This is a genomic window from Agromyces sp. GL_144 (assembly GCF_057834305.1).
This window is the reverse complement of sequence record NZ_CM174399.1, coordinates 2,171,017-2,225,623: the sequence shown is the minus strand read 5'-3', so window position 1 is coordinate 2,225,623 and position 54,607 is coordinate 2,171,017. Positions and strand designations below refer to the sequence as shown.

The window sequence follows — 54,607 nt, the reverse complement described above, 5'->3', positions numbered from 1 at the left end:
ACGTCGCGAGCGGCAGCCCCACGATCGGCTTGAATCGCTCGACGCCGCCGTCGGCGGCGAGGCGGTCGACGATCGACTGGGTGCGCGTGTCCTGCCAGACGATCGCGTTGTAGACCGGTTCGCCCGTGTTCTTGTCCCAGACCACGGCGGTCTCGCGCTGGTTGGTGATGCCGACCGCGGCGATGTCGTGGCGGGTGATGTCGGCCTTGCCGAGGGCCTGGCCGATCACCTCGCGGGTGTTGTGCCAGATCTCCATGGGGTCGTGTTCGACCCAGCCGGCCTTCGGGAAGATCTGCTCGTGTTCGAGCTGCCCCGTCGCGACGATCGACCCCTTCTTGTCGAAGATGATCGAGCGGGTGCTCGTCGTTCCCTGGTCGATCGCCAGGATGTAGTCGGCCATGACTTCCTCTCATTGCTCCGCGCCCCGATCGCCGAGGCACGCGATTCAGTGATGTACGGGGCCGCCCGGCCGTCGGGCCGGGCGGCGGGGTCGGCTACCCGAGCACGGGCAGGAGGGCGAGCGCCGCCCAGCCGGCCAGGAGGCCTCCGGCGATCGGACCGACGATCGGCACCCACGAGTACGACCAGTCGCTGCTGCCCTTGCCCTTGATGGGCAGGATCGCGTGGGCGATGCGGGGACCGAGGTCGCGGGCGGGGTTGATGGCGTAGCCGGTCGGGCCACCGAGCGAGGCGCCGATCGCGATCACGAGGAACGCCACGGGAATCGCGCCGAGTTCGGCCGGGGTGCCGCCGTAGGAGAAGCCCAGGATCACGAAGACCAGCACGAAGGTGCCGATGATCTCGGTGACGAGGTTCCAGCCGTACGAGCGGATGGCGGGGCCGGTCGAGAAGACGCCGAGCTTGTTCGCCGGGTCGGGCTCGTCGTCGAAGTGCTGCTTGTAGGCGAGCCAGCAGAAGACGGCGCCGATGATCGCGCCGACGAGCTGCGCGCCGATGTAGGTGAAGATGGATGCCCCGTCGATGGGGATTCCGGGCACGAACTCCGTCTCGCCCTTGCCGAGGAAGTTCGCCGCGAGCCCGAGCGTGACCGCCGGGTTGATGTGGGCACCCGAGGCGTACGAGACGATCACGCCGGCGAAGACCGCGAGGCCCCAGCCGATGTTCACCATCAGGAATCCGCCGTTGAAGCCCTTGGTCTTCACGAGTGCGACGTTGGCGACGACGCCGCAACCGAGCAAGACCAGCATCGCCGTGCCGACCATCTCCGAAAGGAAGATGACTCCGAGATTCATTGCTACCCCCTTCGCGTGCGCCGCCCCGTTGCGGTCGCACACTCACACTATCCCCGTGCCCCGCGTGCGGGGAATGGCTGCGCGCGACATCCGCCGAACCCCTTCCACGCCGACCGGATGCTGGCGTAGGTTTGCCGAGGGAGTGCTGCGTCGGCGTCGATGCACGGTCGCTCGGCATCTCGCAGCCCGGGGGAGAGGACGAGCGTGAAGAAGATCATCAACGACCCGAAGCGGGTCGTCGAAGAATCAGTCGCAGGATTCGGACGAGCGCACGCGGACATCGTGCGGGTCGAACTCGACCCGGTGCACGTGGTCAGGGCGGATGCGCCGATCGCGGGCAAGGTCGGCATCGTGAGCGGCGGCGGCAGCGGCCACGAGCCGCTTCACGCCGGGTACGTCGGCTTCGGCATGCTCGACGCCGCCGTGCCCGGTGCGGTGTTCACCTCGCCGACGCCCGACCCGATCCTCGCGGCGACGAAAGCGGTCGACGGCGGGGCCGGCGTGCTCCACATCGTGAAGAACTACACCGGCGACGTGCTGAACTTCGAGACCGCGGCCGAGCTCGCGGCCATGGACGGCATCACCGTGCGGGCGGTCGTCACCGACGACGACGTCGCGGTCAAGGACTCGCTCTACACGGCCGGGCGTCGAGGCGTCGCCGGCACCGTGCTGGTCGAGAAGATCGCCGGGGCGGCCGCGGAGCGCGGCGACTCGCTCGACGAGGTCGCCGCCGTCGCGGAGCGGGTCAACGCGAATGCGCGTTCGATGGGCCTCGCGCTCACGGCGTGCATCGTGCCGCATGCCGGTGAGCCGAGCTTCGACATCGGCGAGGACGAGATCGAGATCGGCATCGGCATCCACGGCGAGCCCGGGCGCGAGCGCGTGGGTCTCGAACCTGCGGACCGCCTCGTGGACCGGCTCCTCGAGCCGATCATCGAGGACCTCCCGTTCGGCGAGGGCGATCGCGTGCTGCTCTTCGTGAACGGCATGGGCGGCACGCCGCAGATCGAGCTCTACATCGCCTACCGCCGTGCGGCGGAGGCCCTCGGCGAGCGCGGCATCGAGATCTCTCGCTCGCTCGTCGGCAATTACATCACCGCGCTCGAGATGCAGGGGATGTCGATCACGCTCCTGAAGCTCGATGACGAGATGATCGAACTCTGGGACGCGCCCGTGCAGACCGCGGCGCTCCGATGGGGTCGTTAGGAGAACGCACGTGGGATTGGACATCACCTGGGCCGTCGACTGGGTCAGACGAAGTGCCGAAGTCGTCGCGGAGCATCGCGTCGAGCTCATCCGACTGGATCGCGACATCGGCGACGGCGACCACGGCGAGAACCTCGATCGCGGGTTCGAGGCCGTGATCCCGAAGCTCGACGACCTGGCCGCGGGATCGACGCCCGGGGACGTGTTGAAGCTCGTCGCGATGACGCTGATCTCCACCGTGGGCGGGGCGGCCGGGCCGCTGTACGGCACGGCCTACCTCAAGGCCGCTGCGGCGGCCGGCTCCGAGGCCTCGCTCGACGGACCCGCGGTCGCGCGCATGCTCGAGGCGGCACGAGACGGCATCGTCTCGCGCGGCAAGGCCGAGACCGGCGACAAGACGATGATCGACGCCTGGACGCCGGCGGTCGACGCGGCGGCCGCGGCGGCGGAGTCGGGCGCCGATGCGTCGGCCGTGCTCGCGGCGGCGGCGAAGGCGGCGGCGGCGGGGGCCGAGGCGACCGAACCGCTCGTGGCGCGCAAGGGCCGTGCCAGCTACCTCGGTGAGCGTTCGGTCGGTCATCGCGATCCAGGTGCCCAGTCGAGCGCCCTGCTGCTGCAGGCCGCAGCCGATGCGGCGTCCGAGTCGACGGGTGCCTGACGTGGCGGAGGGCGGCCGGGTCGGCGTCGTCTTCGTCTCGCACTCGTCGAAGATCGCCGAAGGGCTGGTCGAACTCGCGGGTCAGATGGCACCGTCCGTCGCGCTCGTCGCGGCCGGCGGCACCGACGACGGCCGGATCGGCACGAGCTTCGACCGGGTGATGTCGGCGATCGGCGAGGCCGACTCCGGCACGGGCGTCGCCGTGCTCTGCGACCTCGGTTCGGCGATCCTGACCACGGAGACGGCACTCGACTTCCTCGACGATGACCTTCGGGCGCGCGTCGAGGTCGTCGATGCCCCGCTCGTCGAGGGCGGGGTCGCGGCGGCGGTCGCCGCCGAATCGGGCGAGCCGCTCGAATCCGTGGTGCGCGCGGCGCAGTCGGCGGGCGGCGCCGACGCACCGAGTGGGGCGGATGCCGCGGGGTCGGCGCCCGGCGCCGCGACGACGCCGATCGGGCAGGGCCGCGACGCGGCATCCGGCGGTGTGGTTCGCACGGTCACGCTCGTGAACGACGACGGATTGCATGCGCGCCCGGCGGCCGAGCTCGTGAAGCTCGCGAGCTCCTTCGCGCAGAAGGTCACCGTCAACGGCATCGACGCGCGGAGCCTGCTCGCGATCATGTCGCTCGGGCTCACGAAGGGTGCCTCGCTCGAGATCGCGAGCGACGACCCCGCGGCCGCGGACGCGGTCGACTCGATAGCCGAGCTCGTCGAGTCCGGATTCGGCGAGGCCTGAGCGCTCGACCGCCGGGTGGCCGCGGAGGGCTGCGAGCGATCCTCAGTTGCCCCCGGCGACCCTGATGTCGGCGCCCGTGGTGTACGAGGCATCCGCCGACATCAGGTAGACGACGGCGCCGGCGATCTCGTGCACCTCGCCCGGCCTGCGCATGGGGATGCCGGGCGCGCGCTCGTCTGGCGCGTTCGGGCGCCCGGCCGCGGCATGGATCTCGGTTCGCGTCGTGCCGGGCGACACCGTGTTCACGCGCACGCCCGCCGGGCCGAACTCCTTCGACGCGCCCGTCGTCAGCGCGTTCAGCGCCGCCTTGCTCATGGCGTAGGTGATGTACGTATTGGGCGAGCCGCTCTTCGCCGCGCCTGAGGAGATGTTCACGACGCTGCCGCCTGCGCCGCCGAGGTCGGTCGACATGTGGGCGATCGCGGCTTGGGTCACCACGATGGGCGCGAGCACGTTGACGCGGAAGACGAGCTCGGTCTCTTCGAGCGGTGCGTCGAGGAACGGCCCGATGCGCCCGGTGATGCCGGCGTTGTTCACGAGCCCGGTCACGGTGCCGAACTCGGCGATCGCCTGCGGCACGACGCCCGCGGCCGCCTCGAGATCGGCCATGTCGACCTGCAGCAGCAGCACGCGGGCGCCGGATGCCTCGCACTCGGCCTTCACGCGCTCGGCATCGTCGAGGCGATCGCGGTAGGTCAGCACGAGATCGTGGCCGACCGCCGCGAGACGACGGGCGATCTCGGCACCGATGCCACGGCTGGCGCCGGTGATGACGGTGACGGGTCGGGTCGTGGCATCCGTGGTCATGCGACCAGCCTATGACGGCATCCGATACGGCAGACGACGGGGTCTCGGGTACGGAATCGGATGCTGGCGGCGACGGGCGTCGAGGCGTAGCATCCGCTCATGGCACGCGCGGCGGCGAGCCCGTCTGAGGGCATGGAGCGCGACACACCGACGCGTCTTTCAAGAGAGTCGAGTTGGAGATGACACCCGCATTCGGACAGGAACGGCTCACCGAGGATCGTCCGGAGGACTCCACGCCGATCGCCGATCGTCCCTGTCCGCTCTGCGGACACGCGATGGGGGAGCACGTGCTCGACCATTCCACTCCGGAGTCGATTCTGGTGTGCCCGACGAACGAACGCCTGCCAGAGCGGCCGATCGACCGCCCGCTCAATGAGTTCGGCATGACGCTCGACGAACCATGAGCGGCGCCCGGCGCGCCCGTCAGTAGCGCGCGGAGAACGCCCCGTCGGCCTTGAGCAGCTGGCCCGACACCCAGCGCCCCGCCGGGGAGACCAGGAACGCGACGAACTCGGCGATGTCGCGGGGTGTTCCGAGCCGGCCGAGCGGATGCTGCGCCTCGAGCTCGCGCGCGAAGTCGGCGGTGATCCAGCCGGTGTCGATCGGCCCCGGGTTCAGCACGTTCGCCGAGATGCCGCGTGGCCCGAGTTCGCGCGCCGCGGAGATGACGATGCGATCGAGCGCGCCCTTCGACGCCCCGTACGGGAGATTGCCGGTCGTGTGATCGCTCGTCAGCGCCACGATCGCACCGCCGTCGGCAGGAGCCTGCCGGGCGAACGCCGCGATCAGAAGCAGGCCGGCGCGTGCGTTGACCGCGACGTGGCGGTCGAAGCTCTCGGCCGTGGTGTCGAGGATGCCGGATTCGACGTCGTGCGCGTGGCTGAGCACGAGCGCGGTGATGGGGCCGCGATCGCGCTGCACCGCCTCGATCAGGTCGGCGGGTGCCTCGGGCTGCGACAGGTCGCACGGGAAGTCGGCGTCGAGCAGGTCGCTCGTCGCGACATCCCACCCGTCGTCGATCAATCGGGGAACGATGCCGGCGGCGATGCTGTTCGCGCGCGCGGCGCCGGTGACGAGAGCGAGGGGCATGCCGTCACGCTATCGTGCGGACGCTGCGCGTGCCGCTACGGCTTCTTCAGCTCTTCGGCGAGCATCACGAGGATGCCGCTCGGCCCGCGCAGGTAGGTGAGCTTGTAGACGTCTTGGTACGTCGCCACTCCGCGGAGCGGGTGACATCCGTGCTTCGCGGCGATCTCGAGGGCCGCGTCGATGTCGTCGACCGAGAAGGCGACCCGGTGCATGCCGATCTCGTTGGGAAGCGTCGGCTCGGTCTCGATCGCATCGGGGTGGATGTACTCGAAGAGTTCGAGCTGACCGTGCCCGTCGGGCGTCTGGAGCATCGCGATCTTGGCGTGGTTGCCGTCGAGGCCGACGGCGGTGTCGGTCCACTCGCCGCTGACGGTGTCGCGGCCGATGACGCTGAGACCGAGATCGGTGAAGAACGAGATCGTCGCCTCGAGGTCGCGAACGGCGATGCCGACATTCTCAAGTTTGATGGCCATGCGTGCATGCTACCGAGCGGCACCGACGTCGCACCCACGCGACGTTCTCCGTCTCACGGGGGAGGCGGACCGCGGCTCGACGCTGCAGACTCCACGTATGAGCGAGACGATCTTCACCCCCGGTGCCGCGGTCATCACCACGCGCGGACGCGGCGCGATCATCGATGTGCGGGCCAGTCCCGCCGGCAAGTTCATCTTCGGGGTCGAGGATGCCGATGGCGAGGTGACCTACTTCACCGAGAAGGCGATCCGGCTCGCGCAGAACTAGAGCATGAAGGACTCCATTGACGTGAGGGTCAAGCACCCGATCGATGACGAGGTGCTGACAACTCTTCATGCCCGCGCCTTCGGCACCACGCCCACGAGAATCGAACCATGGGCGGAACGTCTCGCGCGCGTCAGTGTCAGCTGGATCGGGGTCTTCGATGCCGACCGCCTCGTCGGTTTCGTGCATGCCTGTGGCGACGGCGGGGCGCACGCCTTCGTCCTGGACGCCATCGTCGATCCGGCCTACCAGCGTCGCGGCATAGGGCGGGCCCTCATTTCGGCCCTGCAGGTCGAGGTTGCAGCTGCCGGCTGCGAATGGCTGCATGTCGACTACGAACCGCACTTGGCGGCGTTCTATGAGGTGTGCGGCTTCCGGCCTTCGGCAGCGGGGTTGATGCGCCTCACCTGAGCCGCGCGCAGTGCGAGGATGTTCAGGTGATGAACAGCCGCAAGCCCCGCCGACCGGATGTCACGACCCTGGAACTCGTCGGGGGCCCCGAGCCGCTCGAGGTCGAACTGCACGACTACGACGAGCGGTGGCCGGCCGTTTACCGCGAGCACCGGCGCCGGATCGAGGGCGCGCTCGCAACAGCGGACGTCGAGATCGAACACATCGGGTCGACATCGGTTCCCGGGCTGGCGGCGAAACCGATCATCGACATCGTGGTGACAGTGAATGACATCACTGCTGAAGAGGACTACCTCGACCCGCTCCTGGCCGCCGGATACGTCCTGCGGGTTCGTGAGCCGGGGCATCGGCTGGTGCGCACACCCGCGCGCGACGTGCACGTGCACATCTACGAACGAAACGCACCCGCGGTGGGGGAGTACCTCCTCCTTCGCGATCACCTTCGCTCCGATGCCGATGATCGTGCACTCTACGAGCGCACCAAGCGGGCCCTGCTCAGCACGCGGTGGGACGACATGAACGACTACGCCGACGCCAAGACCGACGTCATCGTCGAGATCAAGGCGCGGGCGCGGGCGGCGCGTCAACTGAGCGTGCAGCGTTCCCGGTAGGGGACAGGTCGCGATCGAGCGGATGCCGCGGCTGAACGCATTCGGCGGTACCCGATGTGCGTGGTCGACGACGACGGAGATATGTTTGCCCGCTCTGTATCCGGGAAAGAGTCAGGATTCCTGCAGGACTTGCAACGGGCCAGTTGGAAACGCCGGATCAACGCCGGATCAGGCAAGGCGCGTCGTCGGTGCGAACCCGTGTCGCTAGACGAACGACTGGAGTATCGCAGGGCAATTCCCGGATCAGGCGTACGTTCGTTGGCCAAGGAGGGGACTATCCGAACTTGGTGGTGCTGCAAATTCATGCAGCTTGTGGATGTACGACTGGATATCCGGCTTATCGCTGCGAGGACTATTCGCCCTCAATCGCCCGCGGTGGTGTGCGTTGAGGGCTGAGGTCCTTCAGGATCGACGTCACGAGATCTTCGGTCGAAACGTCGCCGCCTACGCGTGTTTCGTCGTGCCAGGGGAGCGGTTGCCACCCGTCGTACCAGTCGCGGATCTTGTCCTCGCCGAACTCCTTCGACAGTGGCCGTCCTGCGTGGCGTCGGATCGTCTCGTCGAGTCCGACATCGAACTGGTAGATCCGGGTCTGCCCGCGGTGGTCGTCGTGCAGGCACCTGAACAGCGCTGAGTAGTCGCGCAGATTGAAGATTCCGTCCATGATGACGTCGTATCCGAGGTTCAGAGCGTCGCGCGCAGCGCCGACAATCAGGATGCCCGCGTCGCGGGAGCGCTGTGGCCTGTCGTCGTTGCTCAAGATCTCGCGGCGGAAGTAGTCCTGGTGGATGAGGGCGACCTTCGGCCCGAGCTTCTCGCGTAGCGCCAGCGCTGTCGTTGTTTTTCCTGAGGCAGAGTCTCCTCGAAGAATCACGAGACAAGTGGATTCGTTGCCGACGGATGTCACGCCTTCATCTTGTCAGCTCACGGGATAGTCAAGACCCTATGTATCGGTGACGTGGCCAGGCACGACGAAGGTGTTCGTCCTGTTCTGCCCCCGAAGGGCGGCCGTCCCTGAGCTGATGCTGTTTGGTGGCGGGGCAACTGCCCATGATGTTGCCGCTCCGGGCGGCATGGGCCGCCATTATCTGAGCCGAGTATCCAAGCAGCGCGCCGAGGGTGGCTGCGTCGAGCTCTTTCGGCGGTGCGAGCACTCGCTTTGAGCGAGCGATGTCGTCCGGTCAGTTTCCTCTGTTGCAGGAAGGCCCGAACGTGTTTCCGGGTCGAAGGTCCTTCAGACCCTTAAAGGTCGATCTGCTCCTGCCGAAGGTCGTCGACCTTCGTGTGCTGTTCCTCATCAAGGGCGTCAGACCGGATACCGGAGGAGGACATCTGCATAAAACGCAAGTCATCCTCTTACGTTCGGACATAATGTGCATTATCGGCGCAATGGCGATTCACGCCTCAGGAGGGGTTTCAGCGGTCTCTTCCGGCATCGACGCCCGCGTCAGGATCGACCTCAGCATGCCGAGGTCGTCAGTGTCGACTGCGTGGAACACGCTGTTCGCCACGCGTTGCGTGTGTTGCTGTGCCGTTCGCAGGGCGACGTCGCCATCTGCCGTAAGCTCGAGGATCGTGACGCGACGATCGTTCGCCGACGGTGTTCGTGACACGTAACCGAGACGATCGAGATCGTCGATCACCCGGACCATTCCGGTCTTGTCGGTGCTCAGCCGCACCACGAGATCCCGTTGGGTCTGCACGCCGTCTCGGATCAGGAACATCACCGAGACGTGTCGACTCGTCAGGTTCATGGGCTGCAAGGCCGTGTTCAGGCGCTGCGTGGCGAGTGAATGCACCTGGTTGAGCAGTAGTCCGACCTCGATCGAGATCCGGCTCCGGTCTTCTTCGCTCATGCTCCGATTCTCCCCCATTTAGATCCAAATGCAATTGATCCATTTGGATCTAATGTGTTACGCTCCCCTCATGGCTTCCCCCACCGAAGCGACGACTCACGACGCCCCGGCGAGAGCATCCGACCTGCGCCGGTGGCCCGGATGGCTCCTGCGCATCGCGCTGACGGCGACGGCGGTGCTCATGTTCGCCCAATCCGTGTCGGCCGGCCTGTTCATGGGCGGCCTGCATCCGGCCTTCGCGGTGCATCGCGAGATGGCGACCGTCGCCGGCATCGCCGTGATGGTCGGCATCGTGGCCGCGGTGCTCGCGCGCCGGTTCGGGCGTGCGCCGCGCTGGCCGATCACCGCCACGATCGCGCTGCTGGCCCTGATGTCGCTGCAGGCGTTCGCCGGCTTCCGTTCCCTGGTCGCGCTCCACGTCCCGTTGGGCGTGATCGTGATCCTGCTCACCCTGGCTCTCGCCGCGTGGTCGTGGTGGTATAGACCGGCGTCGCCACGAGGGCCGGAGCACGTTCTCGCCGAGGCCGCCGAGTCGAGCCGACCTGACGAGCTGACCTGACGCGCTCAGGAACGCTCCGACGCGTCATCCGGCCATCGCCACGGCCTCGTTCAGAACGCCCGCGTCGCGACGCCCGCCGTGTGTGCGGCCGCGATCGCCTCGCTGTGGGACCGCTCCCCTGCGATCGATGCGTCGTCGTCGCCTGGGCGGCGCTGTGCGCGACGCTCGCGAACGACGAGGAGCGCAGTGGATGCAACCACGACGGTGCCGATGCCGATCAACCAGAACAGCAGTTCCATGATGAACCTCCTCGTCGGATGGCTCACGTTACTCCACAGCCGGGCGCTTCCGCCGGAATCGCCGCATGCGGGATTCGAATCGATGCGTTGCGCTCATGGGTGCTTCGAGACGGCGGCGATTCCGGAATGCATGGGGTGACGAGACCCCGTCATCCTGCTGCGCGTGCGACCAGTTCGGTGATGAGCTTCTCGTCGGCGGCGGTGAGCTTCGTGACGGCGAACGACGTCGGCCACATGGTGCCCTCGTCGAGCGCCGCGCCGTCGTTGAAGCCGAGGGTCGCGTAGCGGGCCTTGAACTTGCCGGCCGGCTGGAAGAACACCACCGCCTTGCCGTCGGCTCCCGCGTAGGCCGGCATGCCGTACCAGGTGCGGGGGCTGAGCCCGGGCGCGTGCTCGAGCACGATCGCGTGGATCGTCTCGGCCGCAGCGCGGTCGTCGCCGTCCATCGCCTCGATGCTGGCGAGGCAGTCGGCCAGCGCCTCGGCGGCCTTCTCCTCGGCGGACGCCTTGCGCGCCGCCTTCTTCGCCTCGGCGGCGGCCGCCTTCATCGCCGCCTTCTCCTCGGCGCTGAACGCCTGGTGCGACGGTTCCTTCTTGGTCGTCTTCGTCTCGGTCATGATGTTCCTCGGTCTCCTCGTCACGTGAATTCACTGAGCGGATGTCGCAGCTGCGACATCCTCGGATCAATTGGGCTGCTGGATGCGGACCATGTTGCCCGCGGGGTCGCGGAACGCGCAGTCGCGGACGCCGTAGGGTTGGTCGATCGGCTCCTGGGCGACCTCCGCGCCGCTCGCGGCGACCTGCTCGAACGTGCTGTCGACATCGCTCGTCGACAGCACGATGCTCGCGTAGGTGCCCTTCGCCATCATCTCGGCGACCGTGCGGCGCTCCTCGTCGGTCGTTCCGGGGTCGGGCGTCGGCGGCGTGAGCACGATCGAGGTCTCGGGTTGGCCGACCGGTCCGACGGTGATCCACCGCATCTGCTCGTAGCCGACGTCGTTGCGCACTTCGAACCCCAGCGTGTCCCGATAGAAGCTCAGGGACTCCTCGGCATCCGTGTGCGGAAGGAAGGTGTACTGAATCGTGATGTCCATGACGCCACGCTACTTGCGGCGCGCCGGCGTCGCTTCTCGATTCCTGATCGGTCTCGCGACCCGCTTCGCGAGCACCGACGGCACCGCCTCGAAGATGCCGTCGGGCTGCTGCCGGTACACGCTCGGCGGCACCCCGACGAGTTCGGTGAACCGGGTGCTGAACGTGCCGAGCGACGAGCAGCCGACCGCGAAGCAGACCTCGGTGACGCTCAGCTCGCCGAGACGCAGCAGCGCCATCGCGCGTTCGATACGACGCGTCATGAGGTAGCTGTACACGGACTCGCCGTACGCGAGCTTGAACTGCCGGCTGAAGTGCCCGGCCGACATGTTGACGCCGCGCGCGAGTTCGTCGACGTTCAGCGGCTTCGCGTACTCCCGGTCGATGCGATCGTGTGCGCGCCTCAGCAACGCGAGATCTCGCAGCCGCTGCTCATCGCCCGAAGTGCCGGTCACCCATCGATTCTGACATGCGGATGCCGCGACGCGCCGTCTCGCGTCACGGCCGCGTGCGCGCGGGTCCGGCGCGCGCGTCCGCGGGCGGGATCGGGTGACTCGCGGAGACATCCACGGCATTCGGCCTGATCTGGGAATAGCCTGAGAGTCGCTCAGAATACGTCGCACACCGAAAGGACCCTCCCCATGTCTTCGTCACAGCAACCCGCCGTGTTCGCGGCCTTCACGCTGAACTCCGAGAACCTGTCGAAGTCGGCCATCAACACGGTGCGCACGGCGCTCGGCGTCTCGGGCGTGGTCGCGCTCATCATCGGCATCTTCATCACGTTCTGGCCCAAGAGCGCCGCCGACGTGCTCACCGTGCTGCTCGCGATCTACTTCCTCATCGCGGGCCTCGCCTACGTCGGCATCGGCATCTTCTCGAAGGGCATCTCGGGCGGCGCCAGGGCCCTCGACATCATCCTCGGCGTCGTGTTCGTGATCGCCTCGGTCATCGCCTTCGCGAACATCCAGGCCACCGCCGCGGTGCTCGCCGCGCTGCTCGGCATCATCGTCGGCATCGTGTGGATCATCGAGGGCATCGTCGCACTCGTGCAGTCGGGCGACGCGCCCTCCCGCGGATGGGCGGTCTTCTTCGGCATCCTGAGCCTGATCGCCGGCATCGTGCTGCTCTTCTCGCCGATCTGGGGCTTCGTCGTGCTCTTCATCATCACGGGAATCAGCCTGATCATCCTCGGCATCGTGCAGATCGTGCGCGCCTTCACGTTCGGCAAGGGTGCGACCGCAGCCTGATCGAACGCGCGAACGCCGCGGGCCGGCCGGGAGGAATCCCGGCCGGCCCGCGGCGTTCTCGGGGCGCCGTGTTCATCGGCGCTGGTGCGTTCAGCCCTCGGGCGTGAACCCCGAGACATCGCCCACGTACCGCGTGTGGTCGGCGGGAATCGGGTCCACCGCGGCGGCGGCGACCTCTGCGGCGAACTCCGACACGTTGTAGAGGCGGCCGGCGTCGACCTTGCGCGCCTCGATCGCACCGGGGTTCGCCCGCTCGAGCAGCGTCGCGGTGATGGTGCCCTCGATCATGTCGCCGGAGACGGTGACGAACTCGACGCCCGCGGCATCGAGTTCGGGCAGCTTCGCGCGGAGCGCGTCTTCGCCGGCCCGCTTGGAGAGCGCGACGGGCTCGTACTCGGGCATGGTCGGCGTGGTGCGGATGAAATGCGCCTGGTGGCTCGTCACGAACACGATGCGGGCGCCGTCGGCGAGGTGCGGCAGCGCATTGTCGACCACGTTGACCTGCGCGTCGCGATTCAGGCGCATCGCGTAGTCCTCGCCCATGCCGGTCTCCATGCCGCCGGAGGCATTCAGCACGAGCACGTCGACGGGCCCGAACGCGGCGACGGCCTGCTCGAACATGGAGGTGACGGATGCCGCGTCGGTGAGGTCGGCCCCGACGGCGACGGCCCGGCCGCCGGCCGCCTCGATCGCGGCGACGACCTTGTCGGCGCGCGGCGCCTTGCTGCGGTAGTTGACGACGACGGCCGCGCCCGCCCCGGCGAGGTACGCGGCGGTGTCGGCGCCGATGCCGCGCGAGGAACCCGTGACGACGGCCACCTTTCCGGTCAGCGATCCAGGTGCGAGTGGGTTGGTCACGTGCGAGTCTCCTCGAGGTGGTCGGATCGGACCGGACGGCCCTGGCGATGCGCCGCACCGAGGATATCAACCCCCCGCGGCATCCGTCGCCCTGCTAGTTTCGGTAGTGGGGCCCGTGCGAAGGAGAACGAATTGGATGTGCTCACCCAGTACGCGTGGATCGCCTGGTTGGTCCTCATCCTGGTGTTCGCCACCATCGAGGTGTTCACGCTCGAGATGACGTTCCTGATGCTCGCGCTCGGCAGCGTCGCCGGCCTCCTCTCCGGCCTCTTCGGCATTCCCTGGTGGGCCCAGTTCGTCGTGGCCGCCATCGTCTCGGTCGCCCTGATCCTCACGCTGCGGCCGTCGCTGCTGCGAGCACTCCGGCGCGGAGCGGATCCGGCGCGCAGCAACATCGACGCCCTCATCGGCGCCGACGGGCGCGTCGTGCGCACCGTCTCGGGCGCCGGCGGCCAGGTCCGTCTGCAGAACGGCGAGGTGTGGACGGCACGCCTCTCCCCCATCACCGAACAGTCCGATGTCGCGGTCGGCGAGCGTGTGCTCGTCACGGGCATCGACGGTGCGACCGCCGTCGTCGTACCGGTCGAGAGGAGCACTCCCCAGTGAATGTCGGAACGGTGATCGCGACCGTCGTCGTCATCGCGATCGTCATCTTCGTGATCGTCGTCCTTGCGCGGTCGATCCGGATCATCCCCCAGGCGTATGCCGGCGTCGTCGAGCGACTCGGCCGCTACCACAAGACGCTCATGCCGGGGCTGAACATCCTCATCCCGTTCATCGACCGGCTGAGGCCGCTCGTCGACATGCGCGAGACGGTCGTCTCCTTCCCGCCGCAGCCGGTGATCACCGAAGACAACCTGGTGGTCTCGATCGACACGGTCGTCTACTTCCAGGTGACCGACGCCCGCGCCGCCACCTACGAGATCGCGAACTACCTCGGCGCGGTCGAGCAGCTGACGACCACCACGCTTCGAAACGTGGTCGGCGGGCTCAACCTCGAAGAGGCGCTCACGAGCCGTGACAACATCAACGGCCAGCTGCGCATCGTGCTCGACGAGGCCACCGGCAAGTGGGGCATCCGCGTCTCCCGCGTCGAGCTCAAGGCGATCGACCCGCCCCTCTCCATCCAGGACTCGATGGAGAAGCAGATGCGCGCCGAGCGAGACCGTCGCGCCCTCATCCTGACCGCCGAGGGCACCAAGCAGTCCGCGATCCTCACCGCCGAGGGCCAGCGACAGGCTGCGATCCTCCAGGCCGAGGGTGACGCGAAGGCCGCCGTGCTGCGCGCGCAGGGTGAAGCCGAGGCGATCACGACGGTGTTCAAGGCGATCCACGACGGCGACCCCGACCCCAAGCTGCTCGCGTACCAGTACCTGCAGACGCTCCCCGAGATCGCACAGGGCCCGGCGTCCAAGCTCTGGATCGTGCCGAGCGAGCTCACCGAAGCGCTGAAGGGCATCGGAACCGCGTTCCGTCTGCCGACGACGCCAGGTGCTCCCGGCACGGGCGTTTCGGGTACGAACCCGCCCGGCAACGCCTGAGCGCGTGGCCTCGACCTACCTCGATGCGCCGAGGCCGCGAGTCCTCGCGCATCGAGGGCTCGCGGTCGAGGCGCCCGAGAACACCCCCCTCGCGTTCGAGCACGCCCTGGCGGTGGGTGCCGGATACCTCGAGACCGACGTGCGCCTCACGCGAGACGGCGTGGTGGTCATCGCCCACGACGACACGATCGAACGCATCGCGGCCGGTCGCAGCGAGGCCGTCGCCGCACTGACGATCGACGAGCTCCGTGAGATCGACTTGGGGTCCGGGCAGACCTTCGCCACGCTCGCCGAGGCGTTGGCGGCGTTCCCCGAGGCGCGATTCAACATCGACGTGAAGGTCGCCGACGCGGTCGAACCGGTCGTCGAGGTGATCCGTGCCGCCGCGGCATCCGATCGGGTGCTGCTCACGAGCTTCTCGGATGCGCGACGGCGACGGCTCGCCGAACTCGTGCCCGGCGTCGTCACGTCGACGGGCCAGGCGGGCGTGATCCGCGTGCTGCTCGCATCGTGGCTCGGCTCCCCCGGGCTGGTTCGGCGCGGCCTGCGCGGTGCCGCCGCCCTCCAGGTGCCCGAGCGGTTCGGGCCGCTGCGCATCGTCTCCCGCCGGTTCGTCGACGTCGTGCACCGCGCCGGCGCGGAGGTGCACGTCTGGACCGTGAACGACCCGAGCGACATGGCACGGCTGCTCGCGATCGGCGTCGACGGACTCGTCACCGATCGCGCCGACCGCGCCCTGGCGCTGATCTCGGGCGAAAACTGAGAATTCCCCGGCAATCACCCAGCCCGCGGAAGGGGAATGCCCAGCTTGATCGTTTATACCTAGAGACGATCGAGAGGAGCTCGCCATGGCAGACCGGAGCCTACGAGGCATGCGCATCGGCGCTCAGAGCCTGCAGAGCGAAGACGGAGTGATCTTCGCCGAGCGTGCTGAATTCAGGTACCGCTGTGCGGCCTGCAACCACGAGACGGTCATGATCTTCTCGGCCGAAGCCGAAACCCCCGAGGAGTGGGAGTGCCGCAACTGCGGTGCACCCGCCACGCTCCTCGTGGATTCGAAGCCGGTCGAGATCGACCGTTCGGGCGAGAAGGTCGCCCGCACCCACTGGGACATGCTGCTCGAGCGCCGTACGCGCGCCGAGCTCGAGGAACTGCTCGAAGAGCGACTCGCCTTCCTCCGCGCCCGTCGCGGTCAGAAGCAGAGCGCCTGAGCCGTTCCGCCCGTCGACGCCGCCTCCGTTCGGAGGCGGCGTTCGTCGTTTCCGGGCACACGTCTTCAGTGCACCTTCGCGTCGGTGCCCTACGCGTCAGGGGGTCTTCGCGTCGGGATCCGCGACCCCGGCCGAATCCGTTGCCAGGTCGGTGCGTCCGCGACGCCGCGCGAGCACGCCTGCGGCGATCAGTCCGAGCGCGGCACCCCAGACGAGCACCGACGGCAGCCAGACGCCCATGCTCACGGCGGGCGTGGAGCCATCGCGCAGCGCGACATCCGTCACCATCGCGCCCGGCTCGTAGGCCGGCAGCGAATCGATCGTGCGCCCCGACGGATCGATCACCTGGCTCGTGCCGACGGTCGAGATGTTGACCACGGATCGGCCGGTCTCGATCGCGCGGAGCCGAGCGATGGCCAACTGCTGCTCGTTCTCGTCGGTGCCGCGGAAATCGGCGTTGTTCGTCTGGAACATGAACACCTGGGCGCCGTCGTTCACGCCCTCCCAGATGAGGTCGTCGTAGATGACGTCGAAGCAGATGGCGAGGCCGGTGACCGCGTCGCCGAGGTCGAAGACCGGCGGGTTCGTTCCGGGCGTGTAGCCGCGCTGCACGAGCCCGATGAGATCGGGTGCGAGCGAGTACCAGAAGTCGCGGTCGGGGATGTACTCGCCGAACGGCACCGGATGCCGCTTGTCGTACGTGGCGACGGCGCCCTCGCCGTCGCGCCACAGCATCGACGTGTTGAAGTACTGTGCGCTCGCCTCGTCGTCGCCCTCGACCGTCACCGTGTTCAGGAGCACGGGCGCGCCCATGCGCTCGCTCAGGCGGTCGAAGACGTCGGCGACGCGGTCGGATCGCGTCGGATCGATGTCGGAGCCGCCCTCGGGCCACAGGAGCACGTCGACGTCGGGTTCGTCGAGCACCGGCTGGGTGGCATCCAGCTGCGACAGCAGCACGTCGCCCGACTCGCGCTCGTCGAAGTACCCGGCCGGCCCGTTGCCCTGCACGCTCGCCACGCGGAGCGTGCCGGCATCCGTCGTCTGCCAGGCGGGCACGAGCATCGCGACGACGGCGACCACGACGACCGGAACGGCGGAGCGGATGCCCCGGCGCGAACCCAGGCGGACCCACTCGATGGTGCCCGCCACGATGAAGACCATGACGAAGCCGAGGCCGGTGCTGCCGGCCCAGGAGACCACGTCGGCGAACGGGCTCTCCGACTGGCTCAGCGCCGCGCGGCCCCAGGGGAACCCGCCGTACGGGAAGGTGCCGACGACGGACTCACGCAGGCACCAGAGGCCTGCCACGAGCGCCGGGAGCACGAGCACGCGCACCCAGGTCGCATCGCTCGCGCGCGGCACCCATCGGTACGCGAGTGCGATGAGCACGCCGCCGCCGGCGACGAACAGCGATTCGAGGATCGAGAGCGCCAGCCACGGCACCGGTCCGAGGTAGAGCGCGGTCCACGAGACCTGCTGCAGGTAGAAGGCGAGGCCGAACGCGAGCCCGACGAGCGCCGCGCCCCATGCGGAGCGGCCGATGAGGCTGACCAGCGCGAACGCGATGCCGACGAAGGCGAGCGGCCACCAGGAGACGCCCGGGAATCCGAGGTCGTAGACGAGTCCTCCGGCGACCGCCGCGAGGACAGCCGCCCAGAGGGGCAGCACGGGTCTCGGGAGGGGCACCCGATCAGCCTAGGCGACCCCGGGGCGTGCTCCGGAACGCGCTGGAGAGCCGGTCCTTCGTGCGCCGCGGTGCTGATCGAACCGGTCGAGCCGGTCGGTCAGCCGGCCGCATCGTATGCGACCACGCCGCGTCGCACCTGGTCGATCGCGGCGCGCGCGGTCGCCCCGAGCTCGGCGTCGGCCACGATCGAGATCTGGTCGAGCAGGTCGACCACCTGCTTCGCGACGCGCACGAAGTCGCCCGCGGCGAGATCGGTGTCGCCCAGCACCGCACCGAGGCCGGCGCCGCTCGCCCAGGCGTGCATGGCCGTCGCGAGGGCCGGTGACGGCACCTCGCTGCCCGCGAGCCGGTGGTCGCGCTCGAGGTCGTCGAGGTTCGCCCAGACGTCGGTGGTGCGATCGAACGCGTCGCGGAACCGCCCACGCGGCAACCGGAACTGCTCACCGCGGTCGTCGCGCCTCGGCTCGTAGACGAGCGAGACGGCCATGGCGGCCATCGACGGCGCATCGAGGCCGTTCCAGTGACCCTGCCGCAGGCATTCCGCCACGAGCAGGTCGCGTTCGCCGTAGATGCGCTTCAGGATGCGGCCGGCCGACGTGGACACGAGCGATCCGTCGGCGGCGCGCTCGAAGTAGCCGAGGATCTCGAGCACCTCGGCGACCCGGTCGAACCGCTTGGCGATCGCCCCCGTGCGACTGTGGATCTGTCGCGAGAGCTGCTCGTGCTCGCGGTGCAGGCGCCACCAGCGCTCGGCCCAACGGGCGTGCTGCTCGCGCTCGGCGCAGCCGTGGCACGGGTGGGCGCGCATCTGCTTGCGCGCCGCGACGAGGTCGCGCTGCATGCGCTCGCGCTGGGCATGCGTCGAGTTGCCCTTCGAGGCCTGGCGCTCCAGGTCGCCGATGCGGCGCCGGATGGCCGCGTACTCGGCGAAGTCCCCGAGGTGGCACTGCATCGCCTGTTCGTAGCCGGACATCGACTCCTCCTGCTTGCGGAGGGTGCGCGCGAGGTCGACGACGGCGCGATCGGCCTGGAACTGGGCGAACGAGAGCTCGAGGATCTGCCTGGTGCGCTCACGGCCGAACTGGTCGACGAGGTTGACCGCCATGTTGTACGTCGGCTTGAAGCTCGAGTTCATCGGGTAGCTGCGGCGGGAGGCCAGCGCCGCGACCGACTCGGGATCGAGCCCGTCGACCCACTGGATCACGGAGTGGCCCTCGACGTCGATGCCGCGTCGGCCGGCGCGGCCGGTGAGCTGCGTGTACTCCCCCGGCGTGATGGGCACGCGCGCCTCGCCGTTGAACTTCTCGAGCTTCTCGAGCACGACCGACCGCGCCGGCATGTTGACGCCGAGCGCGAGCGTCTCGGTCGCGAAGACGGCCTTGACGAGCTTCTTCTGGAACAGCTCCTCGACGACCTCCTTGAAGGCCGGGAGCATGCCGGCGTGGTGGGCGGCGACCCCGCGCTGCAGCCCCTCGAGCCAGTCCCAGTAGCCCAGCACCGCGAGGTCTTCGTCGCGCAGCATCTGCACGCGCGACTCCACGATGCTTCGGATCTCATCCCGCTCGGATGTCTCGGTGAGACGGATGCCGGAGCGCAGCACCTGGCGCACGGCCTGGTCGCAGCCCGCTCTCGAGAAGATGAAGAAGATCGCGGGAAGCAGGTGCTTGCCGTGCAGGAGCTCCGCGACGTCTGGGCGATCGATGCGTCCGGTGCCCTGCCCGCCGCCCTGGTGGTAGCGACCGCGATCGCCGCCACGGCGTCCGCGAGCCGAGCGCGAGGAGATCGAACGGCCGCCCGCGCGCGCGAGCTGCATGAGCTCGGGGTTGACGCGGTTCGTCGCGGCCTGTCCCGAGGAGTCGAACAGGTCGACAAGCTTCGCCTTGACCAGCACGTGCTGCTCGAGCGGCACCGGGCGGTCCTCGGAGACGATCACGTCGGTGTCGCCGCGCACCGCCTGCAGCCAGTCGCCGAACTCCTCGGCGTTGGACACCGTCGCGCTCAGGGAGACCAGCCGCACCGCCTCGGGGAGGTGGATGATGACCTCCTCCCAGACCGCGCCCCGGAACCGGTCGGCCAGGTAATGCACCTCGTCCATGACCACGTAGGCGAGCCGGTCGAGCGTCGGCGACTCGGCGTAGAGCATGTTGCGCAGCACCTCGGTCGTCATGACCACGATGCGCGCGTTCGAGTTCACGTTCGTGTCGCCGGTCAGCAGGCCGACGTCGTCGGCGCCCCATGCCTCGACGAGCTCCTGGTACTTCTGGTTCGAGAGGGCCTTGATCGGGGTCGTGTAGAAGACCTTCGAACCCGGGTCCTGCATGGCGAGGTACACCGCGAACTCGGCGACCACGGTCTTGCCCGCGCCCGTCGGGGCGGCGACGAGCACGCTGCGACCCTCGTCGAGGGCACCGCAAGCCGCGCGCTGGAAGGGGTCGAGATCGAACCGCTGCGCGGCGGCGAAGTCCTGCAGTCTTGGGCGTCGGCGCTGCTCGCGCGAGAGGGCGTACCGTTCGGCCGGCGAGAGGCTCATCACCCCCTCAGCCTAGACAGGCGCGCCGAACTCCTCGCTGTTTCGGCGCTCGACACGGCGATCGTGCAGGTAGGCGATGAACCAGGCCAGGAAGTAGAGCCCGATCATAGGGATCGCGAGCATGAACATCGAGACCACGTCGGCCGACGGGGTCGCGATGGCGGTGAACAGCACGATGACGAGGATCGCGATGCGCCAGGACTTGATGATCGACGCGGCGCCGACGACTCCCGCGAAGTTCAGCAGCACGATGAAGACCGGCAGCACGAAGGCGATGCCGATCGCGATGACGAGCTTCTGCACGAAGTCGAGGTATTCCTTCGCCGTCAGGAACGTCTCGGCACCTTCGGGCACGAAGCTCGTCATGAGCTTCACGATGTTCGGCAGGACGAACCACCCGGCGGCGCAGCCCGCGAGGAACAGCGGGATCGCCGAGAGGAAGAAGCCGAGGGTGAACCTGCGCTCGCGCGTGTTGAGCCCGGGGACGAGGAACGCGAAGATCTGGTAGAGCCAGACGGGGCTCGAGATGACCAGGCCGATCGTGAACGCCAGTTGCAGGCGGAGGTCGAACCCGCTGGAGATCGTCGGGAAGACGATCGTCGCCGTGTCGGGGATCTTCTCGCCCGGGTGCGCGGCCGCGTACGCCTCGGCCTGAGCCTTCGCCACGTTCTGCACCGGCTCCTGGATCGCATTCCAGACGAACAGGTCGTTCAGCACCCAGCCGATGATGGCGCCGACCACGATCGCGATCGCCGCGATGAAGAGACGTTTGCGGAGTTCGATCAGATGCGCGCCGAGCGACATGCGGCGCTCACGGTTCTTCTCTCCGCGAGCCGTCGTCGCGGACATGGGGTCAGGCGCCCGACGGGGAATCGGGCTTCTTCGGGCCGTCGTCGCCGGATTCGGGTTCCGTGCCCGGCTTGGCGTCGGCTTCGGGGTCGCGCACCTCGGACTTGAGGATCTTCATCGACTGCCCGAGGCTCCGCGCGAGCGCCGGAAGCTTGGGCGCGCCGAAGAGCAGCAGGATGATGACCAGGATGATCAGGAAGTGCCATCCGGTGAGGTTTGCGAACATGCGGCGTCCAATTCTGACGGGGATGTGGCTGCGAGTCTACCTGTTCGGGCGACCCGCCCCTCACGGCTCGGGGACGGATGCCTCCTCGTAGCCGCGAAGCCCGGCCGATGCCCAGTCGGCGACGGCGCTGCGCGCCTCGGCGGGGGCGACCACGGTCACGAGCCCCGGAAGCCCGGCGACCAGGCGCTTGAGCCCGTGGACGTGCGCGAGCCGGAGCGTGACGCGAAGCCGGTCGCCCACGTGCTGCGAGGACGAATCGGCGAGGTAGTCGGCGAGCAGCGGCAGGGCCTCGGCTGCGACGTCGACGACGACGTCGAGGTCGGACGACGAACCCTGGAAGAGCGTCTCGGGCACCTCGAGACCTGCGTGGTCGGCGACCGGCTCGTCGGTGACGACCAGTGCGCTCATGCGGTCGACCCGGAAGTTGCGCACGTCTTCACGCGTGTGGCAGTAGGCCTGCAGGTACCAGTCCGCGTCCTGGGAGAGGATGCGCAGCGGATCTGCGCGACGCCGGCCGCCCTGGCCGAGCGCGTTCAGGTAGTCGAACTCGAGTTGGCGGCCGCCCGTGATCGCCTCGCGGATGCGGGTGAGCGAGGCATCGGCCGCGGGTTCGGCGATCGCGAGGCCCGACGGAGTGGCGGACGCGCCCGCCCTGAGCTTGGCCATGAGCGAGGAGAGGGCGCTGCTGTCGGCGTTCTCGGGCAGTGCGGCGAGGTACTGCAGCCCCGCGATGAGTGCGGCCGCCTCGCGCGCGGCGAGGCGCGGGGCCTCGTCGATCGCGACGTGGTGCACGATGACGATCTCGTCGTCGTCTTCGAATGCGTCCCAGTCGATGTCGAAGAGGTCGTTGGACTGGTACGTGCCCGTGTCGCCCGGCAGACCCGACATGGCGATGAGGCGCACCGCCTCGCGGATCTGCTCCTCTGGCACGCCGAAGTGGGCGGCCGCCTCGTCGACGCCGACCACCTGCTGCTCGATGAGGTACGGCACGAGCGAGAGCAGGAAGACGAGCTTGTCGGGCGCGCGGAGCGCCTGCCGCTTGGGGCTCATCGGCCTGCCTCCTGCTCGGATGCGCCGTGGGCCTCGGCGACGACGCGGAGCCGATGGCGTACCGCGGCGCGGAGCGAGTCGGGCGCGAGCACCCGCACCTCGGGGCCGAACGCGGCCAGTTCGTCGGCGAACGCGTCGACGTCGGTGAAGTGCAGGCGGATGACTCCGGCGTCTTCATCGCCCTGCACGGCGCGCTTGCCGAGGCGAACCTCGGCGTCGCTGCCGGCCGTGACGGCCAGGTCGGCGGCGTTGCTCAGGCGGAGCTCGTCGAGTTCGGCCAGGATTCGGTCCTGCACGCCCTCGGGCGGAGCCTCGAACGTCTGGTTGGCGAGCACCTCGACGGGCCCGACGATGCGCGACAGCAGGAACGTGCGGAGCCCGTCGGCGTCGACGTCGAGGCCGTGCAGGTGCCAGCGCCCCTCGTGCAGCACGACGGCGTACGGGTTCACGCGCCGCTTGCGGGGCGCCAGTTCCCCCGGCTTCAGGTACTGGAACCGCACCTGCTGGTGGCGGTCGAGGGCCACGCGCAGCGGCTCGAATGCGGCGTCGCGCACCCTGAGCCTCGGCGCGTAGCCGATCACGGGCTCGCGCGGCTCGATGCCGAGTCCGCGGATCTTGGTGAGCGCGCGCCGGGAGTCTTCGGAGAGGGAGACGCCGCGCCAGACCTCGCCCGCCAGGCCGAGCAGCGCGAGCTCGTCGGGCGTGAAGCGCACCTCGTCTGGCAGGTCGTACTGGCCCTTGGGGATGCGATAGCGCAGCGCCTGATTGTCGCCGGGGCGGTCGGGCGACTCGACGGTCTCGAGCGGGATGCCGAGCTCGCGGATCTCGTCTTTGTCGCGCTCGAACTGGCGTTCGAGGTTGGCGTTGCCGCCGTGCTTCTCGTAGCGCTCGGCGTACCCGCGCACGGTCGAGAGGATCTCGGCCTTGAGGAGCCCGGTCTCGGTCGCGAGCAGCGCGAGGACGAGCGAGAACAGGCGGTCCTCGACCGGGATCTTCACGTCTGGCCTTGCTCGGGAACCGGTCACAGGTGCGATCTTACCGACGCCTGCGCGGCCGGTCGCCCGGCCGCGCGAACGAACGTGATCAGATCACGCCCAGGATGTCGACGACGAAGAAGAGCGTCGAGCCCGCGGGCACCTTGGCGTTGCCCTGGTCGCCGTAGCCCTCGGACGGCGGGATGATCACGCCGACCTGCGAGCCGACCTTCTGGCCGACGATCGCCTTCGAGAAGCCGGGGATGACCTGGGCATCGGTGCCGACCGCGAACGTGACGGGCGCGCCGTTCTCCCAGCTCGAGTCGAACACCGTGCCGTCGTCCCACAGGACGCCGGTGTAGTTGACGACCACCGTGTCGCCGTCTTCGACGACCTGGCCCGAGCCGCCGAGGAGGGTCTCCTGCTGGAGGGACTTCGGCGGGTCCTGCTTGGGGACCGTGATGCCGGGGCGGCCGTCGGGTGCCAGCACCACGGCCGGGAAGCCGTCGCGCGTGAGCTGCGGCGTGCCGTCGGCCCGCGCCGGGAAGGCGCGTTCGACGTCCATGACGAGCACGAGGCTGTCGGTCGGCTCGACCTGGAGCGACGGGTTGCCGTTCGGGCCGAAGCCGTCTTTCGGGGGGATGACGACCGCGACCCGCGAGCCCTCGCGGGCGCAGGTGAGCCCCTTGGTGAAGCCGACCATCGGCTGGTCGTTCGTCGCGAGCGGCACGGCCTCGTCGAAGCCCTGTGCGACGAGCTGGTCGCCGGTGGCCCCGTTGTAGACCGCGAACCCGACGAGTGCCAACTGACCGGCCTCGATCAGCGGACCGTTGCCCTCGACGATCTCGGTGCACTGCGTCTCGGTCGGCTCGAGCGGCGTCGGGAACGAGACCTTCGGCTCGTCGCCGAACTTGCCGGTGACGGTGACCGCCGCGGAGGAGTCGCCGGGCGACGCCTCGGGGGCGGGCGCGGTGGCGCAGCCGGTGAGGGCGACGGCGACGAGGCCGGCCGTGGCGATGAGTGCGAGAGACGAGCGCACTGATCCTCGATTCTTCGTGGGTCGCGTTGGGGGTGGTCCGATTCGGGACGGGAGAAGCCTACTCGGCTTCGCCCGAGGGTTCGGTGGGGCCGTCCACAGCCGGCTCGTCGATCGCATCGGCACGAGCGGGTTCTCCGTCGCGCGAACGCGTGGCCGCGGCATCCGCCGCCCTGACCCGCCGGCGCAGCGCCTTGTCGCTGACCTGGCGTTCGCCGAGGGCGCCGGGGGTCCAGGCCTCGACGTCTTCGTCGCTGAACTCCGTCTTCGACGGGCGGCGCTTGAGCTCGGGGAGGATCGTGTCGGGCGCGAGCCGGCGAGCCGTGAGCAGGAACCCCGTGTGGGCGATCATGCGGTGGTCGGGGCGCACGGCGAGACCCTGCACGTGCCAGCCGCGCACCATGGTCTCGGAGGACTGCGGTTCGGTGTACTCCCCCGTCGCGCGGATCGCCTCGGCGACGCGAGAGAGCTGCGTGACCGTGGCGATGTAGCAGAGCAGCACGCCGCCGGGCTTCAGCGCGGTGCCCACCGCATCGAGGCACTCCCACGGTGCGAGCATGTCGAGCACGACGCGGTCGACGGATGCCTCGGGCGCGACCTCTGGCAACGCCTCGGCGAGATCGCCGAGTGTGATCGACCAGTTCTCGGGGTCGGCGCCGTGGAACGTCGCAACGTTGCCGCGCGCGACGCTCGCGAAGTCTTCACGACGTTCGAAGGACATGAGCCGACCCGCCGGGCCGATCGCGCGGAGCAGCCAGAGCGAGAGCGCACCCGAGCCGACGCCGGCCTCGACGACGCTCGCGCCCGGGAAGATGTCGGCCTGCGCGAGGATCTGCGCGGCGTCCTTCGGGTAGACGATCGCGGCCCCGCGCGGCATCGACATGACGAAGTCGCTGAGCAGCGGCCGCAGGGCGAGGTACTCGATGCCGACCTGGTTCTTCACGACCGAGCCGTCTGGCCGGCCGATGAGGTCGTCGTGGGCCAGGAGTCCCTTGTGGGAGTGGAACATCTTGCCCGGTTCGAGGGTGATGGTGTGCATGCGGCCCTTGGGGCCGGTCAACTGCACGCGATCGCCGACGAGGAAGGGGCCGCTGCGCTCGCCCCGGCTCTGCTCGGTCATGCGCTTGCCTTTCGAAGATCGGTCAGTGCGGCGACATCCGCCACCGTGCGCCCCGCGAGGCTCGACCAGAGCACCGTCGCCGGCGAGTCGTCGAGGGGGAGGATGTTCGGGACGCCGACCGTGACGGCGCCCGAGGCCGCCGCCGATTCGACGCCGGGGGGCGAGTCCTCGAACGCGACGCAGTCGGCGATGTCGACGCCGAGCTCGGCCGCGGCGACCAGGTAGGGCTCTGGGTGCGGCTTCGCGTTCGTCACGGAGTCGCCAGTGACGATCGCGTCGAACGCGTGGAAGGGGATCTGCGAGATGACGTCGTCGGCCATCGAACGCACCGACATGGTCACGAGCGCCATCGGCACGGATGCCTCGCGCAGCGCCTCGAGGATCTCGCGGGCGCCCGGCCGCCACGGAACGCCGAACTCGTTCAGCAGTTGCTGCACCCGGTCGGTGAGCCGGGACACGATGGCATCGGCGTCGAGTGAGACGCCGTGGCGCTGGAAGACCGCCGCGGACTCCCAGAGGCCGCTGCCGACGAGTTGGAGGGCGTCGTCATGCGTCCAGGAGCCGCCGAACGACCCGACGAGCTCCTCCTCGGCGGCCATCCAGTACGGTTCGGTGTCGACGAGGGTGCCGTCCATGTCCCAGAGGACGGCGGCGGGGAGTCGTGTGGTCACAACCGTCAAGTCTACGGGCACGGCCTATTCTGGAGACGACCCGGTCTGCACCGGGCGGAGAGTGGGGCATCAGGCGTGGATCAAGCGGCCGGATTCGAGGGTGGACGACTGCTCGTGGTCGCATTCGAGGGGTGGAACGACGCCGGCGAGGCGGCGACCGGCGCGGCGAAGCTGCTCTCCGAGCGCCTCGCGCTCGTCGAGATCGCCGCGGTCGACCCCGAGCTCTACTTCGACTACCAGTTCACCCGGCCCACGGTCGTGCAGACCGACGACGGCTCGCGTCGCATCGAATGGCCGGGCGCCGCGCTCTACGGGCCGGCCGGTGCGCGCCCTGCCGCCTTCGGCCCGGTCCACGACCAGCCGTCGCCCGACGACGACGCCGATGACGAGCGCGTGACCGGTCCGGGTGCCGCGACCCTGCACGTGCTGCTCGGCGCCGAACCCGCCCGCAGCTGGAAGGGCTTCGCGGCCGAGCTCGTCGACCAGGCGCTCGCCGCCGACATCGAGGGCGTGATCCTGCTCGGGGCGATGCTCGCCGACGCCCCGCACACCCGCCCACTCTCGGTCTTCGCCTCGAGCGACAACCGCGAGGTGCGCGAGCGTCTCTCGCTCGAACGCTCGAGCTACGAGGGTCCCGTCGGCATCCTCAGCATCATCGCCGACCAGGCCGAGCGCGCGGGCATCCCGACGGTCTCGCTCTGGGCGTCGGTGCCGCACTACGTGCACAACGCGCCCTCCCCCAAGGCGGTGCTCGCCCTGCTCGGCAAGATCGAGGAGCTCACCGGCCTCAGCATCCCCCGCGGAACCCTCGAGGACGAGGCGAAGGCGTGGGAGTCGGGGGTCGACGCGCTCGCCGCCGACGACGAGGACATGGCCGGCTACATCACCCAGCTCGAGCAGGCGCGCGACGCGGTCGACGCGCCCGAGGCGAGCGGCGAGGCGATCGCCCAGGAGTTCGAGCGGTACCTGCGTCGTCGCGGCGATGGACCCGATGGCCCGAGCGGGCCGGGCGGGCCGGGCACGCCGCCGCGCGGCGAAGGTCCGCGCGACGACCCCAGGCGTCCGCGCGACGCCTGAGCGCGGCAACCGTTCGGGTTCTGCGCGGCCGATCGTGGTGCGACGCCACGGCGGCGGGATCGGCCGAGTCGCGGCATCCGCTCGGGTCTCGCGAGGTTCAGGGCTGGATGGCGCCCGTGCCGAGCAGCACGAAGAGCGTGCCGCCGAGCAGCACCCGGTAGATCACGAACGGCAGGAAGCTGCGCTTCGAGATGTAGCTCATGAAGAACGCGATCACGAGCAGGCCGACCACGAACGCGACGAGGGTCGCCGCCGCCGTCTCGACGAGGTTGTAGACCGACGGCTCGCCCCAGCTCTTGGCGAGCTGGTAGAGGCCGCTGCCGAAGACCGCGGGGATGGCGAGCAGGAACGCGTACCGTGCGGCCGCCCCGCGTTCGTAGCCGAGGAACAGGCCGGCGGTGATCGACCCGCCCGAGCGCGAGACGCCCGGGATGAGCGCGAGCGCCTGGGCGAACCCGTAGACGATGCCGTGGCCGACCGTGAGGTCTTCGAGCTTGCGGCGCTTGGCACCCGCCCAGTCGGCGAGGCCGAGGATCAGGCCGAAGACCACGAGCATGGTCGCGACGATCCACAGCGAGCGGAACGTCGTCTCGATCGCGTCCTGGAAGAGCAGGCCGAGCACGACGATCGGGAGCGAGCCGATGATGATGAGCCAGCCCATGCGCGCGTCGGGGTCGTTGCGGGGCACGCGCCCGGTGAACGAGCCGAACCAGTGCGAGATGATGCGCACGATGTCGCGCCAGAAGAACACGATGACGGCCGTCTCGGTGCCGAGCTGCGTGATGGCGGTGAACGCTGCTCCGGGGTCTTGGGCGCCGGGCAGGAACTCGCCGAGGATGCGCAGGTGCGCGCTCGAGGAGATCGGGAGGAACTCGGTGAGTCCCTGGACGAAACCGAGGATGAGCGCTTCGATCACGCGGGGCCGCCTTGTCTCTCCGGCTACCCGGAGTTCAGACCGTCAGTAGTCGAGGAGCAGGTCGCGGAGGACCTGCCTACCGAAGACTAGTGCGTCCAGCGGAACGCGTTCGTCGACCCCGTGGAACATCGCCGGGAAGTCGAGCCCCTCCGGCAGGCGCAGCGGGGCGAAGCCGTAGCCGGTGATGCCGAGGCGGCTGAGCGACTTGTTGTCGGTGCCGCCCGAGAGCAGGTACGGGAACACGGGTGCGCCGGGATCGTGCAGGTGGATCGCCCGGTGCACGGCCTCGACGAGGGCGCCCGAGGTCGGCGACTCGAGGCCGACGTCGCGGTGCACGATCTGGATCTCGATGTCGTCGCCCGCGATGCGCGCGATCTCGGCGAGCACGGCATCCTCTTCGCCCGGCAGGGTGCGGATGTCGACGAGCGCCTCGGCCCGGTCGGGGATGACGTTGTGCTTGTAGCCGGCGTCGAGGCCCGTCGGGTTCGAGGTCGTGCGGAGCGTCGCCGTGATGAACCCCGACGCGGAGCCGGTGGCGAGGGCGAGCTCGTCTGGCGAGACTTGTTCGGGGTCGACGCCGAGCACGTTCGCGACCTCGCCGAGGAGCTCGCGCGTCGTGTCGGTCAATCGCACGGGCCACTCGGTGCCGCCGATGCGGGCGATGGCGCCGGCGAGCTTCGTGATCGCGTTGTCTCGGATCAGGCGCGACCCGTGCGCGGCCGTGCCGCGGGCGACGAGGCGAACCCAGAGCAGGGACTTCTCGCCGGTCTGCAGCAGGTAGGCGCGCGTGCCGCCGACCGTGATCGAGTAGCCGCCGACCTCGCTGATCGCCTCGGTCGCGCCGGCGAAGAGCTCGGGGTGGTCGTCGACGAGCCGGCTCGCCCCGACTCCCCCGCCGGCCTCCTCGTCGGCGAAGTACGCGACGACGATCTCGCGCTCCGGCAGGCGGCCGGAGCCGAGGATGTCGCCGAGCGCCGTGAGCATCATGGCGTCCATGTCCTTCATGTCGACCGCCCCGCGGCCCCACAGCATGCCGTCGCGGATCTCGCCCGCGAACGGGTCGACGCTCCAGTTGCGCGCGTCGGCCGGCACGACGTCGAGGTGGCCGTGCAGCACGAGCGCGGGCTTGTCGGGGTTGCGGCCGGGCACGCGCGCCACGACGCTCGTGCGCCGCGGCTCGGGCTCGAACAGCTGCGGCGCCAGGCCCAGGGCCCTGAGGTGCGCCTCGACGTATTCGGCCGCCTCGCGCTCGCCCTTCGCCTTGCCCTCGCCGTAGTTCGACGTGTCGAACCGGATCAGGTCGCGCGCGATGACCGCGGTCTCCTCCAGTTCGGCCTCGGGTTCGGACAGCGGTGCGGATGTCTCGGCCATGCCCTTCACCGTAGCCGCCGTGGGCGATCGGAGCGACGGATGCCGCGACACGGCGTCATCCGTCGTGGCATCCGTCTGGTGGTCGCCGTGGTCGAAAGCACCTTCAGAACCGTGCTAATGTCTTATCTCGTGCCCGGCGAGAGATCGCGGGGCAGACACAACGCGCGGGTGGCGGAAATGGCAGACGCGCTAGCTTGAGGTGCTAGTGCCCTAACGGGCGTGGGGGTTCAAGTCCCCCCTCGCGCACGCGATGTGTCGAGAAGGCCCGGATCGGTTTCGATCCGGGCCTTCTTGCGTTTCCGGGTGGTCGGATCCGGGGTTGTGGCCCGTAGGCCAAAAGAGTGGATGGCGTTCGGAATGTCGGAGATTCGGCGCCTTCGCCTCCCCGTGGGGCGCGTGGGCCCGAATCTCCGACATTTCGTGCTCGCAGGCCGGATCCGGGTCGATCGCAGAGCCGAAGGCGCGACGCTGGCATTTCTCGTTTAGGGCATCTAAAGTAGAAGTTCCACGCGGTCAGGAGGCTTCTATGGCCGAATACGTCGAACGTCTGTGGCACCCAGAGGACGCGGGCGGCCTGAGTCGCAGGGATCGGGCGCCGGGTCGGTACCTCGCGTACGTGCCAGATGAGCTCGGCGACCGCCTTCCAACCCTCGGGGCGCGGGCGCAGGCCGCTGCCGAGGACGCGCTGGCGGTGCTCGCGCGCGCGGACGAGCGGATCGGCACGCGGGGCCGATATCTGAACCACCTGCTCATCCGCTCGGAGTCCATCTCCTCATCGTGGATCGAGGGCAACCGGGTCACCCCGAAGCGCCTGGCGGTCGCCGAGCTGCTGCACCGCGGTCCAGGGCAGGCGCTCGACGTGGTGGCCAACGTCCGGGCGACGGAGGAGGCGATCGCCGGCCTCGCGGATCGGGAGCGGGCGATCACGGTGGAGGACGTCGTCGATCTCCAGCACGTCATCGAGCCGCGCCTGGTGCGCGGGCTCAGGCAGGAGCAGAACTGGGTCGGCGGCCCCGGCTGGAGCCCGCTCAGGGCCGCGTTCGTGCCGCCGCCCGAGACCGAGGTGCCGCGCCTGGTCTCCGACCTCGCCCGCTTCGCGACCGACACGACCGGCAATCCGGTGGTGCGGGCCGCGATCGTGCACGCGCAGTTCGAGACGATCCACCCGTTCATCGACGGCAACGGCCGCACCGGGCGCGCCCTGATCCACACCGTCCTGCGCCGCGCCGACGCACTGCGGAACACGCTCATCCCGATCAGCACCGTGTTCGCCGGCGATACCGACGCCTACATCGCCGGACTCACCGACTATCGCGCGGACCCGTCGCGGCTGGACGAGTGGGTGAGCGGCTTCGCACTGGCCGCGGAGCGCGCGGCGGGCAATGCGGTCCGGCTCGCCGAGGACATCGCGGCGCTCGACGAGCGGGTGCGCGAGGAACTGGTGGACTTCCGTCGCGGTCGCGGACTGAGCCCAGCCGTGCCCCGTCGCGATGCGGTGGTGCTGCGCATCCTCGACGCCCTCGCCTCCGACCCGGTGCTCACCGCCGAGTCCGTCAGCACGCGGCTGGGTGCGTCGCCCGCGGCCGCGCACCGCGCCTTGACCGAACTGGCCGACGCGGGCATCCTCGGGCGGGCGAAGGAAGGCGGCCGGCTCATCTGCTGGACCGCCGACCGTCATCTCGCGCTCGTCGCACTGACCGAGCGCAGCAACCGCGTCGGCGGCGGCGACACGAAGGACCGCACGCCGAGGCTCGGTCCGGCACGGCCGGCCCCCGGCCGGTAGTCCGGTCTCCTGCGGCACGTCCAGACGCACGGACGTTCGGTGCGCCCGACTTGCCGTATTCGAACATGTGTTCGAAACTGGTGGCGTGACCATGACCGCTCCCCTCGACGCCCCCGCACCCCGTGCGGCGCGCGTCGACGAGCTGCAGGCGCGCATCCGCGGCATGCAGAGCACGCGCCTCGAGACGAAGGCCGTGCCGACGCATCCGGTCTTCGCGGGCGTCCTGCCCGGTGGCACGCTGCGCGAGGGCACGGTCGTGCAGGTCGAGGGATCGATGACACTGCTCATGGCACTGCTCGCGGGGCCGAGCGCCGGCGGCGGCTGGGTCGCCGTGGTCGGCATGCCCGAGTTCGGCATCGAGGCGGCCTCCCGCTTCGGCATCGCCCTCGAACGGCTCGCGCTCGTGCCCGACCCCGGCGTCCAGTGGCTCGCGGTCGCGGCGGCGCTCGCCGATGTCATGCCGGTGGTGGCCGTGCGGCCTGCCACACGCGTCTCGCCCGCCGAGGCGAGCCGGTTGCAGGCCCGGCTGCGGCAGCGCGGCACGACGCTGCTCGTCGCCGGCGCCTGGCCGGGCAGTGACGCCAGGCTGGGGCTCGAGGCCAGCGAATGGCACGGCCTCGAGCGCGGGCACGGGCATCTCGTCGACCGCGAGGTCGTCGTGAGCACGGCCGGCCGCGGCGAGTTCGTGCGCCACGCCCGGTCGCGCCTGCGACTGCCCGGGAGCTCGCTGGAGTTCGCGCCCGTGCCCCCGCCTGCCATACCGTCGCGGGTCGGCCAGATGCCGAACGGCCGGATGCCGGGCGTGCCACGGCCCGCCGCGATCGGGCTCGTCGGCGAAGCGCGCCGGAGGGTCGGATGAACCTCGACCCCGGTCGCACGATCGTGCTCTGGTGCCCCGACTGGCCGGTGCACGCGGTGCGTCACGAGCTCGGCGTCGACCCGGGCGCGGCGATCGCGCTCATCGACGGCGGGTTCGTGTTCGCCTGCTCCGAGGCGGCGCGCCGACAGGGCGTGCAGCGCGGCCTGAAGCTCCGCGAGGCGCAGTTGCGCTCCCCCGGTCTGCTCGTGCACGACTACGACGCCGAACTCGACGTGCGGGTGTTCGAACCCGTCGTGCGTCGCATCGAGCAGACGATCCCCGGCGTGCAGGTGGTGCGCCCAGGCACGTTGGCCATGCGTGCTCGGGGGCCGGCCAGGTACTACGGGAGCGAGCGGGCCGCGGCATCCGCCCTGCTCGAGACGACCGCAGAGCTGGGGCTCCTCGAGACGCGCATCGGCGTGGCCGACGGGCCGTTCGCGGCCGAGCAGGCGGCACGGGCGACGGCGGGCCCTGGTGCCGGTGCCGGCGCCGGCGAGCCTTCAGCGCAGTCGGAGCAGCTGCGGACGACGGGTTCTGCAGACGCAGCCCGCTGGGCCTCATCGGTGAAGATCGTCGAGCACGGGGCATCCGCCGCGTTCATCGCTCCCCTGCCCGTGGCCCTCGTGACCGACCCGCGCACCACGACGCTGCTGAACCGACTCGGCGTGCACACGCTCGGCGATCTCGCGGCGCTGCCCGAAGCCGATGTGCGCCGCCGGTTCGGGGCGGCCGGTGCCTTCGCGCACGACCGCGCCTCGGGGCGCGAGCAGGCCAGGGTGCTGGCCCGAACTCCCCCGCCCGAGTTCGAGGTCGAGCAGCACTTCGAACCCCCGCTCGACCGCATCGACCAGCTCGCGTTCGCGTTCCGGGTGGGCGCCGACGAGTTCATCGGGCGCATGCGCGCCGTGCGGCTCGTGTGCACGGGCCTGCGCGTCGAGATCGACGACGAGCGCGGCGGGCATTCGAGCCGCAGCTGGCTGCACCCCCGCTGGTTCACGCCCGCCGACGTCATCGACCGGGTGCGCTGGCAGCTGCAGGGCGCGGGCACCGCCGACACGGGGCTCGCCTCGCCGATCGTGCGGCTGCGCGTGATCCCCGAGCGCATCGACTCCACCGGCAACCATGAAGAGGGGCTCTGGGGCGGCGGGCCCGACGAACGCGTGCACCACGGGCTCACGCGCGTGCAGAGCATGCTCGGCCACGATGCGGTCGTCACCGCGACCGTCGGCGGCGGCCGCATGCTGACCGACCGGCAGGTGCTCGTGCCATGGGGCGACCGGGCGCCCGAGCAGGTCTCCGGTGGGGGCTCCGGGCGGAGCGCCGGCCGTGCCCCGGGCCGTGACGGCGATGCACCCTGGCCGGGCAGCCTCCCGACCCTGGCGCCCGCGAGCGTGTTCCGCGAACGCGTTCCGGTGACCCTGCTCGACGCGCGCGGCGGTGTCGTCATGATCGACGAACGCGGGGCGATCTCGTCGACGCCCGAGCGGTTCGCGGTCGGCGCGGGCCTCGCCGCGCCGGCACACGCCACGCCAGCACCCGCTGCGAGCTCGGCGACGCGACCCCTCGACGGGTTCGGCACGGCTCCCGTGCGCGCCTGGGCCGGCCCGTGGCCGGTCGTCGAGCGCTGGTGGGACCCAGCGCACGCCAAGCGCGTGCATCGCTTCCAGATCGTCGACGACGACGGCTGCGCGTGGCTGCTGGTGCGCGACGCCGAGGGCTGGTGGGCCGAAGCGAGGTACGACTGATGGGCAGGTGGGTCTGATGGGCTGGAACAACCCCGGCATCCCGTGGTCCGAACTCGAGCGCAAGCTCTCCGACCGGCAGCGGCCGGGCGCTCCGAAGCTCATCGCCGACGGCGGCGACGGCCCGGCGTTCAGTCGCAAGCGGCGTCCGTACCGTCCGTCGGACGACCTCGAGGCACCGACCGGCCCGGTCGTGCCGTACGCCGAACTGCATGCGCATTCCACGTACAGCTTCCTCGACGGCGCATCGCCGCCCGAGCAGCTCGTCGAGGAGGCGCACCGGCTGGGGCTCACGGGCCTCGCGCTCACCGACCACGACGGCTTCTACGGGGTCGTGCGCTTCGCCGAGGCGGCCGAGAGCTTTCCCGAGCTCGAGACCGTGTTCGGTGCGGAGCTCTCGCTCGGGCTCTCCGCGCCGCAGATGGGCGCGGCCGACCCCGAGGGCGAGCACCTGCTCGTGCTGGCCAGGCAGCAGGAGGGCTATCACCGGCTCGCGAGCGCGATCACTGCCGGGCAGCTCGCCGGGGGCGAGAAGGGCCGCCCCGCGTACTCGCTCGAAGCCCTCGCCGAGCATTCCGGCAATGAATGGATCATCCCCACCGGCTGCCGTAAGGGAATGGTTCGGCACGCGCTCGCGACCGAGGGGCCGGATGCCGCGTGGCGCGAGCTCGACCGGCTGGTGGCCCTGTTCGGCCGCGACCACGTCGTCGTCGAACTCTTCGATCACGGGCATCCGCTCGACCAGGCGAACAACGACGTGCTCGCCGAGCTCGCCGCGCGTGCCCGCCTGCCGCTGCTGGCCACGAACGCCGTGCACTACGCCACGCCGGGCGAGCACCGGCTCGCCTCGGCGCTCGCCGCCGTGCGCGCCAGGCGCAGTCTCGACGAGCTCGACGGCTGGCTGCCGTCGTCCGACGGACTGCACCTGCGCTCGGGCGCCGAGATGGCCGAACGGTTCGCGCGCTACCCGGGCGCCGTCGCGAGGTCGGCGACGCTCGCGGCCGAGCTCGGGTTCACGCTGCGGAGCGCCAGGCCGCGGCTGCCCAGGCAACAGGTGCCCGAGGGGCACACGCCCATGAGCTGGCTCCGCGAGCTCGTGTGGGCGGGCGCCGAGCAGCGCTACCCGGGGGTGCCCGAGCATGTTCGCGATCGGCTCGCCCGCGAGCTCGACGTCATCGAGTCGAAGGACTTCCCGGGGTACTTCCTCATCGTGCACGACATCGTGCGCGAGGCCCGCAGTCGCGGCATCCTGTGCCAGGGGCGAGGGTCGGCGGCGAACTCGGCGGTCTGCTTCGTGCTGGACATCACGGCGGTCGACTCGATCTTCTACGACCTGCCGTTCGAACGCTTCCTCTCGGCCCTGCGCGACGAGGAGCCCGACATCGACGTGGACTTCGACTCCGACCGGCGCGAAGAGATCATCCAGTACGTCTACGGCAAGTACGGGCGCATGAACGCGGCCCAGGTCGCGAACGTCATCAGCTACCGCCCCAAGGTCGCGGTGCGCGACATGGCCAAGGCCCTCGGGTACTCGACCGGGCAACAAGACGCCTGGAGTCGGCAGGTCGAACGCTGGGGCGCGGTCGTGAGCACCGACGACCACGACATCCCGGCGCCCGTGGTCGAGCTCGCCGAGCAGCTGCTGACCTTCCCGCGGCACCTCGGCATCCACTCGGGCGGCATGGTGCTCACCGACCGGCCCGTGGGCGAGGTCTGTCCCATCGAGCATGCCCGCATGGAGAACCGCACGGTGCTGCAGTGGGACAAAGACGACTGCGCGTGGATGGGCCTCGTGAAGTTCGACCTGCTCGGCCTCGGCATGCTGGCCGCGCTGCAGTACACGTTCGACCTCGTGCGCGAGCACACCGGCGAGACGTGGGAGCTCGCGACCCTGCCCAAAGAGGAGGCGGCGGTCTACGACATGCTCTGCCGCGCCGATTCGATCGGCGTGTTCCAGGTCGAGTCGCGCGCGCAGATGGGCACGCTCCCCCGGTTGAAGCCCCGGTGCTTCTACGACCTCGTCGTCGAGATCGCGCTCATCCGCCCTGGCCCGGTGCAGGGCGGTGCGGTGCACCCCTACATCCGTCGCCGTACCGAGGAGGAGAAGGTCACCTACCTGCATCCGAAGCTGAAGCCCGTGCTCGAGCGCACGCTCGGGGTTCCGCTCTTCCAGGAGCAGCTCATGCAGATGGCCGTCGCCGTCGGCAACTGCAGCGCCGCCGACGCCGACCTGCTGCGCCGGGCCATGGGCTCCAAGCGCGGCGTCGAGAAGATCGACCGGCTCCGAGAGAAGCTCTACGCGGGCATGGCCGAGAACGGCATCGCCCCCGACGTGGCCGACTCCATCTACGAGAAGATCGAGGCCTTCGCGAACTTCGGCTTCGCCGAGAGCCATGCGCTGAGCTTCGGGCTGCTCGTGTACGCGAGCTCGTGGTTGAAGCTGCACTACCCCGCCGCGTTCCTCGCGGCGCTGCTGCGCGCCCAACCCATGGGGTTCTACTCGCCGCAGACCCTCACGGCCGATGCCCGCCGGCACGGGGTGCAGACGTTGCGGCCCGACATCTTCCGCTCGGGGGTGCATGCCGGTCTCGAGGCGCTCGACGCGGCCTCTTCAGACGCGACTGATGCAGACGACGGATGCCGCGAGCCGACCGGCACGGCCTCCTGCATCGATCCCGTGCAGCCGCCCGTCGGCGAGTTCGTCAGGGAGTCCCCCGACCGCTCGGCCGAGCATCGCCGCGACGGCGCGTTCGCGGTTCGCATGGGACTCGCCGACGTCTCGTCGATCGGCCTCGCCGTCGCCGAGCGCATCGTCGCCGAGCGCGACGCCCGCGGGCCGTACCGCGACATGGCCGACGTCTCCCGCCGCGCCGGGCTGTCCGCCGAGCAGCTCGAGGCGCTCGCCGCGGCCGGGGCGTTCGCGGGCTTCGACCTCGGACGGCGCGAGGCGTTGTGGCTCGCGGGCGAGGCCGCGCAGGACCGCGAGGAGTACCTCCCCGGTTCGGTCGTCGTGGTGCAGCCGCCCCTGCTGCCGATCCTCTCCCCCGCCGAGCAGGTGGTCTACGACCTGTGGGCCACGGGCATCTCGCCCGACGACCACCCGATGCGCCACATGCGCGAAGGGCTCGACGCCAGGGGCGTGCTGCGCGTCGACCGGCTCGCCGTCGCCGAGAGCGGGCGGCGCTTCGAGGTGGCCGGCGTGGTCACCCATCGCCAACGACCGGCGACGGCGAGCGGCATCACCTTCATGAACCTCGAAGACGAATCCGGCACGGTCAACGTGATCGCCGGGGTCGGCGTGTGGCAGCGCTACCGCCGAATCGCGCGAGAGGCGCCGGCGATGATCATCCGCGGCATCCTCGAACGCTCCGACGAGGGCGTCGTGAACCTCGTGGCCGACCGGTTCGAACGGCTCACCGTGTCGGCGCCGTTGCGCTCGCGCGACTTCCGTTAGCCTCATCCGGTGCCTGCCTCGACCCACACCTCGAACGGATCCGACCGCTACGGCGACGACGTGCTCGCCGGCGACTGGCGTGCGCGCGGTCGCCGCGTGATCCCGACCGTCGAGGCCGAGCGCGACCTCGTCGTCGAGCTCGCCGCCGACGGGTACTGCGGTGCGGTGGTCGGCACGGACTCGCAGTACGTGACGCTCGAAGACTGCTTCGGCAGGACCCGCATGTTCCCGCTCGGGCACGGGTTCCTCGTCGACGGCGAGGCCGTGCAGCTCGTACGCCCGAAGCCCAAGGCGCCCGCCGGGCGGCTGCGCACCGCCTCAGGTTCGTTCGCCGTCGATTCGGCACAGGCGAAGGCACGGGTCGCGCTGCCCAGCCGCATCTTCGTCGAGGGCCGTCACGACGCCGAACTCGTCGAGAAGGTGTGGGGTGCCGACCTGCGCGTCGAGGGCGTCGTCGTCGAGTACCTCGAGGGCGTCGACGTGCTCGCCGAACACCTCGACGAGTTCCAGCCCGGCCCGGGGCGCCGTGCCGGCATCCTCGTCGACCACCTCGTGCCCGGATCGAAGGAGCAGCGCATCGCCGAATCCGTCATGCGGGGCCCGCACCGCGCGAACGTCCTCGTCGTGGGGCATCCGTACGTCGACGTCTGGCAGGCCGTGAAGCCCGCCCGGGTCGGCCGCGAGGCCTGGCCGGTCATCCCCCGCGACGTCGAGTGGAAGCACGGCATCTGCGAGGCGTTCGGCTGGCCGCACGCCGAACAGGCCGACATCGCGCGCGCGTGGCAGCGGATCCTCGCACAGGTGCGCGGGTACGGCGACCTCGAGCCGGCGCTGCTCGCCCGCGTCGAGGAGCTCATCGACTTCGTGACGGCGCCGACCGACTGAATCCGCTGAGGGCGCGCGAACTCGCGTGCGAGCGGCGCGATGCCGCATCGTGCTTCGGCGATCCGAAATGCTGCCAATCACGCGGAATCGAACGGATGCCGCGTCCGCCGTCGCTATCGTGAATGAGGCCGCAGGAGCGGCCCGACGACGTGATGAAGCGGGAGCGCGCCGCGAACGGTCCTCCCGAGAGGCGGAACCGATGAGCGAGACCACGACCCCGGGCGCGCAGGGCAGTCCCGCAGACCGCGCGCGCTGGCGACGCTACCTGGCCGACGAACGTGCGGAGGCGGTCGTCTACCGGGAACTCGCGGGTCGGCGAACGGGCGAGGAGCGCGAGATCCTGCTCGCGCTCGCCGCCGCCGAGGGCCGTCACGAGGCGCACTGGCTCCGGCTGCTCGACGGCGACGAGACCGGCATACCCCGTGCCGACCTGCGCACGCGCATGCTCGGCTGGTTCGCCCGACGCTTCGGATCGATCTTCGTGCTGGCCCTCGCCCAGCAGGCCGAGGGGCGCTCGCCGTACAGCACCGACCCGGACGCGACCCCCGCGATGGCGGCCGACGAACGCATCCACGGCGAGGTCGTGCGCGGACTCGCGGCCCGCGGCCGGCGCAGCCTCGCCGGCACGTTCCGCGCCGCGGTCTTCGGCGCCAACGACGGACTCGTCTCGAACCTCGCCCTGGTGCTCGGCATCGGCGCGACTGGGGTCCCCGCCTCGGTCGTGCTGTTCACCGGTGTCGCGGGCCTGCTGGCCGGTGCCCTCTCGATGGGCGCCGGCGAGTACGTCTCGGTGCGATCCCAGCGCGAACTGCTCGAGGCATCCGCCCCCGACCCCACCGCGCGCGAGGCGCTCATCGACCTCGACATCGACGCGAACGAACTCGCGCTCGTCTACCGCGCTCGCGGCATGAACGACGCGGAGGCGCAGGAGCAGGCTGCGCGGGTCGTCGCCCGGGTGCAGGCTGCGGGCGCGCTCGCCGCAGCGCCGTCCGACGCGCTCGCGGTCGTCGAGGACGACGACGAGGCCATCGGCACGGGCCTCGCGGCGGCGATCTCGAGCTTCTGCTTCTTCGCCTCGGGCGCGCTCATCCCGGTGCTGCCGTGGATCTTCGGCATGAGCGGCCTCCCGGCCACGATCCTCGCGACCGTGCTCGTGAGCATCGCCCTCGTCATCACCGGTGCGACGGTCGGCGTGCTCTCGGGCGCATCGCCCGTGAAGCGGGCCCTGCGTCAGCTCGGCATCGGCCTGGGCGCGGCGGCGGTCACCTACGCGTTGGGCCTGGCCTTCGGCACGACGATCGGCTGAATCCGCCCCGCGATCGGCTGACTCGGCCCCGCGATCGGGCGCCCGCCGAGATCGGCACGACCGGGGCGGCCCGGCTCAACCGACGAGCTTGTCCCAGCCGTCGCCGTCGACGTGCTCGAAGATGAGGTTCGTCTCGGTGTGCGCGACCGCGGGGTGGCCGGTGAGGTGCGCGAGCACGAACTCGCGCAGCTCTTCAGCGTCGCGCGCGGCGACGTGCAGCAGGTAGTCCTCTGCGCCGGCCATGTGGTACACGGAGATCACGCCGGGAAGATGCGGGACCTGCGAGCGGAACGCGTCGATCTCGGAACGGTCGTGCTTGACGAGCCGGATCGCGATGAGCGCCTGCAGCGACACCCCGAGCGAGGCGAGATCGACCTCGACGCGGTAGCCGCGCACGGTCCCGAGCGCCTGCAACCGCCGCAGCCGCAGCGAGACCGTGGATTCGGCGACGCCGACCTCGGCGGCCAGCGCGGCCCCTGACGCACGGGCATTGCCCGAGAGGGCTCGCAGGAGCGCCCGGTCGACGCGGTCCAGTTCGGGCTTCTCGGCCATGGGGGTGCCTCCAACGAGTCGGGTTGCCGGACTCCGTGAGAGTCGCTCAGTGACGAGCATACGAGGCGAACCGCATGCCGACCGTCTTCGTGACGGCCCGGGCGCCACGCCAGAGAGGTCACGCGGATGTCTCGTGTTCGGCGACCCATCGCGGATTGCGGATGCCGAACCACGAGACCAGTCCGCCGATGACGAGCACGATCGCGACGAAGAGGGCCGCTCGGCGGTATCCGTCGACGTCGAGCTGCGTGCCCGCGATGACGCTGATGCTCGCGATGGCCACGAGCCCCGCGATGCGCGCCACGGCATTGTTGACGGCGGAGCCGATGCCCGCCCGCGACGGCTCCACCGCACCGAGGATGGCCGCCGTCAGCGGCGCCACCGTCACCGCCATGCCCAGGCCGATGACGAGGATGCCCGGCAGGAACTGCCACCAGTAGACGAAGTCCTCGTTCACCGTGAGCGTGAGGAGGTAGCCCGCGCCGACGAGCATGGGCCCGGCCGTCATGAACAGGCGCGGCCCGAACCGGCTCGAGAGATCGCCGAAGCGCGAGCCGAGCAGCACGAGCATGATCGTGGGCGGGAGGGTTGCGAGCCCCGCCATGGTCGCGCTCAGGCCGCCCGTCTCCTGGAGGAAGATCGTCATCGCGAACGGCCCGAGGGTGAAGGCCGCGTAGATGAACACGGTCGCCAGGTTGCCCATCGCGAAGTTGCGTGCCCGGAAGAGCGAGAGCGGGAGCATCGGCTGCGGGGTCCGGCGTTCCTGGAGGACGAACAGGATGAGTGCGACCACGCCGACGACGAGCGGGATGTACACGACCGGCGAAGACCAGCCGTATCGGCTCTCCTCGATGAGGGCGAAGACCGTGCCCGCGAGCCCCACGATGCCCAGGCCGGCGCCCAGCCAGTCGATGCGCTCGTGATCGGGGTTCGGCTCGTCGCGACCGAGCCGGCGCATGAGCACGAGGGCGACCGCGATCGGGAGCAGGTTGATCCAGAACACGAGGCGCCACGACAGCAGGTCGACGAGCAGGCCGCCGAAGAGCGGCCCGAGGAGGAACGCGCTGGTCGTCCATGCCGTCCAGCGCCCGATGGCTCGGCCCTGCTCGGCGGGGGCGAACGTGGCGATGATGAGGGCGAGCGAACTCGGCACGAGCAGGGCGCCGGCCGCGCCCTGGAATGCCCGCGCGACGACGAAGAACACCCCGGTGGGCGCGATGGCGCAGAGCACCGACGTCACGGCGAAGCCGTAGAGCCCGATGCGGATGATCCGCAGTCGGCCGTACGAGTCCGAGAGCGAACCCGCGAGCAGGATCAGCGACCCGAGCGTGAGGAGGTAGGCGTCGACGGCCCACTGCTGCAGCGCCAGGCCGCCGCCGAGGTCCGCCGCGAGCGACGGCAGTGCGACGTTGATCACCGCGCCGTCGAGGAACGCGATGAACGAGACGATGATCGCGACGACGAGAACTCGGGCCTGGCGATCCATACGGGTCATGCTGGCACAGCCAGGAGACATCCGCTCGGCTTCGAGGTGGTGACGCCGGTCAGCGGCTGCCGAGCCGCTTGCGCAGGTAGTCGATGCGCGACTGCAGCTGGGTCACGGTCGCCTGGGCGACCGCGGGCCCGCCGCAGACGCGCCGGAGCTCGGCGTGCACCATGGAGTGGGCCTCGCCGGTGTGCCGTGCCCAGAGCCCGACCAGGCTGTTGAGCAGGGTGCGCTGTTCCTTCAGCGTGCGGTACAGGGCGACCGGCTCGGCGTTCTCGGCGGGATCGGCCTGCTGCTTGCGCCGCTCGCCCGCACGGCGAGCCTGGCGCGACTGCCGGTGGCGGAGCAGTTCGGAGACCTGCTCGGGCTCGAGCAGGCCGGGGATGCCGATGAAGTCGAACTCCTCGTCGCTGCCGGGCTCGGCGAGCGTGCCGAACTCGGTGCCGTCGTAGAGCACGCGATCGAAGGATGCATCGGAGGCGATGGCCTCCCAGGTGCCGAACTCGAGTTCTTCGGAGGCGCGCTCCTCGCGATTCGCCGACTCGAGCAGGCTGTCGTCGAGCCCGTCGTCGTCTGCGTCGTCGCCGCCGCGACGATCGAGCGCGTGGTCTCGCTCGAGCTCCATCTGCGAGCCCAGCGCCATGAGGATCGGCACGTTCGGGAGGAACACGGACGCGGTCTCGCCGCGCCGCCTCGCCCGCACGAAGCGCCCGATCGCCTGCGCGAAGAACAGCGGGGTCGAGGCGCTCGTCGCGTAGACGCCGACTGCGAGCCTCGGCACGTCGACGCCCTCGGACACCATGCGCACGGCGACCATCCATCGGCTCGTGCCCTCGGAGAACTCCTCGATGCGCGCGCTCGCCTCCTTCTCGTCGGAGAGCACGACGGTGACCTTCTCTCCGCAGACGTCCTCGAGGATCTGCGCGTAGGCGCGAGCCATCGACTGGTCGGTCGCGATGACCAGGCCCCCCGCGTCGGGGATGCCGTGCCGCACCTCGGTGAGTCGCCGATCGGCGGCGGCGAGCACCGCCGGGATCCACTCGCCCTTCGGCTCGAGGGCGGTGCGCCACGCGGCGGAGGTGATGTCCTTCGTGTTGTCTTCGCCGAGTCGGGCCTCCATCTCGTCGCCGGCCCGCGTCTTCCAGCGCATGTGGCCGGCGTAGACCATGAAGAGCACGGGTCGCACGACGCCGTCGGCCAGCGCCCGGCCGTAGCCGTAGGCGTAGTCGGTCTGCGAGAGGCGCACGCCGTGGGCGTCGGCCTCGTACTGCACGAACGGGATCGGCGCGGTGTCGGAGCGGAACGGGGTGCCGGTGAGCGAGAGCCGCTTGGTCGCCGGCTCGAACGCCTCGCGGATGGCGTCGCCCCACGAGAGCGCGTCGCCGCCGTGGTGCACCTCGTCGAGGATGACGAGTGTGCGGCCCGAGACGGTGAGCTCGCGGTGCAGCGCGGGTCGCATCGCGACCTGCGCGTACGTGACGGCCACGCCGTGGAAGTGGCGGGCGATGCTGCCGTGCGCGTTGCGGAACCCCGGATCGAGCCGGATGCCGGCGCGGGCCGCGGCATCGGCCCACTGCCGCTTGAGGTGGTCGGTGGGGGCCACCACGGTGATGCGGTCGATGATGCGGCGGGCGCGCAACTCGGCGGCCAGACGCAACGCGAAGGTGGTCTTTCCCGCGCCGGGCGTGGCGGCGGCGAGGAAGTCGCGCGGCATGTCGGCGAGGTACTGCTCGAGGGCCTCGGCCTGCCAGGCCCGAAGCTTGCTCGCCGTGCCCCACGCGGCGCGTTCGGGGAAGGACGGAGAGAGGTGCTCGGCGGCCGAGGTGCCCGGCTGGGTGCCGGAAGGGGTCGCTGTGCTCACTGAATCCGAGGGTAGTCCAGCCCGCCGACATCCTCGAACCGACATGGCGGCCCCCATGCTCCCGGTCTTGCGGAATCGAGGGCGGACCCGGCCTTTGGCAGAATGGGTGGCATGGTCACCCAGCAGCACCCATGGTCACGCTACGTCGCGCTCGGCGACTCGTTCACCGAAGGCATCGGCGACCCCGAGCCCACGGTTCCCGGCGGACACCGGGGCTGGGCCGATCGCGTTGCAGAGGTGCTCGGCCAGAGCAGCGACGATTTCGCGTACGCGAACCTCGCCGTGCGCGGCAAGCTGATCCGCCAGATCATCGACGAGCAGATCGAGCCCGCGCTCGCGCTGCGCCCCGACCTCATCACGATCTCGGCCGGTGGCAACGACGTCATCCGCCCGGGCACGGATCCCGACGAGATCGCCGCGCGGTTCGAGTACGCGATCGAGCGGCTCTCCCGCGACCACGCCACGATCGTGATCTTCACGGGCGTCGATGTCGGGTTCTCGAACGTGTTCCGCGGCATCCGGGGCAAGGTCGCGATCTACAACGAGAACCTCCGCATCGTCGCGAAGAAGTACGACTGCATCGTCGCCGACCAGTGGGCCCTCACCGAGATCCAGGACCAGCGCATGTGGGCGCCCGACCGCCTCCACCTGAACTCGCTCGGCCACCACACGGTGGCGCGCATGGTGCTCGAGGCGCTGAACGTCGAGAACGACCTCGAGCCGTTGAAGCCCGAGCCGCTGCCCTCGAGCACCTGGCGGCAGGCCCGCGTCGAAGACCTCTCCTGGGCGCGCGAGTACCTCGTGCCGTGGGTGCTGCGCCGGGTGCGGCACCAGTCCTCGGGCGACCACATCCAGGCCAAGCGCCCGGATGCCGCGCCCTACTCGCTGCCCGACTGAAGGGTCGGCTCGTCGAGGGCGCCCGGATTCGCGAGGCGCCACCACGCACCGGGATCGGTCAGCGACGCATCGAGCACGAGCGGCACGGTGATCTCCTGCGTTCCGGCCCGCACCACGGCCGTGCCGACCTCGTCGCCCCGGCTGGCGAGCGTGACGGGGTCGGCATGCACCTCGACGTCGACGGGCGTGTCATTCCACACCACGACGGTGGCGCCGTCGGCGGATCGCGCACGTGCCGTCTCGCCCCATGGCGTGTCGTACTCGGCGAGCACCTGGTTCGCCTCGAGCGGCGAGACCTCGTGGAATCCGGGGGCCACCGAGTCGAGCATCGCGGCGATCGCCTCGTCGATGATGTCGTGCGTCTCGCCCCCGAGCAGAACGCCGACCACCGTGACGGAGGACGATCCGACGGCGTAGTCGGCCGTGAACAGGAGGTTGGCCGCGTCATCCGTCGTGCCGGTCTTCATGCCGTCGACGCCGTGCGTGCCGAGGAGCTTGTTCGAGTTCGTCAGGGTTCCGAGCTCGGGGATCTCGACGCTCTTGGAGGCGACGATGGCGGCGATCGTCGGGTCCTCGAGCGCGATCTCGCCGAGCGCGACCATGTCGGCCGCGGTGCCGACGTTGTCATCGGACATCCCGCTCGAGTCGACCACATGGGTGTTCGCGAGGCCGTTGGCCGAGAGCCAGGCGTTGGCCTTCTCGACGAGCGCCTGCTCGGACCCGAAGGCCCAGTTCGAGATGGAGATGCCGTAGTTGTTGCCCGATGGGATGAGCAGCGCCTCGAGGCTCTCCTTCAGGGTCAGGGTGGCGCCCGCCTCGACCGGGGCGACCGATCCGCCCTGGGCGACCATGTCCCAGTAGATGTCGACGTCGGCATCGGTGTACGCCACGTCGGGGCCGCTCTCGCCGGCAGGGATCGGGTGTTCGGAGAGCACCGTGAGCGCCGTGATGACCTTCGTGATGCTCGCCATCGCCATCGGGGTCTGCTCGTTGCCCGACGCGAGGAGGCCGTCGAAGCCGACCGCGCCGACGGCGAAGGCGCCGAATCCGGGCAACGAGAGCTGCTGCGGCGCGGCGACCACCGGTTCGGGGTCGGTCACGGCGGGTGCGGCGGCCGGGATGGGCGCCCCGAGCGCGTTCGCGGTGTAGATGCCGGCTCCCGTGAGCAGGGCCACGACGACGGCGAGGGACGTGAACACGACGATGCGACGTCGCCGGTACACGCGCGCGGTGGGCTCGGAATCGCTCATCGGGTCGCTCCGGATGCGTCTTCAGCGGGATCGACCTGCAGCGCGTACAGCACGACGGCGGCCGCCGCGGCGACGTTCAGCGAGTCGACGCCGTGCGCCATCGGGATGCGCACGACCTGATCGGCCGCCTCGAGCGCGGTGCGGCTGAGTCCGTCGCCCTCGGCGCCGAACACGAGGGCGAGGCGGTCGGGGGCCCCGGCCGCGAGCTCGCGCAGGCCGATGGAGCGCTCGGAGAGGGCGAGCGCCGCGATCGAGAACCCGGCGCCGTGGAGCAGGTCGACGGCCTGGGGCCACTCGGGCAGCCGGGTCCACGGCACCTGGAACACGGTGCCCATGCTGACCCTGACGCTGCGCCGGTAGAGCGGATCCGCGCAGCGCGGGCTCACGAGCACGGCGTCGGCGCCGAGCGCCGCGACCGAGCGGAAGATCGCGCCCACGTTGGTGTGGTCGACGATGTCCTCGAGCACGACGACGCGTCGTGCGCCCGCGAGCAGGGTCGTCGGATCGGCGAGGTCGGGGCGCTCGAACGCGGCGAGGGCGCCTCGGTGCACGCGGTACCCCGTGATCGCCTCGAGCTGGTCGGCGTCGGCCAGGTGCACGGGCACGTCGAAGGGTGCGAGTTCGGCCTCGAGGCCCGGCAGCCACTTCTCCTCCATGAGCACGGACCGCGGTCGGTGGCCGGCCCGGAGCGCTCGCCTGATGACCTTGGCCGACTCGGCGATGTAGAGCCCGTTCGCGGGTTCGTGCGCGCTGCGGAGTGAGACATCCGTGAGCCCCGCGTAATCGGCGACGGCGTCGGATGCCGCATCGCGGACTCGTTCGATGTGCATGTTCCTCCTGAGTCCAGACTGCCAGTCCCGAAACAATCCGGAAAACCGACGCGTCTAGAATCAGACGATTCGAAGGGAGCAACCGGTGACATCCGACCTCGAAGTACCCGTCCGCGGTGATGCGGCGCTCGATCAGGCGATCGACCTGCTGCGCGGGGCGCGCGTCGCGGTGCTCACCGGCGCCGGCGTCAGCACCGACTCCGGCATCCCCGACTACCGCGGCGAGGGCGCACCCGTGCGCACGCCGATGACCTTCCAGGCCTTCCTCGCCTCCGAGTCCGCGCGCAAGCGGTACTGGGCCGGCAGCCACCTCGGGTGGCGCGCGTTCGGCGCCGCGCAGCCCAACGTCGGTCACCGTGCGCTCGCGCTCCTCGAGGCCGCAGGCGTCGTCGGCGGACTCGTCACGCAGAACGTCGACGGACTGCACCGCCGCGCGGGCAGCCGTCACGTCGTCGAACTGCACGGCGGCATGGATCGCGTGCTCTGCCTGACCTGCGGCCAGCAGTTCGCCAGGCAGGCGGTCGCCGACCGCCTGGCCGTGCTGAATCCGCGCATCGAGCTCGACGGCGAATTCGCGGTGAACCCCGACGGCGACGTCGATGTCGACGATGCCGCCTCGCTCGTCGTGCCCGACTGCACCGTGTGCGGCGGCATCCTGAAGCCCGACGTCGTGTTCTTCGGCGAGTTCGTTCCGCCAGAGGTGTTCGAGACGGCGGCCTCCATCGTGCGCGGTTCCGACGTGCTGCTCGTGGCCGGCTCCTCCCTCGTCGTGAACTCGGGCATGCGGCTCATCGAGCTCGCGCGTCGACGCCGCATGCCGATCGTGGTCGTCAACCGCGGCATCACCAGGGGCGACAGCCGAGCGGCCGTCAAGGTCGACGCCGGCACGAGCGAGACCCTCGCGGTGTTCGCGGCGGCCCTCGCGTCCTGACCCGAACGGGTCTGCGTTCGTCGTCCGAACGGGCCGCCGCGTCCGGCGTGCATCGAGCACCCGTTGGTCTGCCAGAGTGGAGCGATGACCGATGCCACTTCCCCAGCCGGCCTCCCGGCCACGCGGTTCGCGATCGTGCGTCACGGTGAGACCGACTGGAACGTGCAGCGCCGCATCCAGGGCGCGACCGACATCCCCTTGAACGACACCGGCCGCGCACAGGCCGTCGAGACGGCCGCGACGCTCGCCGGAGCATCGTGGAACGCGATCGTCACGAGCCCCCTGTCGAGGGCCTCCGCGACGGCCGCCCTCATCGCCGCGGCACTCGACCTCGACGAGCCCGCGATCATCCCGGCGCTCGCCGAACGCAGCCATGGCGTGCTCGAGGGCCTCGATCACGGCGGACGGGCCGCGGTCGAGGCCCAAGCCGCGACCATCGAGGGGCTCGAACCGCGATCGGCCGTCATCGAACGTGCGCGCGCCGCCCTGCTCGAACTCGCGGCAGCGCACCCCGACGAGGACGTGATCGTCGTCACCCACGGCGGCGTCATCCACGCGCTCATGCTCGACCTCAGCGACTGGACGTTCCCGACGGTCGGCTACGCGATCGAGAACGGCTCCGTGCACGAGGTGATCGCCAGCGACGGCGAACTGGTGCTCACTCTGCCCGAGGTCGCGACCGGCACCGACGGCTGAACCGAGGCCGCGTCGGGGTCGGCATCGCCCTCAGCGACGGCGCGGGTCAGCGCCGACGACGCGAACGACGGCGCTGGCCCGGCGCGACCGTGCGCCGCATGAGGTCGAGCAGCACGTCGGCCGATGCGGACCACGTGTACTTCTCCGCGACGTCGACGGATGCCGCGGAGCGGCGTTCCCACTCATCGCCGCGTTCGAGCGACCAGAGCGCCGCGACGAGCGACTCGGGGTTCTCGGAGTCGAAGTACATGGCCGCGTCGCCGCCGATCTCGCGGAAGATCGGGATGTCGCTCACCACGACGGGCGTGCCGAGGCGCATCGCCTCGACGAGCGGGATGCCGAACCCCTCGGCCTTGGACGCATGCACGAGCGCGGTCGCGCCGGCGAGCAGCTCGGCGTATGCGGCATCCGAGACGCCGTCGTGGAACACGAGCCTCGCTTGCGGAGCGAGGCGCGTGAGGCGGGTGCGCTCGTCGCGACTGATCTTGCTCAGCAGGTGCAGTTCGTGGTCGGGCAGCGCGCCCACGGCGCGGACGAGCGTGTCGACGTTCTTGTAGGGCATGTACGAGCCCATGTAGACGAGGCGGTGGCCGTCGGGTCGCATGCGCGGCAGCACCGGCACGGCGAGGTCGTCGGCGGCGTTCGGCACGACCGTGACCGGCCGATGGGTGAGTTCGTGCTCTCGGATGAGGTCGGCCGTCGTCTCGGACACCGTGACGACCGCGTCGGCTCGGTTCAGGAGCAGGCGCTGCGGCCACCAGGCGAGGTGGTAGAGCCGCCAGAGCAGGCGCACGGGCGCCGGCAGGTCGCGCGGCGGCGTGGGGTTCTCGTAGTAGATGAGGTCGTGCAGGGTGAGCAGCAGCTTGTAGGTGCGGCCCCACGATCCCATGGTCTGCATGGGCGAGAACACGAGGTCGGGGCGCAGCCGGCGCACCTGCAGGGCGACGAACGGTTCGCGCACGCTCGTGGGCGAGCTGACGAGTTGCCAGGGCAGGTCGGGCAGCATCTCGAGCTGGCGATGGTCGCTGATGAGCATGGTGAGCGGATGCCGCCGCGCGAGCTCGGTGACGATGCCCGCGGTGAAGCGGCTGATGCCGTCATGTCGCCCGATGCGGGTGTAGCGGCAGTCGACGACGATCCTCACGCGCGCGCCCCTGATCCGCGGGCCTCTGAGCCGAGGAAGCCGAGGATGTGGCGTGCGGCGACGCCGGGCGTCTCGTAGTGGATCAGGTGACCGACCTCGGGGATCACCTCGAGGCGGGCGTCGGGGAACAGCGTCGCCAAGCGCCGTTCGGCCTCGATGGGCGTGACGTCGTCGCGCTCGGCGGCGATGAGCAGGGTCGGCACGGCGATGTCGCCGGCGACCTCGCTCACGTCGTGGCCGACCGACGTGGTGAAGGACTCGAGCACCGAGGCCCGGCTGCCGAACGCCGAGAAGTACCGGTCGTGCTCCTCGTGGATCCACCGGCGCAGCGGCTTGGAGTGCGTCTTGGCCATGGTCACGCTCATGACGCGCACGATCGCGCGGTTGCGGAGCAGGGCGAATCCGGGACGCTCGGGCAGCGCGGCGGCCACGCGGTAGTAGAGCACCGCGAGCCTGGTCATGACCCCGCGCGGGCCTTCGAGCGCCGGCGCGCCGATCGGGTTCACGAGGATGAGTCGCTCGGGCGCGAGCCCGCGCGCCACGGCGGCCGAGGCGACGATCGAGCCGAACGAGTGGCCGAGCAGCGTGTAGGGGCCGGCGATGCCGACCGCCGGAATGAACGCGGCGAGCCACTCGGTGTAGGCGTCGAGGTCGTGCGGTCGGTCGCCGAACGTCGCCGACGAGCCGAAGCCCGGAAGGTCGGGCGAGATGATGCGGAACCCCGGCAGCTGGGCGACCACGGGTTCGAGCCCGTGGTGGTCGCCGCGGAAGCCGTGCACGAGCACGATCACGGGTGCGTCGGCGGGGCCGTACTCCCACCAGGCGGTCTCGGTGCCGAGGACGTCGAGCCGGTGCTCGCGGACGGGGATGCGCGCGAGTTGCTCGGCGTACGGGGAAGGGATCATCCCCGTCATTCTAGGGCGCGGCACCTGGGCGACGGCCGCTGTCCACAGGCGGATGCCACGACCGGGCCGCCGCCCACGGGCGACCGGATCTGACGGACACGCGTGGCACTCCCCCGACGATGTCGGTGCCCGACCGTAGCCTTCGAGCATGGAACCCGAGAACATCGCCAGCTGGGCCGACACCCTCGCCGTCTTCGACCTCGAGACGACGGGCATCGACGTCGACACCTGCCGCATCGTGACCGCGCATGTCGGCGTCATCGGCGTCGACGGCGGGGTGCTCGAGCGTCGCGAGTGGCTGGTCGACCCGGGCGTCGAGATCCCCACGGCCGCCTCGCTCATCCACGGCGTGAGCACCGAGCGCGCCAGGGCCGAGGGCGCGGCCGCGCCGACTGCGGTGGCCGAGATCATCTCCGCCCTCGCGAGCGCGGCCGCTCGCGGGCTGCCGATCGTGGCCTACAACGCCGCCTACGACCTCACCGTGCTCGCGCGCGAGGCCGAGCGATACGGCCTGCTCGGGCTCCCCGGCCCCGACGCCGTCATCGACCCCCTCGTCATCGACAAGGCCGTCGACCGGTACCGCCGCGGCAAGCGCACGCTCACGGCGACCGCCGAGCACTACGGTGTGCGGCTCGATGACGCGCACGATGCGGGCGCAGACGCCGTCGCCGCGGGCCGTGTCGCCCAGGCCATCGCCCGTGCGTACCCCGAGCTCGCCGCGTTCGCGGTCGGCGACCTGCACGCACGGCAGGTCGAGTGGTGCCGCGATCAGGCCGAGAGCTACCAGGCCTGGCGCCGCAAGAACGGCGAGCCCGAGTTCACGACCTCAGGTGCCTGGCCCGTTCGCTGAGAAGTCGCCGGCGACGCGACCGCCGGTTCCGCGTGCCGTGAGAGTTCCGGGCACGACGAAGGGGCGGCCGACCCTGTCGACCGCCCCTTCGTTCGGCTGCGTTCCTGCTGGAACTACTTGCCGAAGCTCTTGAAGCGCTGGTTGAACTTCTCGACGCGGCCGGCCGAGTCCATGATGCGCTGCTTGCCCGTGTAGAACGGGTGCGACTCCGACGAGATCTCGACGTCGATGACCGGGTAGGTCTCGCCGTCGAGCTCGATGGTCTTGTCGCTCGACACCGTCGAACGGGTGAGGAACGTGGCGCCCGAGGCGAGGTCGCGGAAGACGACGGCGGCGTACTCGGGGTGGATGTCGGTCTTCATGGTGACTTCCTTGCTGATCGGATGATTTCTACAGAATCCCGCCGGCGACGTGTGCAGCACAGCGGGAAAGCATGAATGGCCCGGGGGCCAGCTATCGATTCTAGCAGAATCGACGGCGTTCGCTCGTCAGTTGGCGCGCGCGGCGTATCGCCCGTCGTGCTCGGTGAGTTCGATCGGGATGCCGAACGCCTCGGTCAGCGACTCCGACGTGAGCGCCTCGGCGAGCGGGCCGGCCTTGACGACGCCGCCCTTGGCGAGCAGCAGCGCGTGCGTGAAGCCCTTGGGGATCTCTTCGACGTGGTGCGTGACCATGACGATCGCCGGAGATGCGGGCGAGGCCGCGTAGCCGCCCAGGAGCCCGACGAGCTCTTCGCGCGCGCCGAGGTCGAGGCTCGCGGCGGGCTCGTCGAGGAGGAGCAGTTCGGGGTCGGTCATGACCGACCGGGCGATCTGCACGCGCTTCTGCTCGCCGTCGGAGAGGCTGCCGAACCGGCGGTCGGCGAAGCCGTCGAGGCCCCATTCGGAGAGCACGCGCTGCGCGCGACGGGTGTCGATCTCCTCGTACTCCTCGTTCCAGCGGCCCGTCACGGAGTACGCGGCGGTCAGCACGGTGTCGATGACGGTCTCGTTGCGCGGGATCTTGCGCGCCATCGCGGTGGAGGCGAAGCCGATCATCGGTCGCAGTTCGAAGACGTCGGTCTTGCCGAGCTTCTCTTCGAGCACGGATGCCTCGCCCTTGGTGGGGTGCATCGCCGCGGCCGCGATCTGCAGCAGGGTGGTCTTGCCGGCGCCGTTCGGGCCGAGCACGACCCAGCGTTCGTCGGATGCGACGCTCCAGTTCACGTCGTCGAGAATCGAATTCCCGTCGCGAACCACCGAAACATCCCGGAACTGCAGCACCGTACTCGCCATGCCTCCCATGCTATCTGGAGCATGGACCCCCGAATGCGCGCGAGGGCCTCCGGTGACGCGACGAGACCGCGCGAGCGACTGCTCAGCCTGCGAGCACGCGCGCGTAGAGCTCGCGGGTGCGCCCGGCGATCGCATCCCACGCGAAGTGCTCTTCGGCGCGCCGCCGCCCGGCCGCGCCCATCTCGGCCGCGCGCACCGGATCCTGCACGACCCGCGTGAGCGCGGCGGCGAGGTCTGCCACGAAGCGGTCGGGATCGAGCGGCGTGCCCGTGCCGTCGTCGGACTGCTCGATCGGCACGAGCACCCCGGTGACGCCGTCGTCGACGACCTCGGGGATTCCGCCGGTCGCCGTGCCGACGACGGGCGCCCCGCAGGCCATGGCCTCGAGGTTCACGATGCCGAGCGGTTCGTACACCGACGGGCAGACGAACGCCGTCGCCGCGGTGAGCAGGGCGGTCAGCTCGGCACGCGGGAGGTGCCGGTCGATCCAGACGACGCCGTCGCGCTCGGCGCGGAGCTCGTCGACGAGGCCGGTGACCTCGGCCATGATCTCCTCGGTGTCGGGTGCGCCCGCGCAGAGCACGAGCTGCACCTCGGGCGGCAGCAGGCGTGCGGCGCGGAGCAGGTACGGGAGCCCCTTCTGCCGGGTGATGCGGCCGACGAAGATCACGGAGGGTCGGTCGGGATCGACACCCAGGGCTCGCGCGAGATCGCCGTCGTCGTTGGGTCGCCAGTCGACGAGGTCGATGCCGTTGTAGACGACCTCGACCTTCGCCGGGTCGATCGACGGGTAGGAGCGCAGGATGTCGCGCCGCATGCCCTCGCTCACGGCCACGACCGCGTCGGCGTCCTCGAACGCGGTGCGCTCGACCCACGACGAGAGCCGGTAGCCGCCGCCGAGCTGCTCGGCCTTCCACGGGCGCAGCGGTTCGAGGCTGTGGGCCGTCACCACGTGGGGGATGCCGTGCAGGCGCTTCGCCGTGAAGCCGGCGAAGTTCGCGTACCAGGTGTGCGAGTGAACGAGATCGGCCCCGGCGGCATCGGCCGCCATGAGCAGGTCGACGCCCATGGTGCCGACCGCGGCGTTGCGTCCGGCGAACGAGTCGGGTGTGGCATAACTGAACGTGCCCGCTTCGTCGCGCGGGGCGCCGAAGGCCCGCACGACCACCTCGATGTCGTGCCGCAGCGCTCGGACGAGCTCGGCGACGTGCACGCCGGCTCCCCCGTAGACCTCGGGCGGATATTCACGGGTGAGCAGGTCGACGCGCATGGGGAAACGCTAGCGCAGCGGCATCCGTCACGTCTCGACTTCGGGCACCGCAAGGCCGCCCGCGCTGACTACGCTGGGGGCATGGCCACGCGCAAGGTATTCGGCATCGTGCTCGCAGGCGGTGAGGGCAAGCGACTCATGCCCCTCACCGAGGATCGGGCGAAGCCCGCCGTGCCCTTCGGCGGGCAATACCGATTGATCGACTTCGCCCTGTCGAACCTGCTCAATTCGGGCCTGCGCCAGATCGTCGTGCTGACCCAGTACAAGTCGCACAGCCTCGACCGCCACGTCTCGCAGACCTGGCGCATGAGCGGCCTGCTCAACTCGTACGTCGCCTCGGTGCCGGCGCAGCAGCGCCTGGGCAAGCGCTGGTTCTCGGGCTCGGCCGACGCGATCCTGCAGAGCCTCAACCTCATCTACGACGAGCAGCCCGACATCATCGTCGTCGTCGGCGCCGATCACGTCTACCGCATGGACTTCGACCAGATGATCGAGGCGCACATCGCCTCCGGTGCCGCGGCGACGGTCGCCGCCATCCGCCAGCCCATCGGACTCGCCGACCAGTTCGGCGTCATCGAGGTCGACCCCGCGAACCCCGAGCACATCCACCGGTTCCTCGAGAAGCCGAGCGATCCGGTGGGCCTTCCCGACTCCCCCGGCGAGGTGCTCGCGTCCATGGGCAACTACGTGTTCAACGCCGACGCCCTCATCGACGCGGTGCTGCGCGACGGCGAACGCACCGATTCGAGCCACGACATGGGCGGCGACATCATCCCGGCGTTCGTCTCGCAGGGCGCCGCGGGCGTCTACGACCTGCAGCGCAACGACGTGCCGGGTTCGACCGATCGCGACCGGTACTACTGGCGCGACGTCGGAACGATCGACTCCTTCTTCGAGGCCCATCAAGACCTCATCTCGGTCATGCCGATCTTCAACCTCTACAACCGCGAATGGCCGATCTTCAGCCAGCAGCTGAACTCGCCGCCGGCCAAGTTCACGCGCGATGCGCGGGG

The 54,607-nt window shown here is 70.2% G+C and carries 58 protein-coding genes and 1 tRNA gene (2 of these 59 running past the window's edge); 26 read left to right on the top strand and 33 right to left on the bottom strand.

Features of this window, described 5'->3' with window-relative positions; all coding sequences use genetic code 11:
• Together glpK and AC3IPY_RS10080 are read right to left on the bottom strand one after the other, a co-directional pair.
• Positions 1-400, bottom strand: partial view of a glycerol kinase GlpK gene (gene glpK, locus AC3IPY_RS10085; protein ID WP_489184159.1) — the beginning only. It extends 1,115 nt beyond the left edge of the window; the window shows 400 of its 1,515 coding nt (coding positions 1-400); the start codon lies at positions 398-400; its stop codon lies off the left edge, out of view.
• Positions 401-494: 94 nt separating this feature from the next.
• On the bottom strand, positions 495-1,253 hold the full coding sequence (locus AC3IPY_RS10080; protein WP_489184158.1) for an MIP/aquaporin family protein: 759 nt from the start codon (positions 1,251-1,253) through the stop codon (positions 495-497).
• Between the two features lie 204 nt (positions 1,254-1,457).
• Between AC3IPY_RS10080 and dhaK the strand changes: the two genes are divergently transcribed.
• From dhaK to dhaM, 3 genes are read left to right on the top strand one after another with little or no spacing between them, the layout of a single operon-like run.
• A complete protein-coding gene (dhaK, locus tag AC3IPY_RS10075) occupies positions 1,458-2,459 on the top strand; it encodes a dihydroxyacetone kinase subunit DhaK (protein WP_489184157.1) in 1,002 nt (333 codons plus the stop codon).
• A 10-nt stretch (positions 2,460-2,469) separates the two neighbouring features.
• Positions 2,470-3,117: a dihydroxyacetone kinase subunit DhaL gene (gene dhaL, locus AC3IPY_RS10070; protein ID WP_489184156.1), complete on the top strand. Its 648-nt coding sequence runs from the start codon at positions 2,470-2,472 to the stop codon at positions 3,115-3,117.
• The gene (gene dhaM, locus AC3IPY_RS10065) at positions 3,110-3,853 is read left to right on the top strand and encodes a dihydroxyacetone kinase phosphoryl donor subunit DhaM (protein ID WP_489184155.1); all 744 of its coding nucleotides are present in this window, start codon (positions 3,110-3,112) and stop codon (positions 3,851-3,853) included. The genes dhaL and dhaM overlap by 8 nt, the downstream gene beginning before the upstream one ends.
• A 42-nt stretch (positions 3,854-3,895) precedes the next feature.
• Here dhaM and AC3IPY_RS10060 read toward each other — a convergent pair whose 3' ends face one another.
• A complete protein-coding gene (locus AC3IPY_RS10060) occupies positions 3,896-4,660 on the bottom strand; it encodes an SDR family NAD(P)-dependent oxidoreductase (RefSeq protein ID WP_489184154.1) in 765 nt (254 codons plus the stop codon).
• 179 nt (positions 4,661-4,839) lie between these two features.
• Here AC3IPY_RS10060 and AC3IPY_RS10055 point away from each other — a divergent pair, with 179 nt between their 5' ends.
• Positions 4,840-5,064 carry a hypothetical protein gene (locus AC3IPY_RS10055; RefSeq protein ID WP_489184153.1) on the top strand — a complete coding sequence of 75 codons (225 nt, stop codon included), beginning with the start codon at positions 4,840-4,842 and terminating at the stop codon, positions 5,062-5,064.
• A 19-nt stretch (positions 5,065-5,083) separates the two neighbouring features.
• Here AC3IPY_RS10055 and AC3IPY_RS10050 read toward each other — a convergent pair whose 3' ends face one another.
• Together AC3IPY_RS10050 and AC3IPY_RS10045 are read right to left on the bottom strand one after the other, a co-directional pair.
• Positions 5,084-5,749 carry an SDR family oxidoreductase gene (locus AC3IPY_RS10050; protein WP_489184152.1) on the bottom strand — a complete coding sequence of 222 codons (666 nt, stop codon included), beginning with the start codon at positions 5,747-5,749 and terminating at the stop codon, positions 5,084-5,086.
• Positions 5,750-5,784: 35 nt separating this feature from the next.
• Entirely contained in the window at positions 5,785-6,222 is a 438-nt protein-coding gene (locus AC3IPY_RS10045) for a VOC family protein (protein ID WP_489184151.1), read from the bottom strand.
• Positions 6,223-6,319: 97 nt separating this feature from the next.
• On the opposite strand from AC3IPY_RS10045, the gene AC3IPY_RS10040 reads away from it, so the two are divergent.
• From AC3IPY_RS10040 to AC3IPY_RS10030, 3 genes are read left to right on the top strand one after another with little or no spacing between them, the layout of a single operon-like run.
• Positions 6,320-6,490: a hypothetical protein gene (locus AC3IPY_RS10040; protein WP_489184150.1), complete on the top strand. Its 171-nt coding sequence runs from the start codon at positions 6,320-6,322 to the stop codon at positions 6,488-6,490.
• Positions 6,491-6,493: 3 nt separating this feature from the next.
• Entirely contained in the window at positions 6,494-6,898 is a 405-nt protein-coding gene (locus tag AC3IPY_RS10035; protein ID WP_489184149.1) for a GNAT family N-acetyltransferase, read from the top strand.
• A gap of 29 nt (positions 6,899-6,927) precedes the next feature.
• Positions 6,928-7,509 carry a GrpB family protein gene (locus AC3IPY_RS10030; protein WP_489188299.1) on the top strand — a complete coding sequence of 194 codons (582 nt, stop codon included), beginning with the start codon at positions 6,928-6,930 and terminating at the stop codon, positions 7,507-7,509.
• A gap of 352 nt (positions 7,510-7,861) precedes the next feature.
• Here the strand turns inward: AC3IPY_RS10030 and AC3IPY_RS10025 are convergent, their stop codons facing one another.
• Complete coding sequence (locus AC3IPY_RS10025; RefSeq protein WP_489184148.1) at positions 7,862-8,416, bottom strand: AAA family ATPase; 555 nt, start codon at positions 8,414-8,416, stop codon at positions 7,862-7,864.
• A gap of 490 nt (positions 8,417-8,906) precedes the next feature.
• Positions 8,907-9,365, bottom strand: a complete 459-nt coding sequence (locus AC3IPY_RS10020; RefSeq protein ID WP_489184147.1) for a MarR family winged helix-turn-helix transcriptional regulator — start codon at positions 9,363-9,365, stop codon at positions 8,907-8,909.
• A gap of 70 nt (positions 9,366-9,435) precedes the next feature.
• On the opposite strand from AC3IPY_RS10020, the gene AC3IPY_RS10015 reads away from it, so the two are divergent.
• Positions 9,436-9,924, top strand: a complete 489-nt coding sequence (locus AC3IPY_RS10015) for a hypothetical protein (protein WP_489184146.1) — start codon at positions 9,436-9,438, stop codon at positions 9,922-9,924.
• A gap of 50 nt (positions 9,925-9,974) precedes the next feature.
• Here the strand turns inward: AC3IPY_RS10015 and AC3IPY_RS10010 are convergent, their stop codons facing one another.
• The 4 genes from AC3IPY_RS10010 to AC3IPY_RS09995 all read right to left on the bottom strand — a co-directional run bounded on the left by AC3IPY_RS10010 (position 9,975) and on the right by AC3IPY_RS09995 (position 11,710).
• Complete coding sequence (locus AC3IPY_RS10010) at positions 9,975-10,163, bottom strand: hypothetical protein (RefSeq protein WP_489184145.1); 189 nt, start codon at positions 10,161-10,163, stop codon at positions 9,975-9,977.
• Positions 10,164-10,312: 149 nt separating this feature from the next.
• Entirely contained in the window at positions 10,313-10,780 is a 468-nt protein-coding gene (locus AC3IPY_RS10005; protein WP_489184144.1) for an iron chaperone, read from the bottom strand.
• 66 nt (positions 10,781-10,846) lie between these two features.
• Complete coding sequence (locus AC3IPY_RS10000; protein WP_489184143.1) at positions 10,847-11,257, bottom strand: VOC family protein; 411 nt, start codon at positions 11,255-11,257, stop codon at positions 10,847-10,849.
• A gap of 9 nt (positions 11,258-11,266) precedes the next feature.
• Entirely contained in the window at positions 11,267-11,710 is a 444-nt protein-coding gene (locus AC3IPY_RS09995) for a helix-turn-helix transcriptional regulator (protein ID WP_489184142.1), read from the bottom strand.
• Between the two features lie 186 nt (positions 11,711-11,896).
• On the opposite strand from AC3IPY_RS09995, the gene AC3IPY_RS09990 reads away from it, so the two are divergent.
• On the top strand, positions 11,897-12,502 hold the full coding sequence (locus tag AC3IPY_RS09990) for an HdeD family acid-resistance protein (protein ID WP_489184141.1): 606 nt from the start codon (positions 11,897-11,899) through the stop codon (positions 12,500-12,502).
• A gap of 90 nt (positions 12,503-12,592) precedes the next feature.
• Here AC3IPY_RS09990 and AC3IPY_RS09985 read toward each other — a convergent pair whose 3' ends face one another.
• On the bottom strand, positions 12,593-13,360 hold the full coding sequence (locus AC3IPY_RS09985; protein ID WP_489184140.1) for an SDR family oxidoreductase: 768 nt from the start codon (positions 13,358-13,360) through the stop codon (positions 12,593-12,595).
• Between the two features lie 138 nt (positions 13,361-13,498).
• Here AC3IPY_RS09985 and AC3IPY_RS09980 point away from each other — a divergent pair, with 138 nt between their 5' ends.
• From AC3IPY_RS09980 to AC3IPY_RS09965, 4 genes are all read left to right on the top strand, one after another.
• Complete coding sequence (locus AC3IPY_RS09980) at positions 13,499-13,966, top strand: NfeD family protein (protein ID WP_489188298.1); 468 nt, start codon at positions 13,499-13,501, stop codon at positions 13,964-13,966.
• Positions 13,963-14,901, top strand: a complete 939-nt coding sequence (locus tag AC3IPY_RS09975) for an SPFH domain-containing protein (protein WP_489184139.1) — start codon at positions 13,963-13,965, stop codon at positions 14,899-14,901. The genes AC3IPY_RS09980 and AC3IPY_RS09975 overlap by 4 nt, the downstream gene beginning before the upstream one ends.
• A gap of 4 nt (positions 14,902-14,905) precedes the next feature.
• Complete coding sequence (locus AC3IPY_RS09970) at positions 14,906-15,664, top strand: glycerophosphodiester phosphodiesterase family protein (protein WP_489184138.1); 759 nt, start codon at positions 14,906-14,908, stop codon at positions 15,662-15,664.
• Positions 15,665-15,749: 85 nt separating this feature from the next.
• Positions 15,750-16,112: an RNA polymerase-binding protein RbpA gene (locus tag AC3IPY_RS09965; protein WP_156997917.1), complete on the top strand. Its 363-nt coding sequence runs from the start codon at positions 15,750-15,752 to the stop codon at positions 16,110-16,112.
• 96 nt (positions 16,113-16,208) lie between these two features.
• Here the strand turns inward: AC3IPY_RS09965 and lnt are convergent, their stop codons facing one another.
• From lnt to AC3IPY_RS09920, 9 genes are all read right to left on the bottom strand, one after another.
• Positions 16,209-17,798, bottom strand: coding sequence for an apolipoprotein N-acyltransferase (lnt, locus tag AC3IPY_RS09960; RefSeq protein WP_489184137.1), 1,590 nt, complete (start codon positions 17,796-17,798; stop codon positions 16,209-16,211).
• Between the two features lie 98 nt (positions 17,799-17,896).
• Entirely contained in the window at positions 17,897-20,329 is a 2,433-nt protein-coding gene (locus AC3IPY_RS09955) for a DEAD/DEAH box helicase (RefSeq protein WP_489184136.1), read from the bottom strand.
• Positions 20,330-20,341: 12 nt separating this feature from the next.
• Entirely contained in the window at positions 20,342-21,178 is an 837-nt protein-coding gene (gene tatC / locus AC3IPY_RS09950) for a twin-arginine translocase subunit TatC (protein WP_489184135.1), read from the bottom strand.
• Positions 21,179-21,182: 4 nt separating this feature from the next.
• The gene (gene tatA / locus AC3IPY_RS09945; protein ID WP_489184134.1) at positions 21,183-21,404 is read right to left on the bottom strand and encodes a twin-arginine translocase TatA/TatE family subunit; all 222 of its coding nucleotides are present in this window, start codon (positions 21,402-21,404) and stop codon (positions 21,183-21,185) included.
• 60 nt (positions 21,405-21,464) lie between these two features.
• Positions 21,465-22,454 (bottom strand): helix-turn-helix transcriptional regulator, encoded by a 990-nt coding sequence (locus tag AC3IPY_RS09940; RefSeq protein WP_489184133.1) that lies wholly within the window; start codon positions 22,452-22,454, stop codon positions 21,465-21,467.
• Positions 22,451-23,479 (bottom strand): helix-turn-helix transcriptional regulator, encoded by a 1,029-nt coding sequence (locus AC3IPY_RS09935; protein ID WP_489184132.1) that lies wholly within the window; start codon positions 23,477-23,479, stop codon positions 22,451-22,453. The genes AC3IPY_RS09940 and AC3IPY_RS09935 overlap by 4 nt, the downstream gene beginning before the upstream one ends.
• 58 nt (positions 23,480-23,537) lie before the next feature.
• Positions 23,538-24,467 carry an FKBP-type peptidyl-prolyl cis-trans isomerase gene (locus AC3IPY_RS09930; protein ID WP_489184131.1) on the bottom strand — a complete coding sequence of 310 codons (930 nt, stop codon included), beginning with the start codon at positions 24,465-24,467 and terminating at the stop codon, positions 23,538-23,540.
• A 58-nt stretch (positions 24,468-24,525) separates the two neighbouring features.
• Positions 24,526-25,584, bottom strand: a complete 1,059-nt coding sequence (locus tag AC3IPY_RS09925; protein WP_489184130.1) for a tRNA (adenine-N1)-methyltransferase — start codon at positions 25,582-25,584, stop codon at positions 24,526-24,528.
• Complete coding sequence (locus AC3IPY_RS09920; protein WP_489184129.1) at positions 25,581-26,255, bottom strand: HAD family hydrolase; 675 nt, start codon at positions 26,253-26,255, stop codon at positions 25,581-25,583. Before AC3IPY_RS09920 ends, AC3IPY_RS09925 begins: the two co-directional genes overlap by 4 nt.
• A gap of 75 nt (positions 26,256-26,330) precedes the next feature.
• Between AC3IPY_RS09920 and AC3IPY_RS09915 the strand changes: the two genes are divergently transcribed.
• Entirely contained in the window at positions 26,331-27,332 is a 1,002-nt protein-coding gene (locus AC3IPY_RS09915; protein WP_489184128.1) for a proteasome assembly chaperone family protein, read from the top strand.
• Positions 27,333-27,429: 97 nt separating this feature from the next.
• On the opposite strand, the gene AC3IPY_RS09910 is transcribed toward AC3IPY_RS09915, so the two are convergent.
• Positions 27,430-28,248, bottom strand: a complete 819-nt coding sequence (locus AC3IPY_RS09910) for an undecaprenyl-diphosphate phosphatase (protein ID WP_489184127.1) — start codon at positions 28,246-28,248, stop codon at positions 27,430-27,432.
• Positions 28,249-28,290: 42 nt separating this feature from the next.
• Complete coding sequence (locus AC3IPY_RS09905; RefSeq protein ID WP_489184126.1) at positions 28,291-29,619, bottom strand: M20/M25/M40 family metallo-hydrolase; 1,329 nt, start codon at positions 29,617-29,619, stop codon at positions 28,291-28,293.
• A gap of 162 nt (positions 29,620-29,781) precedes the next feature.
• On the opposite strand from AC3IPY_RS09905, the gene AC3IPY_RS09900 reads away from it, so the two are divergent.
• From AC3IPY_RS09900 to AC3IPY_RS09870, 7 genes are all read left to right on the top strand, one after another.
• Positions 29,782-29,865, top strand: a tRNA-Leu gene (locus AC3IPY_RS09900).
• A gap of 280 nt (positions 29,866-30,145) precedes the next feature.
• Entirely contained in the window at positions 30,146-31,402 is a 1,257-nt protein-coding gene (locus AC3IPY_RS09895; RefSeq protein WP_489184125.1) for a Fic family protein, read from the top strand.
• Positions 31,403-31,493: 91 nt separating this feature from the next.
• A complete protein-coding gene (locus AC3IPY_RS09890) occupies positions 31,494-32,261 on the top strand; it encodes a hypothetical protein (RefSeq protein ID WP_489188296.1) in 768 nt (255 codons plus the stop codon).
• On the top strand, positions 32,258-34,006 hold the full coding sequence (locus tag AC3IPY_RS09885; protein ID WP_489184124.1) for a DNA polymerase Y family protein: 1,749 nt from the start codon (positions 32,258-32,260) through the stop codon (positions 34,004-34,006). Before AC3IPY_RS09890 ends, AC3IPY_RS09885 begins: the two co-directional genes overlap by 4 nt.
• A 16-nt stretch (positions 34,007-34,022) precedes the next feature.
• Positions 34,023-37,457, top strand: coding sequence for an error-prone DNA polymerase (locus AC3IPY_RS09880; RefSeq protein ID WP_489184123.1), 3,435 nt, complete (start codon positions 34,023-34,025; stop codon positions 37,455-37,457).
• A 9-nt stretch (positions 37,458-37,466) separates the two neighbouring features.
• The gene (locus AC3IPY_RS09875; protein WP_489184122.1) at positions 37,467-38,342 is read left to right on the top strand and encodes a DUF3097 domain-containing protein; all 876 of its coding nucleotides are present in this window, start codon (positions 37,467-37,469) and stop codon (positions 38,340-38,342) included.
• 199 nt (positions 38,343-38,541) lie between these two features.
• Positions 38,542-39,648 (top strand): VIT1/CCC1 transporter family protein, encoded by a 1,107-nt coding sequence (locus AC3IPY_RS09870; protein WP_489184121.1) that lies wholly within the window; start codon positions 38,542-38,544, stop codon positions 39,646-39,648.
• 75 nt (positions 39,649-39,723) lie between these two features.
• Here AC3IPY_RS09870 and AC3IPY_RS09865 read toward each other — a convergent pair whose 3' ends face one another.
• The 3 genes from AC3IPY_RS09865 to AC3IPY_RS09855 form a co-directional block, all read right to left on the bottom strand.
• Positions 39,724-40,200, bottom strand: a complete 477-nt coding sequence (locus AC3IPY_RS09865) for an Lrp/AsnC family transcriptional regulator (RefSeq protein WP_157426182.1) — start codon at positions 40,198-40,200, stop codon at positions 39,724-39,726.
• A 118-nt stretch (positions 40,201-40,318) separates the two neighbouring features.
• Positions 40,319-41,686, bottom strand: coding sequence for an MFS transporter (locus AC3IPY_RS09860; RefSeq protein WP_489184120.1), 1,368 nt, complete (start codon positions 41,684-41,686; stop codon positions 40,319-40,321).
• A 58-nt stretch (positions 41,687-41,744) separates the two neighbouring features.
• Positions 41,745-43,547, bottom strand: coding sequence for a DEAD/DEAH box helicase (locus AC3IPY_RS09855; protein ID WP_489184119.1), 1,803 nt, complete (start codon positions 43,545-43,547; stop codon positions 41,745-41,747).
• A gap of 111 nt (positions 43,548-43,658) precedes the next feature.
• Here AC3IPY_RS09855 and AC3IPY_RS09850 point away from each other — a divergent pair, with 111 nt between their 5' ends.
• Positions 43,659-44,444 (top strand): SGNH/GDSL hydrolase family protein, encoded by a 786-nt coding sequence (locus AC3IPY_RS09850; protein ID WP_489184118.1) that lies wholly within the window; start codon positions 43,659-43,661, stop codon positions 44,442-44,444.
• Here AC3IPY_RS09850 and AC3IPY_RS09845 read toward each other — a convergent pair.
• Both AC3IPY_RS09845 and AC3IPY_RS09840 read right to left on the bottom strand, forming a co-directional pair.
• Positions 44,426-45,694, bottom strand: a complete 1,269-nt coding sequence (locus AC3IPY_RS09845; RefSeq protein WP_489184117.1) for a D-alanyl-D-alanine carboxypeptidase family protein — start codon at positions 45,692-45,694, stop codon at positions 44,426-44,428. The genes AC3IPY_RS09850 and AC3IPY_RS09845 overlap by 19 nt on opposite strands.
• Positions 45,691-46,524, bottom strand: a complete 834-nt coding sequence (locus tag AC3IPY_RS09840) for a TrmH family RNA methyltransferase (protein ID WP_489184116.1) — start codon at positions 46,522-46,524, stop codon at positions 45,691-45,693. Before AC3IPY_RS09840 ends, AC3IPY_RS09845 begins: the two co-directional genes overlap by 4 nt.
• Before the next feature lie 85 nt (positions 46,525-46,609).
• Here AC3IPY_RS09840 and AC3IPY_RS09835 point away from each other — a divergent pair, with 85 nt between their 5' ends.
• Both AC3IPY_RS09835 and AC3IPY_RS09830 read left to right on the top strand, forming a co-directional pair.
• Positions 46,610-47,455 (top strand): Sir2 family NAD-dependent protein deacetylase, encoded by an 846-nt coding sequence (locus AC3IPY_RS09835; protein WP_489184115.1) that lies wholly within the window; start codon positions 46,610-46,612, stop codon positions 47,453-47,455.
• An 84-nt stretch (positions 47,456-47,539) separates the two neighbouring features.
• Positions 47,540-48,151 (top strand): histidine phosphatase family protein, encoded by a 612-nt coding sequence (locus AC3IPY_RS09830; protein WP_489184114.1) that lies wholly within the window; start codon positions 47,540-47,542, stop codon positions 48,149-48,151.
• A gap of 46 nt (positions 48,152-48,197) precedes the next feature.
• Here AC3IPY_RS09830 and AC3IPY_RS09825 read toward each other — a convergent pair whose 3' ends face one another.
• On the bottom strand, positions 48,198-49,295 hold the full coding sequence (locus tag AC3IPY_RS09825; RefSeq protein ID WP_489184113.1) for a glycosyltransferase family 4 protein: 1,098 nt from the start codon (positions 49,293-49,295) through the stop codon (positions 48,198-48,200).
• Complete coding sequence (locus tag AC3IPY_RS09820; protein ID WP_489184112.1) at positions 49,292-50,200, bottom strand: alpha/beta fold hydrolase; 909 nt, start codon at positions 50,198-50,200, stop codon at positions 49,292-49,294. Before AC3IPY_RS09820 ends, AC3IPY_RS09825 begins: the two co-directional genes overlap by 4 nt.
• Before the next feature lie 148 nt (positions 50,201-50,348).
• Between AC3IPY_RS09820 and AC3IPY_RS09815 the strand changes: the two genes are divergently transcribed.
• A complete protein-coding gene (locus tag AC3IPY_RS09815) occupies positions 50,349-51,050 on the top strand; it encodes an exonuclease domain-containing protein (RefSeq protein ID WP_489184111.1) in 702 nt (233 codons plus the stop codon).
• 113 nt (positions 51,051-51,163) lie between these two features.
• On the opposite strand, the gene AC3IPY_RS09810 is transcribed toward AC3IPY_RS09815, so the two are convergent.
• From AC3IPY_RS09810 to glgA, 3 genes are all read right to left on the bottom strand, one after another.
• Entirely contained in the window at positions 51,164-51,412 is a 249-nt protein-coding gene (locus AC3IPY_RS09810) for a type B 50S ribosomal protein L31 (RefSeq protein ID WP_156997890.1), read from the bottom strand.
• 126 nt (positions 51,413-51,538) lie between these two features.
• A complete protein-coding gene (locus tag AC3IPY_RS09805; RefSeq protein ID WP_489184110.1) occupies positions 51,539-52,324 on the bottom strand; it encodes an ABC transporter ATP-binding protein in 786 nt (261 codons plus the stop codon).
• A gap of 82 nt (positions 52,325-52,406) precedes the next feature.
• Positions 52,407-53,594 carry a glycogen synthase gene (glgA, locus tag AC3IPY_RS09800; protein ID WP_489184109.1) on the bottom strand — a complete coding sequence of 396 codons (1,188 nt, stop codon included), beginning with the start codon at positions 53,592-53,594 and terminating at the stop codon, positions 52,407-52,409.
• Positions 53,595-53,675: 81 nt separating this feature from the next.
• On the opposite strand from glgA, the gene AC3IPY_RS09795 reads away from it, so the two are divergent.
• Positions 53,676-54,607, top strand: the 5' portion of a protein-coding gene (locus AC3IPY_RS09795; protein ID WP_489184108.1) for a glucose-1-phosphate adenylyltransferase. 319 nt of this gene lie beyond the right edge of the window; the window shows 932 of its 1,251 coding nt (coding positions 1-932); its start codon is at positions 53,676-53,678; the stop codon falls past the right edge of the window.

Excerpts from the sequence above, each read along its gene's own strand:
- AC3IPY_RS10080 (WP_489184158.1), bottom strand. The coding sequence starts at position 1,253 with ATGAATCTCGGAGTCATCTTCCTTTCGGAGATGGTCGGCACGGCGATG.
- AC3IPY_RS10060 (WP_489184154.1), bottom strand. The coding sequence starts at position 4,660 with ATGACCACGGATGCCACGACCCGACCCGTCACCGTCATCACCGGCGCC.
- AC3IPY_RS10055 (WP_489184153.1), top strand. The coding sequence starts at position 4,840 with ATGACACCCGCATTCGGACAGGAACGGCTCACCGAGGATCGTCCGGAG.
- AC3IPY_RS10050 (WP_489184152.1), bottom strand. The coding sequence starts at position 5,749 with ATGCCCCTCGCTCTCGTCACCGGCGCCGCGCGCGCGAACAGCATCGCC.
- AC3IPY_RS10045 (WP_489184151.1), bottom strand. The coding sequence starts at position 6,222 with ATGGCCATCAAACTTGAGAATGTCGGCATCGCCGTTCGCGACCTCGAG.
- AC3IPY_RS10040 (WP_489184150.1), top strand. The coding sequence starts at position 6,320 with ATGAGCGAGACGATCTTCACCCCCGGTGCCGCGGTCATCACCACGCGC.
- AC3IPY_RS10035 (WP_489184149.1), top strand. The coding sequence starts at position 6,494 with ATGAAGGACTCCATTGACGTGAGGGTCAAGCACCCGATCGATGACGAG.
- AC3IPY_RS10030 (WP_489188299.1), top strand. The coding sequence starts at position 6,928 with ATGAACAGCCGCAAGCCCCGCCGACCGGATGTCACGACCCTGGAACTC.
- AC3IPY_RS10020 (WP_489184147.1), bottom strand. The coding sequence starts at position 9,365 with ATGAGCGAAGAAGACCGGAGCCGGATCTCGATCGAGGTCGGACTACTG.
- AC3IPY_RS10015 (WP_489184146.1), top strand. The coding sequence starts at position 9,436 with ATGGCTTCCCCCACCGAAGCGACGACTCACGACGCCCCGGCGAGAGCA.
- AC3IPY_RS10010 (WP_489184145.1), bottom strand. The coding sequence starts at position 10,163 with ATGGAACTGCTGTTCTGGTTGATCGGCATCGGCACCGTCGTGGTTGCA.
- AC3IPY_RS10005 (WP_489184144.1), bottom strand. The coding sequence starts at position 10,780 with ATGACCGAGACGAAGACGACCAAGAAGGAACCGTCGCACCAGGCGTTC.
- AC3IPY_RS10000 (WP_489184143.1), bottom strand. The coding sequence starts at position 11,257 with ATGGACATCACGATTCAGTACACCTTCCTTCCGCACACGGATGCCGAG.
- AC3IPY_RS09990 (WP_489184141.1), top strand. The coding sequence starts at position 11,897 with ATGTCTTCGTCACAGCAACCCGCCGTGTTCGCGGCCTTCACGCTGAAC.
- AC3IPY_RS09965 (WP_156997917.1), top strand. The coding sequence starts at position 15,750 with ATGGCAGACCGGAGCCTACGAGGCATGCGCATCGGCGCTCAGAGCCTG.
- AC3IPY_RS09955 (WP_489184136.1), bottom strand. The coding sequence starts at position 20,329 with ATGAGCCTCTCGCCGGCCGAACGGTACGCCCTCTCGCGCGAGCAGCGC.
- tatC (WP_489184135.1), bottom strand. The coding sequence starts at position 21,178 with ATGTCCGCGACGACGGCTCGCGGAGAGAAGAACCGTGAGCGCCGCATG.
- tatA (WP_489184134.1), bottom strand. The coding sequence starts at position 21,404 with ATGTTCGCAAACCTCACCGGATGGCACTTCCTGATCATCCTGGTCATC.
- AC3IPY_RS09940 (WP_489184133.1), bottom strand. The coding sequence starts at position 22,454 with ATGAGCCCCAAGCGGCAGGCGCTCCGCGCGCCCGACAAGCTCGTCTTC.
- AC3IPY_RS09925 (WP_489184130.1), bottom strand. The coding sequence starts at position 25,584 with ATGACCGAGCAGAGCCGGGGCGAGCGCAGCGGCCCCTTCCTCGTCGGC.
- AC3IPY_RS09905 (WP_489184126.1), bottom strand. The coding sequence starts at position 29,619 with ATGGCCGAGACATCCGCACCGCTGTCCGAACCCGAGGCCGAACTGGAG.
- AC3IPY_RS09895 (WP_489184125.1), top strand. The coding sequence starts at position 30,146 with ATGGCCGAATACGTCGAACGTCTGTGGCACCCAGAGGACGCGGGCGGC.
- AC3IPY_RS09890 (WP_489188296.1), top strand. The coding sequence starts at position 31,494 with ATGACCGCTCCCCTCGACGCCCCCGCACCCCGTGCGGCGCGCGTCGAC.
- AC3IPY_RS09885 (WP_489184124.1), top strand. The coding sequence starts at position 32,258 with ATGAACCTCGACCCCGGTCGCACGATCGTGCTCTGGTGCCCCGACTGG.
- AC3IPY_RS09880 (WP_489184123.1), top strand. The coding sequence starts at position 34,023 with ATGGGCTGGAACAACCCCGGCATCCCGTGGTCCGAACTCGAGCGCAAG.
- AC3IPY_RS09870 (WP_489184121.1), top strand. The coding sequence starts at position 38,542 with ATGAGCGAGACCACGACCCCGGGCGCGCAGGGCAGTCCCGCAGACCGC.
- AC3IPY_RS09865 (WP_157426182.1), bottom strand. The coding sequence starts at position 40,200 with ATGGCCGAGAAGCCCGAACTGGACCGCGTCGACCGGGCGCTCCTGCGA.
- AC3IPY_RS09860 (WP_489184120.1), bottom strand. The coding sequence starts at position 41,686 with ATGGATCGCCAGGCCCGAGTTCTCGTCGTCGCGATCATCGTCTCGTTC.
- AC3IPY_RS09850 (WP_489184118.1), top strand. The coding sequence starts at position 43,659 with ATGGTCACCCAGCAGCACCCATGGTCACGCTACGTCGCGCTCGGCGAC.
- AC3IPY_RS09845 (WP_489184117.1), bottom strand. The coding sequence starts at position 45,694 with ATGAGCGATTCCGAGCCCACCGCGCGCGTGTACCGGCGACGTCGCATC.
- AC3IPY_RS09840 (WP_489184116.1), bottom strand. The coding sequence starts at position 46,524 with ATGCACATCGAACGAGTCCGCGATGCGGCATCCGACGCCGTCGCCGAT.
- AC3IPY_RS09830 (WP_489184114.1), top strand. The coding sequence starts at position 47,540 with ATGACCGATGCCACTTCCCCAGCCGGCCTCCCGGCCACGCGGTTCGCG.
- AC3IPY_RS09820 (WP_489184112.1), bottom strand. The coding sequence starts at position 50,200 with ATGATCCCTTCCCCGTACGCCGAGCAACTCGCGCGCATCCCCGTCCGC.
- AC3IPY_RS09815 (WP_489184111.1), top strand. The coding sequence starts at position 50,349 with ATGGAACCCGAGAACATCGCCAGCTGGGCCGACACCCTCGCCGTCTTC.
- AC3IPY_RS09810 (WP_156997890.1), bottom strand. The coding sequence starts at position 51,412 with ATGAAGACCGACATCCACCCCGAGTACGCCGCCGTCGTCTTCCGCGAC.
- AC3IPY_RS09805 (WP_489184110.1), bottom strand. The coding sequence starts at position 52,324 with ATGGCGAGTACGGTGCTGCAGTTCCGGGATGTTTCGGTGGTTCGCGAC.
- glgA (WP_489184109.1), bottom strand. The coding sequence starts at position 53,594 with ATGCGCGTCGACCTGCTCACCCGTGAATATCCGCCCGAGGTCTACGGG.